The organism is Bdellovibrio sp. NC01 (assembly GCF_006874625.1).
In the GTDB taxonomy this organism is placed as follows: domain Bacteria; phylum Bdellovibrionota; class Bdellovibrionia; order Bdellovibrionales; family Bdellovibrionaceae; genus Bdellovibrio.
This window is the reverse complement of the sequence record NZ_CP030034.1, coordinates 2708131-2765801: the sequence shown is the minus strand read 5'-3', so window position 1 is coordinate 2765801 and position 57671 is coordinate 2708131. Positions and strand designations below refer to the sequence as shown.

Here is a 57671-nt window from a genome sequence, read left to right as displayed (position 1 = left end):
GGAAAAACGGCAAGTACTTTGGACATTAACGTTGGTAAATCTGGCAGCAGCCAACCACAACCACCAGGCGGGGGCGGTGATGATCCGGCACAACCACCGGGTGATGGGTCATGTCCTATTGGTGATCCATCTCTTTGCCAAATTATCTGTCAAATTAAACCGGATCTGCCTTTCTGTAAGCAGTAGTCTGGCGAATATCTAGTTAGTAAATCTACACCGACCATAAAAAGGGGCCTCAGGATGAGGCCTTCTTTTTTATTGTCTCTTTACAACTTCATTCATATCCTAAGAGTATGAAAAGAAAACCTTGGGCGATCATCATCTTAGCTGTACTTCATATTCTTGCGCCATTCGGCAACTTAGTAATCAATGCACAACGTGCACATCACACCATTTTAGAGCACTGGAACTTTTGGATGAACTTCATGCCGAAGCCGTTGTTCTTTAGTTACGTTCTTTTGCCAGTTCTAGCGGGTATTTTTATCTACATCTGCAAACGCTGGAGCTATTGGGCGTATCTTGCGTGTTTAGCTTTGATCTTCGCTGTGAATCTTTACGGTTTTTCGACGAATCCAAATCTTGCAAACTTCATTGCTCTTGTTGTGGTGTTGGTGGCCGACTTGTTGGCGGTTGCTTACTTCGTTGTTCCCGCAGTTCGTAATGTGTATCTTGATCCACGTTTGCGTTGGTGGGAGGCTGCTCCTCGTTACGTGTTTAACAATGCGCTGACGATCAATGGTTCGAATGAAACGGGCTCAATCAAAAATATTTCTGAGGGCGGTTTGTTCGCTTTGACTTCAGGTCACCTGAAAGAGGGCGAAACTGTGAAGTTGACGTGGGCTTTTGAAGACGAATCTTTTGAAGCGCAAGGCCGTGTGGTTTATGTCACTGCGAAATCAAGCGTTGAAGGTTTCGGTGTGCAGTTTGTGCATTCACCAGATTCGCAAAAGAAGGTGAAAATGTTATGCGCGAAATTGCGCGAACGTGGTCAAATTGTTCCCGATCGTTTGCCAGGACCTGAAGATACTTTTGGTCATTGGTTAAAAAACTTATTCACGAAACGTGAAGGCCTTTTCCCGAAGAGATAATCTATGAGCTTTTATTCGCAAAATTTTACCCATCTTAAAGTTCAAGTGAAAAGTCACCAGTTATGGGTGACTTTGAATAACCCAGAACAAAGCAATGCCATCACTTACGAAATGACAGATTCATTAATCAGCGTTTTGAAATACGCTGATTTTGATCCGAATATTCGCGTGATTGTATTGTGTGGGGAAGGTAAAAACTTCTGTGCGGGTGGCGATGTCAAAGCTATGGCTGATAAGACGGGGATGTTTGAAGGCGAATCGAACGAACTGCGCATGCGCTACATTCACGGTATTCAGCAGATTCCAAAATGTATTGAAGATCTTTCGACACCAATCGTTGCGATGGTTCATGGTGCCGCCATTGGTGCGGGCTGCGATCTTGCGATGATGTGTGATTTGCGCACAGGGTGCAGCACTTCTAAATTCGGTGAAACCTTTGTAAAATTGGGACTGGTTCCAGGTGATGGCGGTTCATTCTTCCTGCAACGTGTGATTGGTTTCAGCAAAGCGATGCAAATGTCTTTAACTGGTGATCTTGTCGGCGGTGAAGAGGCTTATAGCTGGGGCTTATTGAATTATTATTTTGATGATGTGCACTTGATGCAAGAGACAGAAAAGTTGGCGGAAAAGATTGCTAACAATGCTCCAGTTGCAGTGCAGATGACGAAGAAAACGATGAAGCTTGCATATCTGAATGACCTGCATAGTGTTCTTGATATGGCGGCGGCATATCAGGGAATCACGCAAAGAACTGCGGATCACTTTGAAGCTTTGCAAGCTATGCGCAACAAAGCGATTGCAAAATTTCAGGGTAAATAAAAAAAGGAAGGCTTTAAACCTTCCTTTTTTATTTTGAATTCGCGTTAGGTCTTACTTCATTTCTTCAACTAAAGCGTGCATCAGATCTTTAACGCTTAACTCGCGAATTCTGTCTGCTGCCGTCCCTGACCACAGCGAACAATAATCCGCAACCCCAAGCTCCGTCGCTTTTTTACGAATATCTTGAGTCAAAGTATTTTGAATTGGGAAGGGAAGTGGCACTTTGCTTTTCGCTTTGAACTCACGCATGTAGTGATTCACGATGCCGCGAGCGCGACGTCCACTAAAGCCAATCGTGATGTCAGTATTTGCGGCATTTTTAGACAGCAAAGCTTCGCGGTAACATTTTGAAGTGCCAGCTTCTTGACACAGTAAGAAGGCCGTTCCCATTTGCACAGCGGAAGCGCCAAGACTTAAAGCTTCCTTGATGTCTTTGCCATCCATAATTGCACCGGAAGCAATATAGGGAATACGTAATTTTCCGCGAACAGATTCCAATAAAATCTTTAAAGGCACTTCGTAGTCTTCATTCGTCGCAAAAACACCACGATGACCACCGCCTTCGAAACCTTGCAAGACAATTGCATCGACGCCTTCTTCTTGCAAAGCAAGCGCCTCATCAAGAGTACTGCCGGTACCGATAACTAAAATGCCACGCTCTTTCATATTTTTCAGAATGTCGCGATCAAGCAAACCAAAGACAAAACTAAAAACGGCAGGCTGTTCTTTTAAAATCACTTCAATCTGTTCAGAAAAATGATTGGTCGTAACCGGCAATTCGCGAAGAATTGGAATGTCTAACTTTTTACGGACATCATTGGTGAAATCGAGCATCTCTTGACGGTGTTCGGCGGTTGGCTCTTTTGGAGTATTCGGAATAAATATATTTACCGCGAAGGGTTTCGCCGTTTGCGCTTTTATATCTTGAAGGGCTTTTTGTAAATTTGTGGGCGTCAAATAGTTGCCGCCGTAAGAACCAAGGCCGCCATGATTTGAAACTTCTGCTGTCAAAGCTACTGAACTCGGGCCACCGGCCATCGGGGCTAAGATGATCGGATGTTCAATACCTAAGAGTTTCGTCAGAGAAGTTTCCATAAGCTCACTCCATTTTTTGTGAAGTTTGTTGGTTTAGCTGTGCTTTGACCAATTCTTCCATGCGCTCTTTCATCACTACTTTGCGAAGCAGGATGCCTTCAAAACCTAGATACAAAATAAAACTGACAGTCAGACCGACACCTTTAAGCAAAGCCCAATTTGTCGTACTCCAGTCTAAGGCAGCCCAAACAGCAAGGGCAGTGTGAATCGCAAAAAACACACCGGTTCTGAATGTCACGCCGGTCATGCGGGCTTTTAAGAATTCTGGAAATTGCTGACCTTGTTGTTCAGCCAAATAGACGATCAACGGTTTTCCAAACAGAAGCGAACCCCAGCAGAACAGTGCAAACAAACCTTCCATCAAAGCGGGTTGCAATTTGAACCAGACACCTTCAGATGAAATCAACGAAATGCCACCCAGAACCAGAAGCATGCCGTTTCCGATCCATGTGATTTTTTGCACTTTTTTGTGTTTATAAAGTTCCCACGTAATTTCACCAACACCGAAAACCATACCGGCAATTAAGCCGGCTATCGTGCCGTAATACTCTTCAATCAAAGTGAAGGCGATGACCGGCAGTAAGCCCGCTACAAAAATGCTCAGGGCTTGAGTTTTCGGAGAGGCCTTGGAGTTCATCCTTCTGTGTCCTCGAAATTCACAGGCTGACCTTGCGAAGGTAGAACAACTTGATCGTTTTCCATCACAAGTTTACCGCTGACGATTGTATGTGTCGGCCAACCAGTGACTTTCATACCGTGGAACGGAGTCCAGCCGCACTTGCTTGCAATCCACGAGTTATCAATGGTTTTGTTTTTCTTTAAATCAACGATCGTGACATCGGCATCAAATCCTTCACGCAGTTGACCTTTGTTTTTAACACCAAAAACGCGGCAAGGATTCGTTGTGACTAACTCAACAAATCGGTGCAGGCTTAATTTTCCATCGTGCACATGATTTAACATGATCGGCACCAAAGTTTGTACTCCTGGTACGCCCGATGGTGAAGACGGATAAGGACGATCTTTTTCTTCACGTGTATGAGGCGCGTGATCAGAACCAATCACATCGACCGTGCCATCAAGAAGAGCTTTCCAAATACGATCCAAATGACGTTTTTCACGAATCGGTGGGTTTTGTTGCGCGTACGTGCCCAGGCGATCATAACAATCAGGAGCATACAACGTCAGATGTTGCGGCAACACTTCCACGGTCGCGATATCTTTTTGATCTTTTAAGATATCCATCTCTTCACCAGTGGAAACATGTAAAACGTGAATCTTGCGACCTGTTTTGCGCGCAATTTTTAAAAGACGTGTTGTCGAGCTGACTGCCGTTTCCACATCACGCCATACAGGGTGATTGTGAACATCTGCGGAATCAACTGCGATATGCTTTCTTTCGCGCAAGCGCATTTCGTCTTCACTGTGTACGATCACGCGACGGCGGCCGAAGCCTAAGATTTTTTCAAGGCTGGCATCGTCTTCTACTAATAGACTGCCGGTAGAGCTCCCCATGAAAATCTTTACGCCCGAACAGTGAGGCATCAATTCAAGTTTGCCGATTTCGCTGATGTTGTCGTGGCCCGCGCCAATAAAAAAAGCATAGTTGGCGTGTGCGCGATTTTTGGCTCTGTTTAATTTGTCCTGAAAAAGTTCGACCGTTGTTGTTGCCGGATTTGTGTTCGGCATTTCAAAGATCGTCGTCACTCCACCGAGGATGGCAGCGCGAGTTCCTGATTCAAGGTCCTCTTTATGAGTTAATCCGGGTTCGCGGAAGTGAACTTGGCTATCGATGACTCCGGGTAAAACGTGAAGTCCATTCGCGACGATAGTTTGTTTTGCTGACTCATTAATAGACTCTTTGATTTTGACGATGCGGCCATTCGCAATTGCGATATCGACCTGCTGTTCGATGAAGCGGGGGTTAAGGCCTTGGTCCGAGGGGTGAGGAAGTAGGCACGTTCCGCCTTTGATAATTAAGTCATAGGGTGCTTCAGCCATGGGACCTCCGGTGTCTCAGGACTCTACAATAGCTTGGGATTATTCGTAGGTCTAGCATTGACGTCATCTCGCTCATGGGCGAGAATTTGAATTGTGACAATTGAACAATTTCTCTCATTTTGGAGTCAGCACAACACGGCTATCATCGAAGGGCTTGTTGGTCTTATTATTTTCATCTCATTGTTTTTGGGATTCCGCGCCTTTTTCGGAAAATCAAGCAGTCACGATGCAGGTTCTGGTCACGGAGTTGACTCTGCTCAGCTAGAAAAAACTCTTCAAAAAATTCTTGAAAATCAAGGTGCTGGCGGCGGAGCCCGAGCGCATGTAGCACACGATGAACATTCCGTGCACGCGGAACTTGATGAAAGTGACATGGGGCCTGGTGCGAGTGTCGCAGTAGGTGGCGGCGAGTCAGCGGCAGAAGTCGCGCAACTTCGTTCGACAGTCAGTGAAAGCCAAAAGAAAATTGAAGAACTTCAAGCGCAGTTAGCACAAGCTCAATCGGCAGCGAGTGAAGCGGGTGCGGCGGCAGCCGCGGCATCAGCGTCGGCAGCTCCGGCTGAAGGTGGCGGTAGTAATGCGGAAGCCGAAGCGAAGATTCGCGATTTGGAATCTCGTTTGGCGGAATACGAAATCATCAGCGAAGACATTGCGGATCTTTCTCGTTATAAAGAAGAAAACGACAAGCTTCGTTCTGAACTAGAAGCTTTGCAAAAAGGTGGTGCAGCTCCAGCGGCCGCGGCGCAAGCCCCAGCCCCAGCAGCTGAACCAGCTCCGGCACCAGTTGAAGAAGCGCCAGCTCCTGTGGCGGCAGCAGAGCCTGAGCCGACTCCAGAACCAGCACCTTCGGAACCTGCGGTTGACGATGTCGCAGCCGCGGTTGCTGCGATGGCTCCAGAAGCACCGGCTGCCGAAGCGGGCAGTGATTTGATTGATGATGAATTGATGAAAGAATTCGCAGCAGCCGTCGAGGGTCAAAAGGCTCTTGATAAAGTGGGCGAAAAAGCCGGTGACGGCAAAGCCGCAGCTGATAAAAAAGGCGAAGACACTGATCAATTAATGAATGAGTTTGAAAACTTCGTTTCTAAGAAGAGTTAAATCATGAAAAGAAAAATCGTAGCGTCCGTTTTGATTGCAGGTCTTTCTTCAAGTGCTTTTGCAGCAGTTGCCAAACCTTCATCTAGTACTTTAAGTTCGGCGACTGAGTTATTGAAACTCCCAACGGAAAATCGCAAGCAAGCGCTGCAATCGCAAGGTGATAAATACTATTCATCATTCATTACAATCGCTTTTAATGATTCCCAAACGATGGCTTTGCGTTGGCGCGCTTTGATGGCCGCCGCAGAAGCTCACGGTGATGCTGCAACCAAAGATCTTTTGAAAGCGGGTAATCACTCGCAGTGGTATATGCGTAATGCCGCATTGGTTGCATTGTCGGAAGTAAATCCAACCGAGGCGCAAAAGCTTGCGCAAAAATTGATTAAAGATAAAGCCTTGGTTGTTCGTTCGGCAGCCGTTGAAGTTCTTGAAAAGAACGCGACGGCTCAAGTGCGTGACCTGTTATGGGAAGAACTTGATCAGCAATACAACTTCAAGGGTTCTCAAAGTCTATGGATTCGCCACCAAATCGTAGAGGTTTTGGCGAAACAACCTAAAGATCACGAGCTTAAAATCTTCGCAAAACTGTTGTCCGATAAAGATGCTCGTGTGCAATTGCCCGCTGTGGCAGGACTTGAGCGTTTGACGGGCGTAAAGCTTGGCGACGGTCCGATGAAACAATCTGAACTGATCGGTCTGTGGAAAAACTACGTTAAAAAATCACTCTAATTAACGAGGCACCCTTGAAGCAGTATAAGAATATCATCGTCGCGACGGCTTCCTTGATAGTTGTACTTACCGGCGGTTGGACTCTTTATAACAGATATTTGGAAAGTCGTTTTAAGCGTGCAATTGAGGATGTAGTTGAACAAAAATATATCGCAACCCTCAATCTTGAGATTTACAAAACTTTTCCTAATATTGAATTGAAAGATCAAGTTTTAAAGGCGGCCGCTTTAGCCGGATCTCTTGAATATTTCAAAATGGGTTTTGATCCCGCTGGAAATCAGATTGTTGGTTATAAATTCAAAGCACCTTCACGAACTGCTATTTCCGAATTAACTCCGCTTGCGATGAAAGCTCAACAAGACAGAAAAGATATGTCTTTAGATCAGATGAAAGCCTTCTTTGCAGAACGCAGCAAAGATCAAAGCCAATGGGCTGAATCAACTGATCAAGTTGTCATGCAAGAAAGTGAAGGACAATGGCGTGCTTTACCACGCCATTAGTTTCCGACCTTGACCCAAGAGCTTCCGTCACAATAAGTCATCTTATTCGTCGTCGTATTGTAATTGAATGCCCCCGGTAATGCTGTCGGTGTGGAACAGCCCGCGCCACCGGCTCCTGGTGATGGCCCCATGGGAATAAAATTAGAACCATTGCAATATGCGAAGACTTTGTTGGCAGTTATAAAATCAATAGTTCCCGCTGTTGAACAGGCTCCTAAAGTCGATACTGTTGAAATTTTAATAAAGTCTAGTCCACCAAAATAATTCGGTGATATCAGATACGGAGATGTCCAAGAGCTGGCATAGCGAGTTGCCGTTGTTGTCAATGCGTTGCTGACAACAGGTGCAGCTTTATTCGTAATATCGACTGTGGTGATTGTACCACCACTTAACGTGACATAGGCAGAGTTGCCGCTCACCTGAATGTCTACTGCGTTGGATAGGTTTGTCGTATCAGTAACAGACCCGATAAAGCTTGGACTTGTCGGCGTAGAAATATCGACCACCGCAAATCGTCCATTTGAACCAGTCGTGGCATAAAGGTAATTGCCAGACACAAAGACCCTTTGACAGCCTGCCAGAGAAGCATGGGAAAAGCTGGTCGAAGTGACAGCACTCGGGGTCGTCAAGTTGTAAGTAAATAAATTGCCGCCAGTGTCGCAGTTATAAGCATTAGAGCCAGAGATCGTAAGGTTTGAGGATCCTGTCGTTGAAGAAGAACCTATTAATTGAGGGTTGTTTCTTGTTGTAATATCGAAAACTTTCAGACCACTTTTCGTTAGATAAAGATAGTTGCCTGATATTTGAGGGTAGCTGGCGAATCCAAACGAAGAATACGATAAGGATGTGCTTAAAATTTTTGGAGCCAGGGGATTGCTTATATCAATGACTACCAAGCTATACGCATTTGAGGGGTCAAGTGCATAAATATAATTCCCAGTAAGAGCGAAATAAGTTGCGTTCGATAGTTTTTTATCAAAAAAAGTTTTTGCGATTGAAGGGCTCGCAGGATTTGAAATATCGACGACGCTAAGAGTGGCGGTGACACCACTTAAAGCAAACGAATAATTTCCAGAATTTTGAATGGCTATCGCATAACTTAAAGCAGGCGCTGTTGAATACAACGCAGAAGCTTTTCTTGGAGCTGGGTAATTTCCTATTCCAAATACCCATAGGGAATCTGTTCCCGAAGCTACTAGAACATTTCCATTTATTGCAAAATGCGACATCGACGCAGAAGCGGAGTTTTGGACTGCGTTTCCATAGATGACTGGATTTATTGGATCCGTTAAATCCCAATAAGTAATGCCGCCACTACCCGAAGACATCAGTCCCGTGCCATCGAAATGCAGCTCATTCGGAATACATCCTCCACATGAAGGTATCGCATTAAATGTAGATGCAAGCGTAGGCGCTGTTTTATTGGTGATATCAATGATATGAACCAAACTTTCGGAAGCATAGGCATAATTGCCAACGACAACCACAGAATTCACACCAGCTAACGTCGATGTTGAGGTGAAGTTGCCTACAACTGAAGGGGTTGCTGGTGTGGATACATCAATGATGACTAGCGCGCGTGAGCCTTGGCAAACAGCGTACGCATAACTTCCAGAGACGTCCAGGGCATAACAGTTGGAAAGTAAGGCGTTAGTTAAAGTGCCGACTACGGCAGGCGCAGTTTTTGTCGTTATGTTAACTACTGCAAAGCCGTTGGTTTTAAGAACATAGGCATAATTTCCAGATACCTTTATATCACGGCTACTCGATAGTGATGCTGAATTGACCGAGCCAATAATACTGGCAGATGCCGGAGTCGTTAAATCCACGATGTCAAAGTAAGAATTGGCGGCAACATAACCATAGTTCCCGGAAACGTTAATGCCGCTGGCTTGATTAAGACGTGCATCAACTATCATTTTTATAGGTGCGGGGTTGGATGGCACCGAAACATCAGTCACAGTCAGAGTGTTATAACTTCCCACAGTAACGGCATAGTTGCCCGTTAAAGCAACTTGAGTTGTGGATTCATAGTATCCATTAAAAGCAATGGAACTTGTTGCTGTCACAGCCAGTGGATTGCTGATGTTGTAAGAGCGTATTCCCGGCAAGTTGCTGTCCGCGCGAAAAGCATTTGTACCACTTAGAGCAACACCAAGTGATCCTGAAGTTAAAGTGGATTTCAAGACGGGCGTCGTAGGCGTAGTGATGTCTACGACGTAAAATTTGGTACCGCTAGAAACATATGCGTAAGAGCCCGAGATCGCAATATGATCACCAGATGGAGCTGATGAAAATGTTGTGATGATAGCTGGGGCTGACTTTGTTGTTATATCGACAATAACGACGCCAGAATAATTTGCAATAAAAGCGTAGTTTCCCGATACCGCGATATCATAAGAGTTATTAAGTGTGACATTATTCAATGTAGCTAACAAAGTAGGCGCTGTTTTGGTAGTAACATCATAGATGTATAATTTCATACCATCCAAAACATAAACGTAGTTTCCAAATACTCGCATTCGGCTTGGCCAGCTTAAAGAAGTAGTTTCTATACCAACAAATGACATGGAAGAAATAGTTGTCGCATCGTAAATAGACATGCCGTTATAGCTGGTTGCATAGACATAGTTGCCCGAGCGCTGGACGGTTTTTGTCTGGGAAAGATGAGCGCTATCTTGAAATCTCCTCGCTAGCACGGGATTCGAGGGTGAACTTAAGTCCCAAATAGCGATCTCTGAAGAGTTTGGCAGCGATAAATATACGTATGTTCCATCGTAGTAACTATCTGTACTGAACGCATTCATCGCGTTCGTGGCAAGTGCCGTCATCGCAGCAGGGTTCGAAACATCAAAAGTCCAAAACCCACCATTTGAGTCGGTGATAACGGCAGTTGATCCGACGACATGGAATTCGTCGGGGTAGTTCGGGCTGCCGGAAACTATTGAAGCTGCTTCGGGCGCCTTCACCATATTTGATGGGGTAAGGTCTAAAATTGCGATGTAGGATGCTCCAGGAACAACACCTACAAGAGTATTTCCAGATTTGGCAAGGCTGCCAAAATTTTGATTCCATGATCCAATAGATACGCTCTGCAATTCAAATATGTTTAGCGGGCCGGTCGCACTTAAATCAATACTGGATAGACCGCCACCTTTGGATGCAAAGTAAGCATAGTTTCCGCTGATCAATATGTCATTGATCCAGGTGAAGTTTGTCAGCCCCAGATAACTTGGCGCCGTCTTATTTGTTATATCGACGACCGCCACCTGATCGCTGGAGCTATTCCCACGCCCAACATAAGCATAGTTTCCATATATCGCTAAGGTGGAAGGATAACCTAAACCGCTGTTCGATATGCTGGTGATTAATGAAGGGCTTGTTTTCGATGTGATATCTAATACTAGAAAATATCCGGGGGAGTAGCCAGAGACCACAAAAGCATAGTTTCCCGAAACACTAAATCCGACGTTGCTGTTGATCGAAGCATTAGAAATAGAACCCGAAATGACAGGAGCAGTTTTAGTCGTGATATTTATAATCACAAATTTATTGCTGGTTACAAGATAGGCATAATTTCCAGATACAATAATTCTAGAGCCACCAATGTTCGTATTATTTAGACTGCCGACCAGTGTTGGGCTTGAGGGCGTTGCTAACGAGAAAATAAGCAGCTTTGATCCAGAGATAACATAAAGATATGAATCATCCGTTGTAATCGCTACGCCCATTGAATCAGCAGACGTGTAACTACCGACGATTGTTGGATTTGATGGTGTTGAAATATTTAGTGTCGTTAAGGCAAAAACACCGTTTAGATCCATTCCCACAGTGTAGGCATAATTGCCTGAAGCCGTAACGGCATTCGCAAAGACTTTGCCTGGTGTTAAATCTTTAAGAGTTGTTTCGATGGAAACGCCACCATATTTTGATGAGACCCACGAAGTCCCGTTACAGTATCTAATGTCTGAAGTCGCGCTAAAATAGTTCATGGCTCCGGCATTTGCCGCCGGGCTGCTGCAGATCGCATGAGCCTTCAACGATAATAGAAGGCAAAACACGAATGATAAGCTGATAAGAGCCATCGACTTATAAGCAAGCCTGCTTAATTTCATTTTAAAGTGTTCAAGAAAGTGCGTATTGAAATTCACGGCTTAAATTCCTATTGAGATTTTCTTTCCAAACGTTCCAGAATTTTTGCAAGTTTTTCTTCCAAAGATTTATTCTTATCGGCCAACTTTTTAACGGCCGATTGCAGCTCTTTATTTTCCTGTCGTATAGATGCAAGTTCACGACTGACTTTTACAGATCGCTCCTCTTGTGTTTGTACTTGGGAATCTACTTCTTGAATTGCTTTGATGCTCCAAGGAATAAGACCGATGTAGTTCACACCGTAGTATTTGCCATCGACGTCGACATTTTTTACTAACTCGGGAATAATATTTAACATGTCCTGCGCCATCACACCGAATTCAGTACGTTCATTGGGATCATCTTTCATGACGTAGGAATACACAGAAATTTTGCGAACTGTAGATAAGCCGGAAGTAATAGGTTGAATGCGTGTTTTTAAACGGCGATCCGAAATATCTGTGATAGTTCCTGTGAATTGAATATCACCGACAACGTGAAGTGCGCTGGCAGGCGAAGCTGTCCCGATACCGACATTACCTGCGCTATCGATCGTTAAGCGTGTTGTATTGTTTGTCATGACCGATAAAGCAGCAGAGTTCGTCGTACCTAAACTGAATGCGCCACTTTGGCCGCCAACCATAACGGCATCAGTAATACCGAATCCCGAAAGTGTCGTTGGTTTTGAAGTGATCGAAGACCAAGCTGGCGTCACCGTTGCGTTGCTGGCAGCAGTCAAGCGACCTTGAGCATCGACAGTGAAAGTTCCCACTTGAGTAGCAGATCCATAAGAACCCGCTGTTACAGCTGTATTTGCGAGCGAGATTGTGCCGGTGCTTGTAATCGGTCCACCAGATAATCCAGTACCTGTTGCGATGTTCGTTACTGTGCCCGAGCCACCCGCGGCGCCCCAAGTTGCGTTACCAGAAGCATCAGAAGTTAAAACTTTTCCTGCTCCAGGTGAACCGCCCGTGATCTGCAAACTTGGCATCACAAATTTTCCGGTTGAATCTACAGATGCTAAAACAGTTGCAGTGGAATTTTGCCACTCTGTTAAGTTTGCAGTTTGTGAAGCCGCACCTTTAACAATAAGACCTTTATTAGCCGCCGCTGAAGGTTGGAAAGTTTTAAGACCTGAAATCGTTTGTGCAGAAGTTAAATCAACAAGGCCTGCAGCGTTCGGCGTGCCACTTGTCCAAGCCGTTGCACTTGTGGCGTAAATAACATTTCCAGTTGCGCCACCGGCTAGGCCCGTCACTGCACTGGTCCCGTTACCAACAAGCAGTGAACCCGCAGTTAATGACGTTGTACCGGTACCACCTTTAGCAACTCCGACCGTTGCAAGAGTTACCGCACCCGTATTTGAAATTGTCGCATCACCTGACATTGCAACGGATGTCGCAACATTCGAAGCATTACCAACAAAAATATTGCCACTTGCTAAAGAGGAAGCAGCAGGTGCCTGACACGCCCAACCCGCAACTGTCCAAGTAGCAACATGTCCTGCCGTTGAGCAGGCAAAGTTAAAAAATTTGCCGGTGTTATCTTTAATAACAACGCCCGAAGTTGCGACGTTGACGCCAGTGAAATCCATATCCGCACTGACGATCGTACCATCAAGAATTTTTCCAGAAGTCACAGCGTTCGCTGCGATCGTCGCAGCCACAGAGCCCGGGCCCGTCGCCGTGATGTCACCAGTTAATGCTGTCAAATAGTTGCCAGCGGCTTGTTTTGTATTGAAGTTATCGTAATCAGATTTGCTAATTAAACCTGCTGTTGTTCCAGCAGAAGAGGCCATTGGAATATTTAATGTATGAGTATTCGATGCAGAACTAAATGCTGGGGCCGTACCCGAAGTGCCGGTCGCAAAAGTTTGTGAAGAGCCGGACTGACCACCTAACGATGTTAAGCCTGAGCCTGCAACTCCTAAGGCAACTGCTGATGAACCATTCCAATATCTAATTTCATTCGTATCAGTGCGATACCAGATTTTACCTTTGTCAGCACCGACCAAACCAGCAGGGTCGGCGGAGACACCGTTAAGTCCCAACAGTCCCGCCATGACATCGCCAGCTTTGTTTAAAGGAGTAAATCCCAAAGCTGTTGTCACGTCACCACTCGCAATGTTCGCTCCAGTTGTCACGCGGCCTTTTGCATCGACAGTGACTTTAGAGTAAGTTCCTGCCGTCACACCTGAAGATGCCAGTGTTAACGCACCCGTATTTGCTAACGTCGCATCGCCTGACATTGTGACGGCAGTCGCGACATTTGAAGCATTACCAACTAAAATTTTTCCGTTCGCTAAAGTTGAAGACTGTGAATCCGTAATGCCATAACCAGCAAGGGTTGTCGGAGTTCCCGTGATTGATGACCAAGCCGGAGTGACTGTGACATTAGCTGCCGCAGTTAAACGACCTTGAGCATCGACTGTGAATGTTCCAACTTGCGTCGCAGATCCGTATGAACCTGCCGTGACAGATGTATTACTTAGACCCGCTGGTGCTTGGCACGACCATCCGCCTGCGGTCCAAGTTGCAATTTGACCTGCGACTCCGCAGGCGAAGTTAAAGAATTTTCCAGCATTATCTTTGATCACAATTCCTGAAGTCGAAAGGTTCACGCCAGAAAAATCCATATCGGCGCCTATGATTGTACCATCTTGAATTTTCGCTGAAGTCACGGCATTCGCAGCAATCGTTGAAGCGACAGAGCCAGGGCCCGTCGCTGTCACATCCCCAGTCAAAGCTGTCAAATAATTGCCAGCAGCTTGTTTCGTATTGAAGTTGTCATATTCCGTTTTGCTTATCAAACCCGCAGTCGTTCCCGCAGAAGAAGCCATCGGGATATTCAAAGTGTGCACGTTCGAAGCAGAACTAAAATTCGGAGCTGTGCCTGTACTGCCAGTTGCAAAAGTTTGTGAAGAACCGGATTGCCCACCTAGCGAGGTTAGGCCTGATCCAGCCACACCAAGTGCAATAGCCGCAGAGCCATTCCAATATTTCACTTCATTTGTATCCGTGCGATACCACATTTTACCTTTGTCTGCGCCAACAAGGCCTGCAGGGTCTGCTGTCACTCCATTAAGGCCCAACAAACCAGACATCACATCGCCTGCTTTATTAAGTGGTGTAAATCCCAATGCTGTTGTGACGTCACTGCCTGCGATGTTTGTTCCAGTCGTCACGCGACCTTTGGCATCGACAGTAACTTTGGAATAAGTTCCAGCCGTCACACCGGAAGAGGTCAGAGTCAATACGCCGGTATTTGATAAAGTGGCATCACCAGAAACACTGACACCAGTTGCGATATTGGAAGCATTACCGACAAAGATTTTGCCATTAGCTAAACTTGAAGATTGCGCATCTGTGATGCCGTAACCAGCAAGAGTCGTCGGAGTGCCGGTGATGGATGACCATGCTGGTGTAACAGTCATATTTCCAGCAGCCGTCAAACGACCTTGAGCATCGACAGTAAACGTTCCAACTTGTGTCGCTGAGCCATAAGAACCCGCTGACACAGATGTGTTTGATAAAGGAGCTGGTGCTTGGCAGGACCAACCAGCAACTGTCCAAGTTGCAATATGACCAGCAGTACCACAGGCAAAACTATTAAACTTACCTGTAGCATCGACGATGGCGATGCCAGAAGTTGCGGTATTAACACCACTGAAATTCAAATCAGATCCAAGAATAGTTCCATCCAAAATCTTTGCTGTCGTGATGGAATTCGCCGCAACTGTTGGGCTTGGATAAGTACCAGACAGATCACCGCCGGCTGCTCCAGTCGGAGGACGGGAATCTGTAAAACGCGAATCATCTCCGGCTGCTAATGTTCCTGCAGTTGTACCAACAGTCGCACTGACGGTAACGGTCGAAGTTCCCGACACAGTGATGGGACCACTACCTATTACTGAGGAGACGAAACCAGCACCGCCAGCGTCAGTAACACATGAAAGAGTTGTGCCATTTGAAAACAGGACTTGTCCTGGAGTACAAGTCGGTACACTTGATTTCAAAACGAAATCAGATGCGGAGTTGCTCCCGAGTTTTTCAGCAGACATCGCAAAGCCTGCAAAAGGCACCGAACGAATTTCGCTTGAAGGCGAAATAGCATTCCATCCGACGCCATCATAAAATTGAACTTTTAGAACACGAATTGAATCAGATTGTGGAGTGAAGGTGACGCCGCCATCACACGTGAAATTGCCGTTATTATTAAACGAATCGAGCATTTTAAACAAAGGATCTGCAGGATAAAGTTTTGTACCTGAACCAATTGGAACATCAAACACGCCTTGTGATCCGGTCATATTAATACCGTTCACTTGTTCTCTATATATTACGCAAGAGCCTGTTGGATTCGTGATCTCAAATAAGAAGCTAACGTTGTGAAACTCAAGTGGAGCTCCATCAGCTTTAAGAATCCTGCCCTGATAGGTCAGAGTATTCGTGGTATTCGGTCCCGCCGCGAACGCAGTAGTTGTGAAGACCAACGCCAATTTTAATATGAACAGTGTTTTTAAACGTTCCATATAAAATTAATCGGCCTCGTATTTATAAAACTAAATCTCGATTATTTAATGCCGCTCCTAAGTTTTTTGGAAATTTCTAATACTGATATGACTTCGATGCCGTAAAGTTCTATAAAATCGAATTAAATGAACACACGCGCCGATGTCTTTTGCATTTGCAATATAAGTGGACCAATCTCGCGCGATGAAAATAGGGAGCAGAAAGTGTGTCTTATAGTTGAGCCTCACTCGCTCAAAACACGTTTGTAAAAAAAAAGAGCCCGCTTTGTCAGCGAGCTCTTTCATAAATTTTAGTGAGCTTTCTTTAAAGCATCTTGAATCACTAATTCACGTTCGATGCGGTAGAAAAGAATTTTCTCTTCAAGACCATCGGATTCTATTTTCTCTGGGTCTGAAAAGAAGTCGCGAAGGATTTCCATGCGTTTATCAATCGTCACGCGCGTTGAATCGCGACCTTCGGTTGTCCCTTTAGCAAACGTAAAGGTCAACTTGTAGCGAATGCCACTTGAAGGTGGTTTGTCGGCTCCTGGTGGAATCCAACCATCAACACCTTTGATGTATTCTGTTTCGATGACGCCTGTGTCTTGATTTTCTTGAGCGATCGGATATTTGATCACAGCATGAGCCGCGCGCCACACGTTATCGTAGGAAGCAAAGAACACTCTTTGTTTGTTCACTGTTTCCATTTGTGCGTGAGCTGAAGGTCTTTTATCAAAAAGGCTGCAACCCAATAGAGTGCAGCCTGTGATAATCACAAAAATTAGAACGATTCGTTTAATAAGAGACTGAGCTGTGTGTGACATGTGTTGCAGCGTCGATGATAGCCGGACCAAGCTGCGCTTGTGAAGCAGTTTGTGAGCCGATGAAGCTGACTTCCCAACGCTTCTTGCCATTTCCACGAGAACCTTGTGGCCAGTTCGGAAGTTTCATGCCAGTCACCCATTTCGAAGCATAAACTTCCCACTCTGGATTCATGATCGTCACTTTCGCAGGTCCTTGTTGAACTTCGATTTGTGAAGAGATCACAGAGTAAGTGGCGATTGGATTCACACCTTCAACTGTGTTGAATTGCGGGAACACCACTTCGTTTTGACCAACAAAAGACGGATCGTTGATCAACGGAAGCATTTTTGGCGCTGTTTGTGCCTCAAAAGGCAGCAAAGTCGCACTCATGCGGTCGTTGCCAGATTTCATGTCGGCTGATTTTTTAAGCACCGCAAGAACCTTTTGATCAGAACCTGCAAGTGTATTCAACGTCATGCTCTTATTTGAACCGACATTTTTGATATCCGTTGGAATCATATAACCAGATTGATTCGCAACACCGACTGCGATGAACAACTCATCACCGCGAACTGCCGGAGCCGTGATTTTCTTAGAATCCGTGAAGCTCAACTCGCCCGCAGGGATATTCAATTGTGAATTTCCTTGAACGTCGAGATCGCGAATACCTGCGCCAGAAATTTTGAACATATTAATGAGTTCATAGAACTCTTTACCGCCACGCATTGCATCGACTGTGTCTTTGAACGGGAAGCGACCTTTCACAGCCACCAGGCGATTCACACCTTTTTGACCGAAATAAGTGCGATAAAGCGGTTTATCCAAAGTGATCGTGAAGAACGAATACTTTTCTGACTGTTTTGGTAAAGAGATGTTTGAAGGAACTTTGATCTCTTGGCCGAGGGCAGAGATCGTATCGCTTTGCGGGCTGATCACTGAATCCAAGTTAAAGCTCAACAAATCCAATTTCGTGAACGCCGGCATCACCAAGCCGAAATCAACTTGGTCGTCATTGTTCTTAACAGGCAGATCCAAAGCTGCACCTTTAACTTCATATTGAGCCGAACCGTTTTTGATCGGGCGCAAAATAATAGTCATCGCCGCCGGAGATTGTGCCAAATAAGTCGCACGGATATAACCTGCAGCCTGTACAGTCACTGCCGTTGGTGAAGTCCAAGCGGCTGGGATCTCTACTTGGCCTGAGGCATTTGTAGTCAGGAAGTTACCAGAAAAAGGCGAGTTTAAGGCGTCACCGATTAGAACTTGTGCACCTGAAATCGGTTTATCATCGGCAGTTTTGATTGTGATAACGTTCGCTTCAATGTGGAAGAAGCCTTCCAAGAAGCCCGGTTGTTGGGGTTGTTGCGACGAGTGTTGTTTATTTTGCTCACTACATCCAAGTAGGAGTGCCGGCACCATTGCCGCCATCATAAAACGTTTCATGAGAATCCCTTTCCGTGGTTTTCTTTTCAGCTGCGTCCTGGGGGAGCAACCTAGAATTAATATTCCAGAGGGCTATTGCTTTGTGGTCAATACTAAAGCCGAGCCCCGCTACGAATTTGTAATTTTCCTTTCACGACGCAGAGCGCACGGTTGACTAACAACACCAACTTCATTAAAAATCGCATCTCACGCTTTTGAGAGAAATCCTGCATATATTGATTCTTTCAGACGCGCGATTGTGTGGTGGGGTAGCTCAGCTGGTTAGAGCAACGGAATCATAATCCGTAGGTCGGCGGTTCAAGTCCGCCTCTCACTACCAAATTTTTTCGCCGCCAAATGGCGCCGAAAAAATTTTCTGTCTACACTCCGACTCCGTCGGAGTAGGCAGTAAAAATAAAAAAAGCAGCCTCGAGCTGCTTTTTTTATTTCTGGAGTTCAAGTTTTTAGTCTTCGGCAGAGTACCGAAGAAAGTTTCGCCGGAAATGAGCCTCTGAGCGAAGCAGGGCCCGCAGCAATGCGGGTTTTTTTCAAGCCAGAGACTCTATCAAGAAAGCGACGTGCGTATGTCTATCAAAACTGAAGCGACAAAATTGATCAAAAGCCACCTTGCTGAACTGAACTCTGCCAATGAAGAACTTGGCGGCGTGTTTATCACAGGTCTTGACGGTGCAGTCGCGGTTATCGGTGCTGAAGACTCTAAGAAAAAAATCATCTTCCGCACAAGCTTTGTCAGCGATAACGTCAATCAACTTCTTGATGCACAAGTGCTGATGCAAGATCTTCTAGAAGAAGAAGGCATCGAAGCCATCTCTGAACACGATTTCAATATCGCCATTGGCGAAATATAATCCGTTATTGCGTTCACCGTTGGTGAACTTTCGATAAGGCTTTACACATATCTATAAAGAAGGAAATCGCAGGCTCCTAATTGGGGCGTGCTCTTGTGAATTTTCATCACTGCCTTTATTTTCAATGGAATTCTAAAAATCGAGTTTCATTTCGGAAAAATAGCGTGAAAGGAAAATTTATGAAAAAGAAGATTTTAAGCACTCTGTTACTTCAGTTGTTGTCTGTCACGTCGATCACTCTGGGAAGCAACATCGCCTCTGCGGACCAAGGCTGTTCAGATGATTTATCAAAAACATGTGCGTTGGTTTATGACTCTCCCTATCTGTCGTTGGGTGGTAAACATGTTGTCACTAGGATTCGTTTTGCCGGAGATAATTTGTGGTACAACGTCACTGGCAATGATCCTTCATACACATACAGCTTTGCGGTTGTTAACGATAAGACCGGTGAAGTGACTTTAAAAAGCAAAACGACAAATGAAGTGATTTCTTTAGGTACGATTGTTCCTGAAGGAGTCGGCGCGTATCACGAACTGAAGTTAAAATCTGATTTGCACCTTGAGCATGATGTTCAACCTGGTCAGGACGGGTGGAGCAACTGCATGAGCACGGCTCTTGGAGTCGGCAGAAAGATTTATACCAAATCAGAACAACACTTCGTCTATACGACAAGCATGTCCGTTCAGACACCAGCAATGTTTTACGTCGAGAAAGTGCTTTCTCAAAAAACATCAATGTGCCTTTTCTAATTTAGGACGTCAGAAGAGCTGCTCCCGGAAAGCTCCCGAACATCAGGGTCGTGATTTCCTGAGACAAACTTTTGAGGGAGCAGATTATATGAAATAAGCCTCAAGTTCATATTTGGAACCCTAAATATGGGTGTCCTTGAACCGATCAGTTTAAATATGAACTTGCTCATTCTCTCGTACGTTCTTCTATTCGGAATCTCATTTCAAGTCATGGCCTCGCCAAGCCAGCTGACATATCAAGGCCGTATTCTGAAATCTGACGGCCATCCTCTTGAATATAATAATGTGAGCTTCGTGTTCGAGATCACCAGCGCTGACGGTCTGTGCACACTTTATCGCGAACAAAAAGACGGTATTAACATGGCGAACTCAGGTGGGGTTTTTGACGTACCAATCGGTAGTGGCGCCAAAATGTTTCCCGCTGATCCAAGTTTTAAATTAGCAGACTCGTTTGTTAACGGAGTGACTTTATCTTGTTACGGCGGCAGCACGTGGACCGCGCCCGCAGAGTCAGAACGTCTTTTAAAAGTTCAGTTTCATGACGGAGTCGGTTGGCGCACACTCAGTACGGCGAATATCATTCGTTCTGTGCCGTATGCTTACTTTTCATATAGCGCGCAGAAAATCGGAAACTTCACTAGCAATGATCTTCTATTGAAGTCGACTTTGCCGTCAGCATCTTGTGCTGCGGGAGAGGTCTTAACTTACGACGGCTCGGGCTTCGTGTGTGTAACTGACCAAGGTGGCTCGGGGATTGTTAGCAGCGTGACGGTGAATGCACCGTTAACAGTGTCAGGTACTGGAAACGTTCGTATTGGTATTCAAGTGGGAACAAGTGCGGGAACTGTGGCGGCGGGTGATGATGCTCGTATCGCAGGCGCATTTGCTGCGAATACAAACTTAGGCGGTGACCTAAGTGGGACTTTGCCGAATCCAACTGTCGCAAAAATCCAAGGTCATTCTGTTTCATCAACGGCACCTTCTGACGGACAGTTATTGAAATACAATTTAGCGGCTTCGCAGTGGCAGTCGGTGAATTTTGGTGTTGCAGATCTTCGCTCTTCAATCGGCACACAACAATTTGCATCGGCAAGCTGTGCTGCCAATCAAACGCTGACGTGGTCTTCACTCAGTGACACATTCACGTGCAGTAATATCACCCTGACGGAAAGTAATATCTCGGGAACTATTTCTGCGGCAAAGATTAGTGGTAATATCGCGGGTAAAGCGAGTGGTTTTACGGGAACACTTTCTGGCGATGTTTCGGGAACTCAATCAGCAACTTCCGTTGATAAGATCAAAGGTTTGACGGTGAGTGTTTCTGGATTGTCTGATGGCCAAGTTTTAAAATGGAATCAAGCTGCCAATGAATTTCAACCTGCAACAGTTGCAACATCGGGTGGAACTATTAGCTCTTTAACGGGCGACATCACGGCTTCTGGTTCGGGGGCAGTTACTGCAACTATTAGTAATAATGCTGTGACCTCTGCAAAAATTGCCGATGGCACCATTATCGACGCTGACATTTCTGCTTCAGCAAATATCAGCGCAAGCAAACTTGCGACAATTCCAGCAAGCAAAGGCGGAACAGGGCTGACGTCACTTGGAAGTGCCAATCAAATTCTTGGAGTGAATCCTGCTGGCAATGCTTATGAGTTTAAAGATTTGACAGCGGGAAGTGGTATCACCCTTACTCCGTCTGCGGGTGGTATTCAAATTTCCGCTTCTGCGAGTTCGCCAACGGGTGCTGCTGGTGGCGATTTGTCTGGCACATATCCTAATCCTTCTGTTGCAAAAATTAACGGTTCACCTGTTGCGATTTCTTCAGTAAGCTCAGGACAATATTTGAAATACAATGGCACAAGCTGGGTGAATAGCGCTTTGTCGATTGCGGCAAGTGATTTGCCAGCAAGTGGTGTGACGGCTGGAACTTATAAGTCTGTCACTGTGGATTCTTACGGTCGTGTGACGGCGGGAACGAGTCCGACATTATTATCTGGTTATGGAATTACTGATGCTGTGAAGAATGATGGTTCGACTCCGTCAATTCAGTCGGGACTTGATGCAAGTAAACCTGCGTTCGGAACAACAGGTAAGATCTATGTCGCGACAGATACGAAAAAGATTTATCGCGATACGGGTTCTGCGTGGGACATGATCGGTTCCAGTGTTACGGGCACAGTGACAAGTGTTGCAACGGGCACCGGACTTTCTGGTGGACCGATTACAAGTTCAGGCACTATTTCACTTGCGAACACAGCAGTCACAGCTGCGTCTTATGGTTCAGCGACACAAGTGCCGACATTTACCGTCGATGCGCAAGGTCGTTTAACGGCGGCAGCGAACGTGACCATCACGGGGACGACTCCGGGTGGTTCTGCGGGTGGCGATTTGTCAGGAACTTATCCCAATCCAAGTGTTGCAAAAATCAGTGGGACGGCCTTGTCAGTGTCGTCACTGACGACAGGTCAGTATTTGAAATACAACGGCACGAATTGGATTAACTCGGCCATTGCGATTTCCGATGTCACAAATCTTTCAACACAATTGGGAAATAAAATCGATGCTTCGCAAATGCCAGCAAGCTGTGCTGCGAATCAGACTTTAACGTTCTCTTCACCTTCGGGTTCATGGCTGTGTTCAGCGATCGCGATTACGGGATCTGCTTTCGGTTCGCAGGCAGCGGCGACGGTTCTTGCGGCACCAACGGGCGCGGCGGGTACTCCGACATTCCGTGCTCTTGCAGCGACGGATTTGCCGACAAGTGGTGTAAGTGCCGGAACTTATAAATCGGTGACGGTGGATACTTATGGCCGAGTCACCGCGGGAACAAATCCAACGACAGTTGCAGGTTACGGTATCACTGATGCTGTGATTAATAACGGTAATAGTTTTGGTGGTGCAATGACTGTTGGTACCAACGATGCGCAGACGTTATCATTCAAAACAGGTGGCACTTCGCGAATGACAATTGATACCTCAGGTAATCTGGGTATCGGTGTGGCTGCGGGTCAAAAATTGGATGTTGCTGGTAACATTCGCACTAGTGGCGAATTCATTTCTACGAACGCCAATCAAGCGCGCTACATCGCTGGCAACTACGGCATGATTTCGCGCAATGACGGTGCGAACTTTTATATGCTAATGACGAATTCCGCGGATCAATACGGTTCATGGAATGCGCTACGTCCATTTTCATTTTCTATGTCGACGGGGGACACTACACTCGGAAATGGTGCCTTGTTTGTTAAACACGGCGGTAAAGTCGGCGTTGGTAACTCAAATCCGCAACAAGCACTTCATGTATCGGGAAATATCCGAATTGATAATACAAATCCTGCCATCTATAATAGCGGTGGATCGATGTATATGACAGGCGTGGATGGTTCGAACACTCATGTAACTTATGTGTTTAGACCTGGATGGGGATCGTCTTCGAATACTCTTGCCACTATATTGTTGCAGAATGCTGATACGGCCGGAAATTTTAATAACTGTGTTCAGCTTACAAGTTTCGGGGCTTCTTATATAAATTGCGGCGCCGTGGGGATTGGAACCACAAATCCTCAAGCGCAATTAGATGTCGTTGGAACTATTCGCGCAACAGGAGCTTCGACACCTGGTTTTGCTTTGTACAATACCGGCGCACCCGCAAATCAAAAATTGACAGAATTATATACGGACACAGCCGGCACTACTGTTCTACGTAGTGTGAACGACGCCTATAATGCGGCTGCGACAATCTTCCATTCACATCGGGTGCCTGGAAGTTATGGCACTGACTATACGATTTGGGATGGCCGCGTTGGGATTAATGGCGTGACACCAAGTTACACTCTGCAAGTCAACGGCAGCGTCGCTGGCACGAGTGCTTATGTAAATACCTCTGATATGCGTTTGAAGAAAAATATCGAGGTTGTACAGAATGCTCGCGAAAAATTATTTTCTTTAAGAGGCGTCACGTTTGATTGGCGCCAAGATGAATTCCCTGACAGAAAATTTGATGAAGGTCGCGACATGGGTGTGATCGCTCAGGAAGTAGAAAAAGTATTTCCAGAGGCGGTTAAGCAAGATAAAGACGGCTTTAAATCCGTGGCCTATAGCAAATTGATTGCACCGTTGATTGAAGTTTCCAAAGAAACTTATGGTCTGTGTGAGATGACGACGGCACAAATCAAAACGATCGAAACGCGTGTGTCTGATCTTGAAAAAGAAAACTTGTCACTCAAACGCAAAGTGGCTGCGGTTGAACAAGATAATCAAGAACTTAAAAGAAGTCTTAATGAAGTTTTAAGAGTACAAAAAATCCTCGAAAAACGCTTGGAACGATTAGAAAAGAAATAGATCGCAAATCTGCGATCTGGCAGCTCTTTCAACTTGTTTTGCTCTCCAGGATTCGCTCTAATAATATAGGGCGAGGAGAGCTTTATGAATGTGCCTGATAGCGAATTTAAATCCTTGTTAGAGAAATATAAAAAGTTTGCAGTGTATGGCTTGGCTCCAGATGCCACGAAGGCCAGTCACTATGTTCCGCTGTATATGCGCGATCATGGTTGGGATATGGTCGGCACTTACCCGAAACATCACGAGGCGGGTGGTTTTAAAATCTATTCGTCGCTGAAAGAAGTTCCTGCGGAATATCGCAAGTTCGTCGATGTTTTTCGCGCTTCAGATAAAATCAACGATGTGGTCGATGAAATTTTGGAAGCCGGTGGTGTCGAAGTCATGTGGTTGCAATTAGGAATCGAAAATCGCGAAGCCGAACAGCGCGCCGAAAAGGCGGGCATCAAAGTGGTTTCGAATCGCTGTTTAATCATTGAACATAAGAAGTGGTTTTAATTTTTACTAAAAAGGTTTAGGCATGAAAGTTTACGTATTCAAATCGCTACCGCCGTTTCTTTGGGGTTATACTCGTGACATTCGTGCGATGTGGGCCCTGGAAGAGTGCGGGATTGAATATGAAACAATCGGTCTTGTCTGTGGACCTAATGGCCTGCAAGACGAAACGGAATATGGAAAAATAAATCCGTTCAAACAAATCCCGACGATCGATGATAATGGCTATATTCTTTCAGAGTCGGGAGCAATTCTGCTTTATATTGCTGAAAAATCGGGAAAACTTATTCCCAAAGATTTGCAGGCTCGTGCGCAGGTATATCGTTGGCTGATTACTTCTTTAAATAACATCGAACCTTTTGCGTTATCAGTGTTATTCGCCGACATGCAAGGGGACTCGGGTTCACCCATGGCGCAGCTTCGTCCATGGAATGTCGAAATCCTTACGCGCTTCCTGCCACAAATCGATGACAGATTAAAGAATCAGACATTCATTACGGGTTCCGATTTCACAGTCGCCGATATTATTTTGACGTGCGTATTACGTGAGTTACGTAAAAACGAAGTGCTGGGACAATATCCAAATATCGTCAATTACCGTAAACGCTGCGAAGATCGTCCGGCATTCCAGAAAGTTTTGAATGCTTACGAAGACCGTTTGGGTATCGAACGGGGAAGCGCGCGATAGAAGAACCCAGACCCTTCACTTTTGTGCTTCATATTTTGAAAACCAGCCGTTAGCATTTTTGTTATGGTGAATTCAAAAATCAAAAATATCGTAATCTTGGCAAGTGTTGTGCTGATTCCATCCTCTTTTGCGTTGGCGAAAAAGAAAGCTCCGATGCGCGCGTACAGCTTCATCGCTGAAGGCGGAAAAGCATCTCAAGGTGAGTGTGATGGCGAGAAAAAAATCCCCCGTAAACTGAAACATCTTAAAGAATATTCTAAAGCCGGCTCTTACATCGGTTCGGAATTACAGAATCCAGAAATCAAAGGCAAACCAGGTGATGAGATGTGGAAACATATCTTCAGAACAAAACCTGCGTGCAATGCTGTCTTAGCGAAGACTCCTTCATCGGTTCAAGAAGCAACTTTAAAAGGTGGCAAACCAGAATTGCCTCCAGATGATTCTGCCGATTCAGAAGACAACGATAAAGAGTCATCGGATAGCCCAGATTCAGAATAGAAGCTAAAACTGTTTTCCCGGCAAGAATGCCTGCACGGGCCCCAGCTAAATACACGAATAGTGTCTTAGCGATGATGCCGAACCACATCTTAATTGCAATGCTGGTGCTTGTTAACAATTCACGACATCTTAAATTTTAAAAGTTCCCTGTTTTCTTGAGAATAGTGACTCGGGAAAGGACGTTTAAAATGGATGTTGTGGAGTCTCCAATTCGCGGAGATATCTATAGTATTGAGCGACTTGAAGAGTATGCGATTTATCTCGCGGAACATCTAAAAATAGTTCCGAAAACTCGTATCAAAATTCCACTTTTAAAGCGTGTTTCTCAAAGCGGCGACGTGCTGGTTTCTTGTTACAAAGATTTAAGTCATGCCTTGAGGGAAAAAGAAACCATCACTCCCGCGGCAGAATGGTTCGTAGACAATTTTTATATCATCGAAGATCAGATCCGTGAAATTCGGCGTGATTTGCCTAGGGCTTACTATGAAGTGTTACCGAAACTCGATGTTGATCAGCTCGTGGGGTATCCGCGCATTTATGCATTGGCACTCTCATTAATAGCTCATACCGACAGCCGCCTAGAGATGGAGACCATTCGCCGCTTTATTCACTCTTTCCAGACAAAATCTTACTTGAGTATTGGCGAGCTGTGGGCCGTGCCCATAACTTTAAGATTGGCTCTTGTTGAAAACGTGCGTCGGGTCACGACTCGCATCGTAATTAACAGACGCAAAAGAATTCAAGCGGACGACCTGGCTGACGAAGTCTTCGAAGCGGCCGGAAAAAATCCAGCCGCAATGAATCGAACACTGAATAAGATTTCTGATATCCTAGAATCTTCTTCGGCGGATAATTATACTTTGGCATCCCAGTTGGCAAAACGCTTTCGCGATCAAGAAGCGCAAATTTGGCCGGCCTGTGACCTGATTGAATCATGCTTAAAAAAAATCAATTTAAACAGCGATGCCGTCATTCATCTTGAACATCAGCAGCAAGCTGAAAATCTTGTGACGATGACGAATATAATCACAAGTATGCGGCTTCTTTCTAACTTGAACTGGCAACATTTCGTTGAAAGCGTTAGCTTGTTGGATGTTGTTTTGCGGAAAGATCCTGTCGGGATTTATGCCGACATGGATTTCAAAACTCGAGATGGATATCGGCACTTTATTGAGCAGGGCGCTCGGAGAAGTCGGCTTTCAGAGTTGGAAATCGCGGAAAAAGCGTTGCAGCTTGCTCAGGCCGCTTATGCAGAGGATTCCACAGATTTTCGCAAAGGACATGTGGGTTACTATTTTCGTGATCGGGGTGTTGAGCAACTGGCCACAGTGTGTGGTTATAAAGTTCCTTTGTTGTCGCGACTTCGCCATCTCGTATCGATTCACCCCACGGGTTTTTATATCGTTTGGTTGATGCTATTGACCGTTTTGATTATGGCGACACCATTATATTTTTTGGCGCAAGAGCATCTTAACTATTGGCTTTTACTGATTACTGGAATGGTTCTTTTCATTCCAAGCAGTGATTTATCCGTGAGTTTTTTAAATGCACTTTTAACGAATATTGTTCGTCCTAAAACCTTGGCGCGCATGGATTATAGTACGCAGATTCCGACAGAGGCACGAACACTTGTGGTGGTGCCGTGCCTTTTGTCGGATAAAAATACCATCGATCACTTATTAGAAAAAATGGAAATCCATTTTTTCGCCAATGCCGACGACAACATTTATTTCGCACTGGCCACTGATTATAAAGATGCCAAACAAGAATCCCTACCAGAGGATGCCTTGCTATTACAGCAAGCTACCGAGGGAATTGCAGAATTGAATCGCAGACATCCGCGCGCAGGTGGTGAGACCTTCTTACTCTTTCATCGCAAAAGACTTTGGAATGAAGCAGACAACCAGTGGATGGGTTGGGAGCGAAAACGGGGCAAACTTGAAGAATTGAATAAGTTAATTTGTCAGGGCATTCGTGGAAGCTTCGTGTATGTGAGTGGCTCGCTTGAGCTGATTCAGAGTTTTAAGTATATTATCACTTTGGATGCAGATACTTACCTGGATCGTGATGTCGCAAAAAAATTAATCGGCACTGCCATGCACCCATTAAACCGCCCTGTTTTTGATCCGAAGCTAAAACGAGTTGTGCAAGGCTATGGCCTCATTCAGCCGCGTATCAGTATTTCTTTGCAAAGCTCTTCGCATTCGCTTTTTGCAAAAATATTTTCTGGCAATACTGGAATTGATCCCTATACCACTGCGGTTTCCGATATCTATCAGGATCTTTTTTTGGAAGGAAGTTTTACTGGTAAGGGATTGTATGACGTTGAAATTTTCCACCGTGTTTTAACCGGGCGAGTGCCTGAAAATACAGTGCTCAGTCACGATTTGCTTGAGGGTTTATATATCAGGACCGCGTTGGCGACCGATATTGAACTTTTGGATGACTATCCCAAAAATTATCACTCCTATTTTGTTCGCCAACATCGGTGGACTCGCGGTGATTGGCAAATTGCTGCATGGATGTTTAAAAGATCAGAACTTCCCACAATATCTCGGTGGAAGATTTATGACAACTTAAGGCGCAGTCTTGTCGCCTTCGGTTTATTTGGGTTGTTTGTATTTGGATGGACGGTTTTACCGGGCTCATCAGCACTGTGGACTCTTTGGGGTTTGCTCATCATCGCTTTTCCATGTTTGGTTCATGTCGCCAATGGAGTCTTCATCAGTCCTCGGGGCGTGCCATGGACCAGTAATTTCTGGAACGCGTTTGTCTCTTTTAAAATGAGCTTAGCCCAAGTGTTTTTGACATTAGCATTTTTGCCTCATCAGGCTGTTATTCAAATGGACGCCATAACCCGAGTGTTTTATCGGCAATTTATTTCGAAGAAAAAGCGCCTGGAATGGGTGACTTATGCCGAGCAAGAAAAAGGCGCCTTTTCGTCTTCCTTCTGGCAAAAACCTTTTTTGACTGAAGGTTTATTGGCTCTCGTTTTAATTTATACTGTTTTCTTTGGCAAACAAGATGCGCTGTGGATCGCTCTACCATTGGTGGTTCTGTGGGCGTGCTATCCGTTGCTAGAAGAATTTACCGCAAAATCATTCGAGAAAAGCTACATTATTAGCGACAAAGAGAAAGCACTGTTAAATCAGATCGCACGCCGAATCTGGCATTTCTTCGAAACCTTCGTTACCAAAGAACATAACTTTCTTCCTCCAGATAACTTTCAGGAAGACCCAGTGGAGGTCATAGCGCACAGAACCTCTCCAACAAATATTGGATTATATCTTCTTTCGGCTTTGTCGGCTCGAGATCTTGGATACATCGGGCTTCGCAATTGCGTTTTAAGATTTAAGAATACATTTGAAACACTTGAACAGATGGAGCGCTTTCGTGGTCATCTGTTTAACTGGTATGATACCAAAAATCTAGAGCCCTTATATCCACGTTATATTTCGACAGTTGATAGCGGAAATTTTGCTGGTTATCTGTTGGTGATTAAGCAGGCCTGTCAGGAAAAAGCAACCGACATGCTGATAAACTCTAAAACGTTGCCGTCGCTCCGGATGACATTAGAAATTATCATTCAAGAAGTGTCTAGGGTTGAGCAGCGTCGACAAAGAACAGCTACTGTTTCAGCATCACACGTTCTGGAAGATCTTGCGGAGCTTAAAAAAAACTTAGAGATTTTTCCGCAACTGCTTTCCGATTGGTATATGATGGCGAGATTCTTAACCCAGGGATTGATCGAGATTCGCGACGGCATAGAAGCCTTGGAACAGGAATATGGCAGCCATCCTTTTCGCACATTAAAATCGTGGCTTCAAGCTCTTATCTTCCAGGCAAATGACTTGAAGGAAGATTTAGAATTTTATATGCCAGCGATTCATCTGTCTGCTGAAGACACCGAGGATTGGCTCAAAGAGATCAATAAAAACCAATCTTTGGCGGCCTTGAATAAGTCTTATGAAGCTGCCTTGTCAAAAATTCGCGCAGAACAGGCCTCTGCGACAAATATAAAATCTGGAAAATTGATTTCTAAGGAACGATTAATCAAACTTGATGACATCGAGTCTGCACTAGAAAAGGGACAGAAACATGTGCAAGAAGTTCTCGCACAGATTAATGCAATAGAAAAAAATGCCGAACGGTTTTTCGAAGAAATGGATTTCACATTCTTGTTCGATAAAGACCACGAAGTCTTCACCATCGGTTACAATTTGAACGAAGGGCGAGCCGACAATTCTTATTATGATTTACTAGCATCGGAAGCCCGCCTGGGAAGTTTTGTTGCTATTGCTAAAGGCGACGTAGATCAAAAACATTGGTTTCGTCTTGGGCGACAGTTGGTTCGGGCAGAAGGGCAGCGGGCATTGGTGTCCTGGTCTGCATCGATGTTTGAATACTTAATGCCTTCATTGGTGATGAAGGACTACAATAAAACACTCTTACACGAAACATCGCAGGCTGTGGTGAATCGGCAGATCAGTTACGGCAGAAAGCTTCACGTGCCGTGGGGAGTGTCTGAATCGGGGTATAATGCTCGAGACATAAATTATAATTACCAATATGGGCCGTTTGGTATTCCTGGTCTGGGTTTGAAGCGCGGCTTAAGCCATGACTTAGTGATTTCACCTTATTCGACGTTTCTCGCGCTCGAGTTCAGTCCTCAGAAAAGTCTTGTGAATATTGCTGAACTCATTAAGTTGAAGGTGCTCACTCGGTTTGGTTTTTACGAAGCATTGGACTTCACACCTGAACGGGTCGAAGAAAAAAATAAGTTTGCCGTGGTACGTTCGTTTATGGCGCATCACCAAGGCATGAGCCTGGTTTCAATCAACAATATTTTAAGTAATGCCTCCATCAGACGACGTTTCCATTCCGAATTGCGAGTCAAGGCGACAGAATTGCTTTTACAAGAGCGCATTCCCCAACGAACTCATATCGCAACTTTAAATGCGGCAGAGATAGAGTGGCAGGGGGTGGGAACATCGACGCTTATGAAGTCTTTTGTGCGGCAGTATAACACAGCCAATATGCGCAGCCCGCGTTTGCAGATTCTTTCTAATGGTGAATATTCAGTGATGTTAACAACCGCAGGTTCTGGTTATTCCAGCGCGAACGGTGTGGCTCTAACTCGCTGGAGAGAAGATGGTACAAGAGACTGCTGGGGAAGTTATATCTTTATTCGTGATATGAATTCGCAAGACATATGGTCGAGTTCCTATCAACCCTGCTTGCGCGAACCTGACTCCTACCAGGTCACGATGTCCGAAGAAAAAGTCGATTATGTAAGGACGGATAAAGAGATTCGTACTAAGACCGAAATTATTGTCGCACCGGAAGACAACGTCGAACTTCGCCAAGTCACGGTTTACAATCACTCGCGTGAAGATCGTGTATTCGAATTCACAAGTTACGCTGAACCTGTTTTAGCGCCGATGCAGGATGATGCCGCCCATCCTGCGTTCAGCAACTTGTTTTTGCAAACTGAATTTCTAGCAAGCAGAAATGCCTTGATCGCCAAAAGACGGCCAAGACTTTCCAAAAAAGCGGAAATGTGGGGAATGCACGTCGTATGCACTGACGGGGAAGTGCAAGAACCAATTCAATATGAAAGAGATAGATCCCGTTTTATTGGTCGAGGAAAAAACTTAAAAACGGCAGCGGCTTTAGCACCGCAAATCAGTCTTTCTGGGACTGTGGGTTCGACATTAGATCCGGTATTTTCTTTAAGAGTTGCGGTGAAAGTTCCTGCCGGTGCCGCGACACGAGTGGTTTTTGCCATGGGTATGGGGTCCACGCGTGAGCAAGTGATGCAGTTTGCCGATCGTTATCACGATATCAATGCGTTCGAGCGAGAATGCCGTCTTGCATGGACTAAGGCGCGCATTGATTTGCGCCACTTGGGATTGGATGCCGACGCAGCCTATATTTATCAACGTTTGGCCGAAAGACTTCTCTACGCTGATCCGATCTTGCGTTTGCCTTCAAAATTGCTGGCTGCAAATATTCGCACCCAATCAAGCTTGTGGCCTTATGGGATCAGCGGAGATTTACCGATTGTTGTTATCAACATAAATGATCGCAAAGATTTAAACTCGGTGCGAAGAGCTATTAAAGGTCATGAGTATTTACGTGCTAAAGGTTTGCAGTTTGACTTAGTCATCATTAATATTTCTAAAAGTACTTACCTGCAGGAGCTTCATGAAGAACTTCATCATCATGTTCGCTCCGCAGGAGCTCATAGCCTGCTTAATCAACGCGGTGGAATCTTTGTTATCAAGTTGGATACTTTGCCGCGTGAAGATCACTTGCTGATTCAAGCGATGGCTCGAGTGGTTTTCAGTCCTGACAATGGTTCTTTGCGTGAACAACTTGGTCGAAAGATTCCAACAGAAAGCCATCCTCCAGAATTTACTCCTACTCAAAGTCCTCGCGAAGAAGCATTGATTAAGCTGACGTTGCCGGCATTGGAATATTTTAATGGACTGGGTGGGTTTACCAAAAATGGAAAAGAATATGTCATTGCGTTACGACCCGATCAATGGACACCAGCTCCGTGGATTAACGTCATTGCCAATGCCCACGATTTCGGCTTTCAAGTCAGTGAAACTGGCAGTGGTTTTACTTGGGCGGTCAACAGCCGTGAAAATCGTATCACCGGTTGGTCAAACGATCCGGTATCAGACAGTCCTAGCGAAATCATTTATCTACGCGACGAAGAAACCGGAGAGTTTTGGTCACCGACGCCTCTGCCAATTCGCAGCGACAGATCTTATCTTGTTCGTCATGGTCATGGATACACTCGCTTCGAACACGGTAGTCACGGCATTCTGCAAACTTTGACCATGTTTGTTCCTATCGCAGATACGACAAAAATTTCGCGTTTGGTTTTGAAGAATCTTTCAGGCAGGGTGCGAAATTTATCAGTGACGAATTATGTAGAATGGGTTTTGGGCAATCAACGAGAAAAGAGCGCCTCGTACATCGTTGTTGAAAGAGATTCGGATAGTCAGGCGCTAATTGCACGCAACCCGCACAATCAAGAATTCGCGTCGCGAATTTCTTTCGTTGATTCGAATGGCGGCAATAATTCTTTTACCTGTGATCGCACCGAGTTCCTCGGTCGCAATGGGGATTATGCAAACCCAGCGGCGATGAAACGACTTGGGCTTAGTCAAAAGGAAGGCGTGGGACAAGATCCGGCAGGAGTCTTACGGTCTCAGTTTGTTTTGAAGCCTGATGAAGAAATTGAGTTAATAATTCTTTTAGGACAAGCGGAAAATATCGACGAAGTCAGAAAGCTTGTTCGAAAGTATCGCGATCCACAATACGTAAGTTCGGCATTTTCGGAAATGGAAAAATCCTGGGATCGAATTTTGAATACGGTACAAGTTGAAACGCCGGAAAAGTCTTTGGATTTCATGTTGAATAATTGGCTTCTTTATCAAGCCTTAGTATGTCGCATGTGGGCACGGTCGGCATTTTATCAATCTGGAGGAGCTTATGGATTTCGCGATCAACTTCAAGATTGTATGGCACTTGTTTATTCAGCGCCAGAACTCGCTAGAGCGCACATCTTAAGGGCAGCATCACGTCAATTTGTAGAAGGCGACGTCCAACATTGGTGGCATCCGCCAACGGGCCGAGGAGTTCGCACTCATTTTTCTGATGACCGTTTGTGGCTTCCTTACGTCGTTGCCCATTATATTCGCGTGACGGGAGATACCACGATACTATCTGCCGAGGCGCCTTTTATAGAAGGTCCGCTCTTACCGCCGGAACAGGAAGACTCCTACAACCAACCTTCTCTGTCGTCAGAAAAGGTTTCTATTACTGAACATTGTTTGCGTGCGATTGACATTTCATTGACTACGGGTGCACACGGTTTGCCATTGATTGGTGCCGGTGATTGGAATGATGGCATGAATCGTATTGGCAATGAGGGAAAAGGTGAGAGTGTCTGGATGGGGTGGTTTTTGATTCGTGTGATTGAAGATTTTATGCCTTATTGTGAAGGGCAAACTTCGCGCAAAGAACTTTATCGGTCACACATTGAAAAACTTAAAAGAGCTTTAGAGGAAAATGCCTGGGACGGCCAATGGTATCGTCGCGCTTTTTATGACGATGGTACTCCAGTGGGTTCTCGTGATAGTGAAGAATGTAAAATTGATTCCATTGCGCAGACCTGGTCAGTATTGTCAGGAGCAGGTGATCCAGAGCGACAACGAATTGCCATGCATCATCTAGAAGGCAATCTGATTCTTGCCGAAAAAAAATTAGCGTTGCTATTGACTCCTCCTTTTGACAAAACTTCACACGATCCAGGTTATATCAAGGGGTATGTTCCTGGAGTTCGTGAAAATGGTGGCCAATACACTCACGCTGCCATCTGGGTGATGATGGCCTATGCCAAACTCGGCGACGGCAATCGAGCCCTGCAAATGTTTAATATGCTGAATCCGATAAACCACGGTCATAATAAAGCCAGTGTTCAGCGTTATAAAATTGAACCCTATGTCGTTGCGGCGGATATTTATGCGGTCGAGCCTCACGTGGGACGTGGAGGTTGGAGCTGGTACACCGGCTCGGCATCGTGGTTCTATCGAGCTGGAATTGAATCGCTCTTGGGGCTAACAATTGAAGGCAACAAACTAACGATCAAGCCGTGTATGCCAGATGCCTGGAATTCTTTTGTGATCCGCTATCGTTACGGAGAATCGTCCTATCGGATCACTGTGCAAAAATCAAAAGGGGCGGCGGCACACCAAGGAATTCAGCTTGTGGATGACGGAAAAGCTCACGAGATCACAGTGCTTGTGCCAGAGCAAAAATCTATTTTTGCTTCGGAGATCTCTGATCGGACTTCTTATAATGATGAACTAAAATTGTGAAGCTGTGTTCAAATGATTTCGAATTGAGATCACTATAAACCGCCTCCGAGTTTATAACGACTTCTTTGGCTTCGGTTTTTTGAAGTGGGGATTTTTTAGTATTTTCTTTCATATAAATAAGTTTTTACGATGACGGCAGGACGGTCTTTAAAAAGTTGGTAACAATGAAATAATACATCTAAACAATTTCGGCTGACCAGAGTTCGCAGTATTCGGTGCGAGTTCTAGAATTGTTTTCCCAACATAAAGTAAAGCGCACCGGCATGATTGTCTCCGTAGGCCCCGGCTAAATACATGGGGCCTAAGACGCTATCGTAGGCGAAATACAACGTCACCGAGTTATGCCACTTATCTGCGATATCGCGTTCTACATAGTCAAACACGCGGCCAATCTCTGCGGCGAATCCCCAGTAAGTTCCTGAAAGCAAACCGAGCGGATGATAGTATTGACCCGAGCCGTAAGCGAATTGCTCGCCCAAAAGTTCTTGATAGTGATAGCTCGAAAGATTTAAGAAGCCACCCAGCCAATTGATATTCGCTAAAGTTTCATCACTCTTGCCTTGAGTCGTCTGTGCTTTTAAAGTCCATTGAATCGCGCCCTGACCAATCGGTGTGCCGGCACGAAATTCAAAACCCGCAAGACCATAGTTTTCCAAATTTTCTGAAGCGCCCAAAGAATAATAACCATAAAGATTCAAATACTGTCCCCGAGTCGGGAAAAAATAATTATCCAGCTGATCGAAGTACAGGCTTAAGCGCAATCCGTAATCGTATTCGCGCGCGCTATCCAATAATGGCGAGCCAATTTCTAAAGAAGCTTCTGAATCATTGTAAACAGCACCCAAACGAACTTCACCAAACTTGGTGAAACCGGCACCGACATCTAAACCGACAGAGCTCTTAGAATATTCGTATTGCGCGACATGCACGCCGGAACTCCATACAGCGACAGGATTGCGTGTAAATCTGAAATAGGGCAAAACAAATGAAGAGCCACTTAATTGTAGTGGTTGATAGAATTCCGTGTAATACATCGCGGAGCTACCGGCTTGGACGATTGATTTCCATTCGGCACCCAGATCATTCACCCACGTTCGGCGATACATAGCGGTCAGATTCCAGGGATAAGAAGTATCGAAGTCAGTGCCCAAACTTAAACCAAGATTTAAGTAGTTCGGTCCCCAGCTTTTTAAAACGGGAAGGATATAAAGCTTTTGTCCGTCGGTTGCATCAAGCAATTCGTAATCAAGCTGACTAAAGTCGCCACGCGCATACAGATTCGTTAAATGATTGGCGAAATCATCTTGTGGAAGAAGCTCTCCGGTTTTTACCTGCAAGGCGCTTTTTAAAACGTCAGGATTTGTCCAACCACTAGAGCCCACCGAAACTTCTTTGATCGGTTTGGGTTTAAGTTTATTTTTCTCGCGGTGACTTTCCCATTTTTTAAACTCTTCGTCGCTGACGGCATAACGTTTGAGCTGATCAAGCGACTTCAACGCGGCCTTTTCGCCAATCGCATACATGGTGTCACTTTTTTCAAAATCTGAAGAACCTAAATCCCCGAACTCTGGCGTCATCACCACGTCAGCATGAGACAAAGATTTTTTTTGGGGATTCACATTTTGAATCATCATCAATCGCGTGTATTGATCGGCGACGGACAGAATATTATTAATCTGATCTTGTGATAAAGGGGGAGCTCCCACATCAATCGCGAACACGACATCAGCGCAAGTTTGTTTCGCAACGTCCACACCAAGATTGCGCACCAATCCACCATCGACTAGAACGCGACCGCCCGTGGGCACAGCGGGGAAGACTCCAGGGACCGCCATACTTGCGCGCATTGCGGTGACAAGGTCGCCGTCTTTTAAAACAACCATGTCACCAGTCACAAGATCCGTTGCGATCGCACGAAACGGAATAGATAACTGATCAAAGTCTTTAACCGTGCCCCCATAAGTCAGTGAACGTAAAAATAATTCGATTTGTTGGGTGCTAATCGCGGCAGAAGGCAATTTCACTTGCCCGTTATCGGCAATCCCAATTTCAACGTTTAACATTGAAAATTTATCGTCTTGTTTTCTGCGATACGGAAATGCTTCGCGCGGAGCTTGCGCATAAAGCAATGTATTCCAGTCAGCGGCCTTCACAAGTTTGCGCATTTCCTCGGGCGTTCTGCCAGCAGCGTAACTGCCACCCACAAGCGAGCCAATGCTGGTGCCCACAATACAATCGACAGGGATGTGGTTGTCTTCAAGAACTTTTAGAATACCGATATGAGCAAAACCGCGCGCACCACCACCGCCCAAGACAAGACCAATACGCGGTCTTTTTTTCGTGGTCTGTGCCGCCTGTACGGAACCAGCAGCAAAGAAAATCGCGGTGATTAAAATCATCCACTTGCTCATAGGAAAACTCTGACATTCGCGGAGTCTTTCCGTCGTGCAGTTCTTGATTGCGATGTTAATTTACAGCCAAGAGCGGGTTCCGATGGACTCAAGCGGAATTGAACGAAAATATCTTTGAAGCGAGGAATGAATGGCAGCAAAAATACTGATTATTTTATTGTCATTGGTGGTGACGGTTGCACACGCAGAAGTGGCCCTTGTTGAAGGGGTTCAAAAAGTCACCAAGGATTTAAACGATCCGAAGATCTTCAATGTGAAGACGTGCCCGACTTATATTGATTCTGTCACAGAGTATTTGTTTCGCCAACCCGCAGATCATTTTGTGCCGAAGACTCCACAAGATATTCAGTATTTTAAAAATCACGGCATTGAAATTCTAAAAAGTATTTTTGCCGTGCGCGTACGTTTACATGATGTTTTAGACAGTTTTGCAAACAGTGGTGAGCTTTCCAAAGAGTGTGTTTTAAAAATCCGCGAAGGAATTCAATACGCGCGTTTTACCGAAGAATATGTTTTAGAGTGGCTGATGCACGAGAAAGTTTACTCCTTTACAGAAGCGCCGATTTTAGCTGGTGAGGAACCGTTCGTTTTACGCAATCCAAAGTTTTCAGAGGTCAAACTGCAAGCGGGCGACGTGATGCTCATTCGCGGAAAAAGTTATGTGTCTGCGATGATCGCTCGAATCGGTGATGAAGAAGGGAATTTCTCTCACGCCGCCATCGTTGCCCAAGACGAGAAGGGCGCCTTGTATGTGGTGGAAGCTCTCATTCAGTACGGAGTGGTTGTGACTCCGTTGGAGCAATGGCGCAAGACTCAGGATGCAAGGGTCGCTCTTTATCGCTTTCGTGATCCCGCTATTGCTATCGCTGCGGCAAAGGCCGCTTATCCGTGGGGTTTACAGCATTTAGACTATGACTTTGCGATGGACGATAGCGACTATAGCAAAGCGTTTTGTTCGGAAGTCGTGAAATATGCTTACGACAAAGGCTCTAATGGCAAAGTGATTCTTCCTGCTTATCGCAGCACTGTTAGTAAATTTAAAGGCGGTGATTATCCCAAATCCTTAGGCGTGACAAGTTCAACACTCTTTGCGCCTTATGATATTGAGGTTGATCCTCGCTTTGAATTTGTGGCCGAAGGGAAATATTATCCCTTGCTCCGTCAGGTGCGTATGCAAGATGCGGTTTTGCAAAGTGTTTACGGTTGGATGATCGATAAGAATTATACGTTCTATCCCAATGCCAGCATTACCGCACAAGTTTACATAGGAAAATTCCTGCGCTATCTGGGGTTCTTTAAAGATCAGTTTCCAACTTACATGCCGATTGAAACCATGAAATCCGTTTTCATGTTTGAAAAAGTCGCCGATCCGTTAGAGGAAAATCTTTATAAGAAGGAAGACGAATACTACAAAGCAAAAAACTATCTGCCATCGTTTTTAGAAATGATGCAAGCAAACGATAAATATCGCGAACAAGATCTTGAACGCTATAAACAAGGCGAGAGTCCTAAGTTTCATAAAATCTTTAGACCCAGCAATGTCCAATAATTAGAGTGTTTTTGCTAAAACTAAAAATTCCAAGTCATCAACCAAAGGAACGCCGAAACGTTCGTCACCATAAGGGAATGGTTTTCTTTCAAGAGTATCTTGGAAGCCATTCTTTTCATACCACTGAATAAGTTCAAGGCGCCTAGAAATAACAGTCATGTAAAGACTTTGACAGCGTAAACCCTGAGCATATCCTTCACCTAATAGTAAAAGCTTCTTACCTAAGCCATTATTTTGGGCAAGGGGAGACACCGTTAGCATTCCAAGATAACAGCGATTTTGCGAGTTTTCTAAGTGCACACAGCCCAGAATTTTTTGATTCGCATCTTTTGCAACAAGAATCGTAGAACGTTCGCGCTGAATGTCTGCAAGAATGCCGTCACGATCCGTGCGTTGTCCACCAAGCAGATCTGCCTCTGTTGTCCAACCTTGCTTTGCATTCTCGCCACGATAGGCAGAGTTCACAAGTTCCACAATCGCATCAACGTCACTCAATTTTGCATGTGTAAAAGTAAATTCCATGTTCGCACCTCTCGACTTTTAAATTATCGCCTGAGAGGTGAATATCGTAAAATCCGATTTAAACTATATATATTATAGGTGGAAGCCTATGTTGTTCTACATGAATGCGGCGCCCACAGCAGCGCTCAATAAAACGACGGCCCATGAAGGAGTGCGCCAGAATGTGAGCAACACAAAGCCGAATAAAGCTAGGGAAAAATCTTTCGCATTGCCAATCGCACTTGTCCAGACGGGATGATAGAAGGCTGCAAGTAAGATTCCCACAACGGCGGCATTAATCCCGAGCATTGCATAGCGCATGTGTTTGCGCTCACGCAATTTTTCCCAGAATGGAATTGCTCCAAAAACTAAAAGAAAGGCTGGAAGAAATGCGGCGAACAAACAAAGACCCGCGCCAGCCCAACCATTGGGTGGGACGTTTGCAATGGCCCCTAAATAAGCGGTGAAAGCAAACAGCGGTCCCGGAATTGCCTGTGCCATTCCGTATCCCGCCATAAAAAGATTATTTGAAACAAGGCCTGTCGGAACGACTTCTTTTTGCAGTAACGGCAGCACCACATGGCCACCGCCAAATACCAACGAGCCTGCACGATAAAAACTATCGAACAGTTTGATTTCGTGCATCTGTGAAGTTTGCGCAAGCAGTGGTAAGCCAATCAATAAGATAAAGAAGAGACCTAAGAAAAAGGCTCCGGATTTTTTAGAGAGCGGCATCTGCATTGGCGTCATCGGCACCGTCGTCAAATTCCTCAGAAAAATCATTCCTGCAACTCCGCCAAGTGCAATCGCACCGATCTGCATCCATCCCGATGGCAAGAGGCTTACACATATAGCTGCAATAACTGCGATCGAGATGCGTTCTTTGTCAGGACAGAGTTTAATACTCATGCCCCAGATAGCTTGCGCGACAACAGCGACCGCTGCCACTTTCAATGCATGCAACCAACCTGTGTCAAGGCCGCTTGAAAGATTTGAAATACCTAAGGCAAATAAAACCAAGATGATCGCGGAAGGTAAGGTAAATCCGATCCACGCGGCAATCGCGCCAAGAATTCCTGCGCGTTGTAAACCAATAGCCATTCCCACCTGACTGCTTGCAGGTCCTGGCAAAAATTGGCAAAGCGCGACGAGGTCCGCATAAGCGTGTTCATCCAGCCACTGGCGTCTTTTGACGAATTCATCATGAAAATAACCAAGGTGTGCGATCGGTCCACCGAAAGAAGTTAAACCTAAGCGTAAGAAAATCCAAAAGATCTCAAATACATTTCGCAACATAAAGGTACGATCATGCTAATTCAGAGATTTGTCACCGAAATCTCAACATTAGATATGTGGCGTAAACTTTGTTAGGTCATAAATGTCATAACTTTTTTCAAGTTCCATTATTTTTTCAACGATGCCATCAAAACCTTCTTTGCCAAAGAGTTTATGCTCCCGGTCTTCAAATTTTTCTCCAAGCATGTCGTATTCTTTTTCGCTCAGCATCTTATGAAAGGTGGGGAAGAGCACCGTGTCCTCTCGGCTTTCATGGGGACGATACATTCTAATGAACTGGTTGATCGCTGATATTAGCTTTGCGGTCTCACTTTCGCTTTTCAAGGTGCTTTGCACTGATAACTGCTCGATGGTAGCCGTCAATTTTCTGCCAGCTTTGTGTTGGGTTTCAAGAGTATCAACCAGTTCGACAAGTTTTTTCTCTTTGCGCATTCTGGGGAAGATAAACTCTTCTTCCAATTTTTCATGGTATTCTTCAATGAAAGTTCGAACGATAGTTGCTGATTTTTTCACGACACTCAGATCGACGTTGGTTTTGGCAGTTATACGACGAATGCCTTCCTCATAGATGAGGAGTATGCGGTTGAGTCCACCATGTTCGCGCATTAAATCTTCAGCGGGGCCGACTTCTTCCGTCTCGTCCTCTTTTGCGAAGGAAATCTGCGGGACGAGAAGACTTGATCCAAGGGTCGAACAGGCAATTATAAAATGGCGACGATCTATTGAAGATGAATTGCTCATAGCGCAATTGTCCGCCAATGAACATCCCTTTGGCGAGATCGTTCATTCGTTCTTTTAAAAAACACAGACAGTAAAGCAATCAATCCTGATAGAGTGTGAAAATAAGGCCGATTTTAGTTGGTGCTGCGATTCGTAAGCATCTTGTAGTTCATCAAAACAATCGAACCCAAAATAATCGCCACACCCATCCATTGAGTCGCCACGATTTTTTCATTTAAGAACGTGAAGGCGATGATCAATGCGAACGGCAACTCCATGGAAGCTAAGATGCTGCCAAGGCCTACGCCGACGATCGGGAAGCCCTTGTTTAACATCACGGGCGGAATCACAGTTCCGAATAAAGAAACCAAGATACCCCATTTGTAGAAGATCGACCAATCGAATGCTTTGGCTGTGATGAATTGCTCGTTAATCAAATTGATGCCGAAGTTGTATGGCAACGTTTGAATAATCGTACAGAAGATCGTCATGATGATGGCGCCGCCCACAAGCATATACATACTGCGTTTTACCGAAGGCAGGTGAGTCGCGATTGTATTTGCCGACAACAACGTCAAACTAAATGAAATCGCTGCCAAGAAACCAAGAACGACTCCGCGAATATCTAAAGAGATTTTTGTCGCATTAATCAAATTCGTCGCAAGCACGGTTCCAAATAAGATAAAGACAACGGCAAGAATTTTATTTAATTCAGGCAAACGTCTTTTTTGGAACATCTCGATGACGACACCGATCCATACCGATTGCATCAGCAACACGACGGCGATCGAAGCATCAATGTATTTCACACACGCATAATAGAAGAAACTTGTTAAGCCCACGAAGATACCGGCGAACATCAATTGACCAATGTCTTTGAAAGACTCTTTCACGCCATCTTTTTTTGCGAACAGATTTAAAATGAAAAGACAAAGCAAACCCAAGAAGTATTGAGCCATCGTGATTTCAGCAGTGGAGTAGTGATCGTGGTAAGAGAATTTTACGACAGTTGATAGCATGCCGTAGCTGGAAGAGCCGGTGATAACAAAAAGAATACCTTTTGAAAGGTTATTAGATACGCCTTCAAGGCCGATCTTTTGAACTGATTCAGATGATTCAAACATTTTGTGCCGCCAATGACTATGTAACTCGTTAACTGTAATGGCTTAACTAATAGTCAACTATTTGGCAGCTGGTAGAGACGTTCAACCGTACTTTGAACATATATCAGGGACCATTACAGAAACAAACCTAGCAAAGAATGCTAGGCAGTTCAAGAGCCTTGTTACCAAGGAAGTACGAGAGATGCTCCAAATCCAAGGCTTTCTTCGCGTTGCTCCGTTAAATCAGTGCCCTGATTTCTTACAGAATAATCAACGCTTAGACGATATTTCATTTTTCCGTCAGCATTCGCGACCCAATAGATCGAGCCTGCGGGATCAAAACTTGATTTATAGGTGACACCGTCTTCGGTAAGGCCGTCATAATAATGACCGCTTAAAGCGGCAGCAACGACCGAGGAATTTGTATGGATGAAGTCCCAAGCTACAGTGATTTCTGCTCCCGGATTAAACACGTCCACCGTGTCCAAATGATTGGCGCTTTCAGGGATGATGAACAGACGGTCTGCACCTTCAACCTTTGCTTCAAAATGCAAGCGGGGAGTTAGCGCGTAAGCTAATCCCAAACTTACACGTTTGTGCCATTGAATCGTGTGAGAAAGTTCTGTCACGCCGTCATCGAATTGATCCAGTTGCACATAACTAAATCCTAAATTGAAAAGCACGGATGTTTTTTCATTCAAAGATTTTTCGAACTGCACATCAAGACCCGTATTAACTTTGGAACGAACTTCTGACTCTTGTAAGGTAGAGCGATTTTTGACTTTGAAGTTTGAAAACTCAACACTGGGTGTGATGGTGATGAAGTCTTCAGACTCCATATCTTTTGGAAGTTTCAAATCGGCTTTGGCGACGGGAAGTTCTGGCACTTTTTCTTCTTTTTTAATTTCAGCTTGCACAGCTGCTTGCGGCTCTGTCTTCGCAACTTGTTCTGTAGCAGCAGTTGCCACTGTCGGCGGAACGACCACGGGGGCAAGAGCTTCGGCTTCGCCAACTACGATAGGTTGTTTTCCTGGAGCTGCGGTTTCATCCACTTCTTGTGCTGAAGCTTCAACAGTGGATTTATCATTTTCGTCCATGACGATTTGAATGACTTTTTTCTTTTTCTCTTCAACCTCTGGAATCACGATGGATTGACCAGGGCTTAGAAGATTTGAATCTTCAATGCTGGAGTTGGCTGCGACGATTTTCTTAGCGAAAGCATAACGGCGCGGATCTTTTTTGCCATCTTTGCTTGCAAGAATTTTATCGGCGATTTTTAAAACCGTGTCACCTTCACGAACCACGTAAGTCGTGTCGGCAAAGGCTAGGACGGGAAGAGTGATCAATGCTAATGCAAGTGTTCTTTTCAACATGGTGGCGTCCTAGTAAATAATGGTGCGAGCACAACGCACATGAGCAGGAGTTGCAGTGATTTGTGAAATATTGCCGTTTACGAAATTGTGGGCCCAGCGCCAACCGCCGCCAGCGGAGTTTGTCGTTGATGCCCAATAAGCGTCGGTGTTCACTATACCAAGAACTGTCATATTATAATTAACGATGTTGGTTGCGACGTTTTGAATAATGGGATTCGCAGTCGTACCACAACCGGTTCCATAACTGCCGCTGTCAGGCCCCAGCTCACAAATTGCTGGCAAGTACCAATCCGTATAACCACCATTTGCAGAGTTTAAACAGATTCCCGGTGAATAGTGACTACGACCCAATCCAGGATAGTTCGTTGTGTAGTAAGTCTCGATAAGATTCGTATTGCAGACGCCATCTGTTTTACCTGTGCAGGTATTAGCCCCAGCAACCGATGACTGCCACGTTCCAGCGATAACATCATAAATCGGATTATTAGAGGCATCACTGCTCCAATAAGTCGAAGCCGACTCATCAACCGTCGAAATAACCTTACCGCCGATGCTTCCCGTATTGGGTGTTGAGTCGTCGATCGAATAAAGTGCGCCACCTTGATAAATACAACCGTAACTAAGAACAACGAACGTCACGTCCGTCGTTGCAGCATTCGCGGCAGAAACGTGAATTGTTGTTGGTGTCGGGGAATTCGTGCTGCCATTTAAACCGCAAAAGTCCGTTGCTGTTGCTCCCGGAGTAATCGTCACCGTGCATGAGTTACCGGCATCCAAAGTGCTTGCGCAAGTCGAAGTGATCGTCGTATCAGAAGGAACCGTTCCCGCAGAGTAATCAATCGCAAACTCTTCAGCAGCGAGTGATCCTGAATTCGTAACTGTGAATTGACGAGCTTGTCCTGTGAGTGCTGCATTGCGAACTGTGCAAGAACTTGAAGCTCCGCAATTTGTTGCAAGTGCCATCTGCGTAACACTCGTTGTCAGTGCCGCCGTGACTTGTGCTTTTCCAGCCGATGAGCTTTTATAAATCGGATTACATCCAGCGAGTAAAATCCAAGCACAAGTAGCTAATTTTTTTAAAGAAAGCACACGATGGTTTTTCATACATAACGTATCGCCATATACAAAAACGAAGTGGACGGGGGCTTTAGTCTAATTTGTTTACTCGCCCTCAGATATTACCAGTTTGATACGGGCCTTTTATCATGTATTTCATATAAAAGAGAGCGCTTAGTGCGCTCTCTTTGTCTTAAATGGCTTTGGCATTACAGTGCCGGCTTAAGATTTCTTGAAAACCATTTGGCTCAACTATGCCGTTGATAAGTGTTCCTTTATCGTTACCAGTTAATACTTTTAAGCCACCAACATTGAAAATCCGCTCGATGAAGTTCTGCGTAAGTGCGATGTCGTTGATCTTGTTAAGTGGAATGTCCGTCGATGTTCTCGATAAAATTCCACTTTCGACATAGAGCCGTTGGTTTGTAATAATATATTTTCGTGATTTATTTTTTAAAACTTTATAAATTAATGGTCCATACCCAATGAGCAACAAAGGCCAAGTCGAAAAATTTTTAGCGTTTCCAAAAATTGAAACCATAACTGCTGGAGTGAAAAGCAGAGCCCAAAATCCGGTAACGATATAATCTGACCAGTGGAATTTTGCTGTAAATTTAATCTCTTCGTTCTCTCGTAATTTGAACATAAAATCCCCTCTTAAGAAGCAGCTTTTGAATCGCTAGTAGGTTCGGGCGTAGATGAAACTTCAGTAGCTGCAACGGGCTCATTGATGTTTGCAGTAACAACTTCGCGTTTGGCCTTCTTTGTTTTACGTGATGCTCGCTTCTGTGCCTTCACGTATTTTTGGATTTCCGCTGCTTTCGCCTCATTCCAGCCGCTGATCGCGTCGTTTAGACCTTGTTCAAGAAGCCAATACAAACGATCAGTTAAGATTTCGTGGTTAGCTTTGAATTCAAATTCGCCTTTGACGAATTTCGCGATATAGCGAACAACGTCGGCTGACAGAATTGCTTTAGACAAAGATTCCGGAGAAAAGGCCATCGCCTCTCTGGATAGTTCCGGCCAACCTTTAGTTGTGAATGATGTTTCATGAAGATCTAAGAGCTCATAGCATTGCTCTTCTACAGCCTTCTTTGATACGTCGATCACATCGCCATCAGATTTTAGATCGAAGTTTGAAATTTCGATGCCGCCATATTGAGGTTGAGAGAAGTCGAATAGCTTCCACTCGACACCATTTGTAAGCATGCCCCATTGAACATTGCCAATAAGATTTAGGTATTCACTCAATTGAACTTTGCCCGATCTGAAGTCAGATTTGTTTAAATCAAATCCCAATTTTTTAACTTCAACTACGAAGATTGGTTTGTCACCTTGAAGAATCACAAGGTCAGGTCTCATTTTACCTTTCGATTCTTGTGCGCGAATTGAATAGCCTGCAGAAGAGGTGTAACCCAAACAATTTCTCAAGAAACTTTGTGCCCATCTCTCGACATCAAGCTCTTTAGTAGAAGTGTTCGCTTCCATTGTTTTCAATTCATGAAGATGTTCCGTAGTTTGATCTAAGATTGCGCGAACTGTTCTGTCTTGTTTGGTTTCTCTAGCCATGAAAAATTCTCCTTAAATTCGACTATCGGTATTTGAATACATAAATTTAGGTTTGTTTGAAAATTAGGCATTTTCAAACAAAAAATCTTTACCGCGAGATAAATCGAATGTTTCATTATTTGATAATTAAAACTTTATAAGAAAGATGGTGTTAATTAACTATAGTTTAGTCCGATAAACATTATCGCGTAATGTTTAGGAGAAATAATGTCAGATTCATCGTCTTACTTGCAAAGACAGTTAAAAAAGCACAAAGATCTTTTAGCAAATTTATCTAGAAGGAATCGTGAACTCTATTATAAAGAGTCTAATTCGTCCTCTATAAATTTGACTCGTTCTCCTTTTAGCGAATCCGTGATGATCAAGGACAAAGAGGGGGCATTTATTCCAGCAAGAATTTGCTCTGGGATATCGTCTGTTCTTAAATCCGAAATTGAAATGAATTTAAATGAACATTTCAGGATCGAGTCGGTCACAGATGGTAACTCGGTTAAGAAGTTCTATAGTAAGATTGATAAAGTCAGATTGACTGACGATAGACACCAGAGGGAGTTTGGGATTTCTGGCGCCTGGATTTTGGGGCCATTCTTATGCTGGCGTACTTCCAACCAAGTACCTAAAGAAGATCTATTAATTTCTCCCATTTTTAAAGTTGCTGTTGATCTAAAAAAAAATAAGAAAAAGCATTTGATTTTGAAGGCCGAAGATAATGATTTGTCCTTTAATCCCTCTCTTTTGCTAGCTTTAAAACAAAATTTTGGTTTTGAGGTTCCTGAGGATATAGAGTTTGAAAACATTGAGAATGCACTCGATTTCTTCGTCAATCAGATGAAACGATTGGATCGTAATGTCGTGTTTGCTTCTAACCAGGTCGATAGAGTTCCCGATGCGCCAAGTAAATTCAAAATTCTTAAAGATGCTGATGGAGAAATTATCGAAAGAATCCCTATTCCCATCGAAGAGGCGCTTTCGCAGCAAGATCTGGAAATATATAATCAAGTTACCGGTCATAATTTTGTGCTGGTCGACGCATTTTATCTCGATCAGTTAAGCGCTAGCCGAATGGTTTTAATTAAAGATTATGATCAAATCTTGGAAGACGAGAAGCCACATCCAATTCTTAATGAGCTATTTAACGGAAGTCCGCTCGCCGAAAAAAAGAGTGATTTGGATCGCAATAGATTGAAAGAGTTGGATGCTTATAAAGAACGCGAAAACTATTTTGTCGTAGATATCGATAGTACGCAACATCGTGCAATCGACCAAGCAACGAAGTCAAATGCAATTGTAATTCAAGGACCTCCGGGAACAGGAAAAAGTCAGACTATTGTTAATTTAATTGCTGATTATTTGGCAAAAGGGAAAAAGGTGCTGTTTGTTTCTGAAAAGAGGCCTGCACTTGATGTCGTCTATAATAGAATGCGAAGTGCACGAATCGACGAACAAGCTGTTCTAATACATAGTAGTGATCTTAATAAGTCAGATCTATATAAATCTTTTCTTTCCTTGGCGAACTCCTCACCTAGTGAAGTTAGTGAAAAGGAATGGCTACGCCTTACGGACGATCTTGATAATATTAAACAGGGTATACATCAATATGCCGACGCTCTGGTAGCCACGCACTTCCAGAGCGGACTTCAGGCGGCTGAGCTTCTTGTAGCACAGTCACAGATGGATTCTAAAAAATTTCATCCTAATCTTATCCCACACTTTGCGAAGTTCAACTACGAGCAAATCAGATACTTGAGTACTGATATTGACTTAATTCAAGAAATTTTAGAAGCGTGCCCAGACTTTGAAATGACCGGTTGGAAATATCGTAGATATGACGTAATTCGAACGAACAGTTTAGAGCGTGAACTTCGTGATTTGAAAATGAAATTGCTGGCGCTCGAAGATGAGAAGGTCAGTTTAGATGATATTCTCAGTCAAGAGACTGGTGAGCTAGCCGTTAGTGAAGAATCATTCAATAAGATATTGGGAACCGTCGCTATTTCAGCTTGTTACACAAATCTCTGGTCGCAAAAGAGAAATGATATGACACAAGTTCTGGATGCTACTGTAGCAAATTTGAAATTACTCCAGGCGAAGTTGGAAAAAAATCAGGAGTATTTTTATTCAATTGCTCCTAATTCAGAAACAGCGAAAGTTGAAGAGCTGGAATTATATTATAGTATTCCACGTGGTTTCACTGATTGGTTTACGAGTGCTTACTGGATTAACCGAAAGCTACGTAATATCATTTGCCCGGTGTGGAACGGAACGACGGCTCCATTTAAAGGATATCTGGAATATCTTGCGGCTTCTGAGGATCTATGTACCTTTGCGTCTTCATTCATTTCTCAAGATTTACCAGATAAATCTGACTATAAAAGTTTGAACGACTGGATAGTTTCTCAAATTGAAAGATTGCAATCCCTGAAGGCATTTTTTTCGAGTTGTTCAAATAATGCTTTGCCAGCGAAAATGATGTCAGAAGCTGTAAGCTCACTGGAGGGATTTAATAGAACTATATCTAACATCGAAAAAGTTCGGATGACATTTGTAAAATTAAGAGAGCTTCATATTGAAGTGCAAAGCTTGTGGGATACACTGGGCGATCTTTTGACCGAATATCCAAAACCGCTTGTTTTTAGCGAGAGAATTCTTTTTTTAGATAGTTTGATCAGTAGTATTGACTCTTTAGAAACTATAGATAAGGCGGATATTTACACTGACAAACTTCAGAAGAAATTTGGAATAGACGATTTAAAATCCATTATTAACAATCATTTAAGCGCTATTAAAGGTAAGTGGTCATCGGCAATTGAAGCAACTATGCTTTTTGCTTGGGCCGATGATTTGATTCGCAAATCCCCTGAGTTACGCGCATATACTCGCGAAGGAATTCATAAGTTAATTGAGGAGTTTAAAGTTGTATCTGAAGCTCACAAGAATGGGTCGCAATCCGCCGTTCACCAAGCATTTGCTCGTAGGTGGTCTCAAGAGTCGGACCGCTCTGGACTTCCTCTATTAAAGCGCGAAGCTGAAAAGCAGAACAAAGTACTTTCTCCTAGAGAAATTATGGAGAGAGGGGCCTTAGAGACCATGCTTCAGTTAAAACCATGTTGGCTCATGAGTCCCCTTAGTATTAGCCAAATGCTTCCATTAAGAGATGGGCTTTTTGATGTTATCATTTTTGATGAAGCGTCGCAGGTTCGAGTCGAAGATGCAATCCCATCAATTTATAGAGCAAAGACCATGATTGTTGTTGGAGATAATAAGCAGATGCCGCCCACAAATTTCTTCGCTGGCGGAGTGATCGATGATGAAGACGATGACATCGAGATAGCTTCAAGTGTGCTTGATTTGGCATGCCAGGTATTTCCAGAAGTTTTGTTGGAGTGGCACTATCGCAGCAAAGCAGAGTCTTTGATTGCATTCTCCAATCGCGCATTTTATGGCGGAAGATTAATTGCGGTCCCAAATCCTACAGTACTAGCATCTAGCGGTGCGATTAGATTTGAAAAGATCGAGAAAGCTTTTTTTACTGCCAAAGATGGGAACTTGAAGGAAGCAGAACGCCTTGTTCGCGACTTAATAAATCTGTTAAAAGTTCGCCCTGATCAGTCGTATGGAATTATTGCTATGGGGCAGAGGCAGGCCGTTGCGATAGACGAAGTAATTGAGATGGAAATGGAGAAAGATCCGGCTACACGGAAATTAATTGAAGCGGCTCGTGCACATAAGGATGGTGAAGCGGACGCAGGTCTATTTGTTAAAAACTTAGAAAATGTGCAGGGTGATGAGCGAGATGTAATTCTAATGTCTGTCGGATATGCGCCAACTGAAGAAGGAAAAAAGCTAAAACAAAATTTTGGACCGCTCGGCAAGAAAGGTGGCGGGCGTAGATTAAACGTGGCAATTACTCGCGCAAAGGCTAAAATGCATGTTTATTGTTCCTTTGATCCTTCTGAAATTCCATCTGACGTCGAGGCCTACGAAAAAAATCCCGATGCATGTACCTTTGGGAAATATTTGATATATGCAAAGGCAATTTCTGAGGGCGATCTCGAGCGTGCCCTCCATATCCTCAATTCATTTTCCGCTGGCGGGGTAATTTCTGGCCGCAAATCGAGTAGATTTGCTTTGGATGTGAAACGTCGACTGGAAGAAAATGGGCATAAAGTTACCGCTGAGATTGGTGCGAGTGGATTTTTTATTGACCTTGGCATTCACGATAACGTTGTTCCGAACACCTATAAACTAGGAATTGAATGCGACGGAGCAATCTTTCATTCCACGCCATATGCTAGAGACCGTGATAAAATAAGAGAAAGTTTATTGCGTTCTAGAGGTTGGAAGATTGAACGTATTTGGTCACAAGATTGGTCTAAGGATTGGCGTAAAGAGATTATTCGAATTGAAAAAGCATTGCTTATTTCTAATCAGGCATGTGAAACGAATGGAGAGTCGCAACAAGAGCCAGATGCAGATTCTGATCGTGCCTAAAAAATTGTTGGTGGGATAATTTAAATGTTACTCTCTAAAAGCTATTTGATGGGGAGGCACACCATCCCCATCATCCCACTCTTCAACTCATACCCATGAGGGCACTCGCCCTCAACGGGTTCCAGAGGCTTTTCACCACTGGCTTTCATCGAACTCATCTCGCGATAGGGCAGACAACTTGAAAAGTCCGTGGCCGATGGTTCCACTGTGCGCATGGAAAAAACGCAGATGATATAGGCTTTGCCTTCGTCGTTGGCGTTTGCGTATTGTTTGACGAATGAGTAGCCTTCGGTTGAGATCAACGCGGCGAAGGCTACGATTAAATAAATTGATAAGGCCTTGAATAAGGCGAAGACGATCTTAAAACAAAAACTAACTATAAGGCGTAGCAGTTTTCGTAAATACGACATTAAGACATGCGGCATTTGTCGCGCAGGATTTTTGGGGTTTTATCCAGGAAGCGCGCTTTGCATGCACCCTCAGTTTGGAAACCACCAGCGGTATTAATATCGAAGATTGATGGCTCCAAAGATTTCGCAACAAACATTGTTGACGATGGAATCATCGCAGAGGCGGCAAACAATGAATAACTAATTACGTTCAAAACTAACTTCTTCATTTGATTTTCCTTGTCCCATTACTAACAGCTGAGATCAGTATCGCGCAGAAAAAGAAACAAGAAAATAGAGTGTCAAAAGGTTGGGCAAAAAAATGACATTTCCGTCTTACAATGAGATTTCTCGAGGGAAAAAGGCCGTGAAAATAAACTTACTCACATAATTCGCGGCGGATTTGCATGAACAAATCAGCGCGGTCAGTGATCACACCATCAGCCCCAGAAGCAATAACCCACTTCAATTCTTCAACAGAATTCGGTGTCCACGAGATCACACGCACGTTTTTTTGATGTATTTGATAAACCACTTCAGGCGTTAACTGCGGGAAACCCGAAGTCACGATAGAACTTCCCACATCCAACGCGGCCTTCAAGGCATCACGGGCATCCCAAATCAAAGGCACGAACTCTATGTCGGGCGCTTTAGATTTCAGAACCTTCAAGATGTCATGATTAAACGACTGAACAAAAAAACGATCTGTCGACCAGCCACTGTCGCGAATGACTTTTAAGATCATATTCAAATATTCATCCTGAGGCGGGTAGTACTGCACTTGATCTTTGAAGTATTTAATTTCGATATTTAAGCGTACGGGTTTGCCAGCTAAAGACTTACGATCTTTAAAAGCCGCAAATACCGCACTGAGTTCGGGAATTGAGTCAGTAAATGATTCCGTCCATAAACGATCGCCACAACGAATCTGCGAAGCTTCGGCAAAAGGCAGTTCACGCAAAGAAGTTTTCTCTAAAGACTTGCCATGCAATGAACAGCGCTCAGTCCCCACGTTGGGAACAGCATCGTGCGCCACCAAGATATGATTGTCAGCGGTAATTTGCAGATCTAGCTCGGCAACATCAGCGCCGGCATCGTAGCCTGCGCGAAATGAAGACAATGTGTTGTTAGGAAAGCCACCTAAACCACGATGCCCATGCACTTCCATTTTCTGCGCAAGCAGACACATCACTGAATTCTTACCCAACACATCTTCATTAAATGGTTTGCGCTGCACCTTTGAAGAAGGAACAACCGAAGAAGGTGTTGCCATGGCACTTAAGGCAAAAGAAAAAGTAAGAACGCTCAACGCAGAAATGATCTTCATAAGAAAATGCTAACACTCAAAATCCCTCTCTGAAAGAGTGAAATTTGACGTTCCAGAAAGTTTCATTAAGCCAGTGATTTTCTATTGTTAAGAGCTTACTGTCGAGTAAGAAATTGCCCCTGTGCGGGCCTCTGTCAAAACTTTATTCACACAAACAAAGCGTAGACGCTCCCAATTGCAGTCGACGGTGGCTCGCTTTTGGCTTAAGACCTCTCATGAATTAATAACCCGTTTTGAAAGGTGTTTTATGAAAAAGACTTTGGCGACTCTTTTTTCGTTGATGGTATTGGGCAATATCGCTCAGGCAGCCCCTTATTATTCTGGTATCGGATGTAATGCGGAAGGGACACGTTGTACTTTCGGTAAACCATCGGGCCGTGTTTTGAATTGGAGTCAAAAGGGCACAGTTCAAGAACTTGGCGAGAAGTGCGAAAAATTCATCGAGAATATCGAAGCTCGTAAAAACGAAATCGCAAAGAGCAAAAAGATTGAGCTGAAATACAAAAACTTTACGTACGGTTTCACAAGAGACGTACAAGCGGATGGTCGCGCAAAGATCGTGTGCAGTGTTGAACTTCACTCTGAGCTTGAAGACGTGAAATTCGATTCAAGAATCACAGAAAAATTCTTCTGGGTTTGCGATAACAAAGACAGCGTCGGTATCTGCGCGCACTATATGGACGAGTGTGAGGCAAGCCGCCAAAACGCTCTTCGCAGCAGCGATGTGCTAGACGCGAAGATCCAATTAGGTGCATCACTTCTACAAGGTCAAATCTGTGAAGTGGTAACAGTTAAATTCAAATAAATTGAATAAAACCCCAAAAGCCCGGCGATAAACCGGGCTTTTTTTATTGAGAATCCCCACCAATCGGCATACAAAAAGATATGCAAGTCACTCTGACAAAATCCCAAGTTCGTGCTCTGTGGTTAAAAGCTCAAGGTCTTTCGGAAAGCTCTCCATTCGGTCAGGGCGCTAAGGCCACGCCCAAGGCGATTAAGCATCTGGGCTATGTGCAGATTGATACCATCAACGTCATCGAACGCAGTCATCACCACATTCTTTATTCCCGCATTCCCGATTATAAACGCGCACACTTGCACCAAGCGCAAAGCAAAGATAAGTCGGTGTTTGAATATTGGACTCACGCTCTTGCTTATATTCATACGGACGACTTTAAATATTTCCTTCCGGCGATGAAATATCGCAAGGCCCACCCATCAAGCTGGTTTAGCAACGTCAAAAAAGAAGATGTGCAAAAGGTTATGCGTCTGATCAAAAAAGACGGCGCTATTTCCATTCGCGATATTAATGACGACGTGTTGGTTGAAAAAGAACACGAGTGGGCAAGTCGCAAACCTTCAAAGCGCGCGATGCAATTGGCATTTAATGGCGGAGACTTAGTGATCAGCGAGCGTCTGGGAATGCTAAAGAAATACGAACTGACAGATCGTCATTTCGGCTGGGATAAAAAACCAAAAGCAGCAACGGCCGGTGAAGTTCTTGATTATGAAATTGATAGAGGACTGAAATCGCAAGCAGTTATCACTATTGACTCTATCGCTCACCTTGAAAAAGTTCCGCGCAAAAAAGAACTTCTTAAGAAAGTCGAAGTACGAGTTAAAAAAGGGAATTTGGTTTCTGTTGTCGTTGAGGATAACGAAAAGACTCAGTTCTGGATGGAGCCCGAAGTTTACGAAGCCCACGCCTCAGAACATCCCGAAGAACTAGTGCATATTCTTTCTCCATTTGATCCTCTCGTGATCCAACGCAAACGCTTTCACATGTTTTTCGACTACGATCATCGCTTCGAAGCGTATGTGCCCAAAGAAAAACGCAAGTACGGATACTTCGCGCTGCCGGTGCTTATCGGCGATAAAGCGGTGGCAGTTCTTGATTTGAAGACGGATCGTCAGAATAACGAGTTGCTTATCCAACAGTGGAGTTGGCTGGGAAAACACAAGTCATCGAAAAACAAAAAGCTCATTGAAAATGAGCTTGAACGCTTTGAAAAGTTTCAGCTCGAGAAATAATTAGACCAGATAAGTTTCGACGCAGGGACTTTCGTCATTCAAACGGCTTAAAGTTAAGCGATATTCAATCTCGCCCTTAATATTTCTGATGCAGGCTGTTTCGACAGACATCGGGAAGGCGATCCCATGCTTCGTGAGATAACGAAATGAAAATTGATGGCGGCCTTTGTTGGCGACTTGAGGGTAAACTTTGGTGGGCATTACCTTGAGCTGATCAGGATCGACGAGTTTCGTTCCGTAAGTTCCGGTAAGTTCTTGTGCGGTATAACCCAAACGTGCCGCAAGAAGGTCATTTATATAAAGTAAGTGTCTTGTTTTCGCGTCTGCTACATGGACACCGTAATTTAAGTCTTTAAAGTGCGTAAACCACAAGTCGCATTTTTCCAGCACAGTCAGATGTGATGACATGTCCTCGACAGTTTTGACATAAAGTTTTGTGTCTTGATCGTTCTCAGAAACAGAAATCACTTCTTCTTTTGCATAAAAAATTTCCGCGTTTTTGCGGACGCGCCACGTGTAGTGATCACCAGCTTCACTAGGTTTTTCAAGGTAGTGAGAAAAGAAAATGTCTTCCGATTCACCAACGAGTTCTTTTTGCTGATAACCAAACATATCAGCGCCAGAGTCGTTGCTGCCATAAATTTTTCCAACTTCGTCAGTGACATAGGTCGGAAGATCTAGGTTTTGAATTTCTTTAACGAGTTGTAGTGAACTCTCTTTGCGCCACATAGGTCATAGATAGTTCGCAAATTAACAATGGTCAAAAGAAGTGACATTCGTGTGACTTTTGTAACTGTTAAACAGAAGTATACGTCGTTGTGACATAAACTAAAATTGTGGAGTTGCCTTTTCGTAATGTAATTTTCATTACTTAAATGATTCTACCTAAGGCGAGCAATGTTCTTATATAACTGTAAGCATGAATCCAATATGGATTGCTCATTTGGTACACAGGAGGGTAAGAGCAGTGACACTATCAAACTTCATCAAGAAGCACCGCAAAGATGCATGTCTAACTCAAAAAGAAGCCGTCGAGCTTCTTGGCTACAAGAACTCACAGTTCTTATCAAACCTTGAGATCGGCCATCGCAAACCGCCCGTCGAGGTTTTGAAAAGAATGTGCAAAGTCTATAAAGTATCTGAAGATGAAATGCTTGAACAATATGTTGAGCAAGCACGAATCGAAGCAGAAAAGTCAGCTCGCCGTAAATGGGAAAAACATTTTGGCAGAAGAGGTGAAGCGCAGGTTCAGGTGCAAGCTCCAGTTATGCGAGCACCGGAAGTCAGTCCTTCTCTTTAGTCTGACGAATTAAGTCCAAATACAGAGCATCATTGCGACTCGGCATTGATGCTCTTTTTTATTTGTGGCACGATTTCGTTCATGAACGCATTCACGCAGCAAATCGAATTTATCGAAAAGAATTTCACGGAAATTAAAGACTCTTCTGAAGTGGTGTTGGATTTAAAATATTCCACAGGCGATAACTTTATGAATGCAGATGTGTATGGTGGTTTTCAGCGCTGTTTTCTTGCTCCAGCGGCTGCAAAAATGTTTCAACAGGCGTGCAGTGCTCTGAAGAAAGACTATCCGCATTTACAGTTTCATGTCTGGGACACACTTCGTCCACGCAGTATTCAGGCGAAATTTTACGATCATTTGGCGGGAACTCCGTTTCAGAATTATGTGGCGGCTCCGCATCCAGGGTCCTTGCATAATTTTGGTATGGCGATTGATCTGACTTTGCAAACACGTGATGGACAGTTGCTTGATATGGGCACGGGGTTTGACGATTTTAGAGATTTGGCTCAGCCGAAATTGGAAGAAAAATTTCTAGCAAGCGGGGAGCTGACACGTCAGCAGCACGACAATCGTTTGATCTTAAGAAAACTTCTTGAAGATCAAGGCTTCAAAGTTCTTGAACACGAGTGGTGGCATTTCAATGCGATGGCTAAAGATAAAGTTTATGGCCATCATCCGATTCTAGAATAGAAATTAATCTTCGCGCTTAGGCGGACGAAGATCTTCGATGCGCACGTTGTTGGTTCTTTTGGCGCGGACGTGCTCTTTTTTCTCTTCGTAAAATTCGCTATCTAAGCCATTAAAGATCATGTCGTCCATAGCTTTGATTTTTTTGTACAGGTTGACGATGCTGTCTTTCAAGCCCAAGAAAAGATCCTTCATTCGAGTGTTCTCCTGAAGCATCAGTGTAGTGGCAGAAAGCAGGAATGTGGGAAGTACTTAGTGACGGGCTTTCAATCTAGACTGAAAGCCCGCAAGTAAATATGAATATTATCTGAATCCTTTGAACCAGACAGCGTTGTCAGTCCCGCGCACAAAAACCATCACATGATTTTTCGCCGAAGAACTCGCGCCGGGTCCAGAGGTCAGTACACCTCCTAAAGATTCCCAACCTGACCAACCGCCGCTGTACCATTTGTGATAGCAGGCATTATCGGTGCCACGCACGAAGACATCTAAACGGCCCGAGCCCCATGATGCGACATCGGGTGCAGACGTTAACACGCCCCCAAGTGATTCCCATCCTGACCAACTGCCATCGAACCATTTGTGCCAAAGAGCGTTGTCAGTTCCGCGCACAAACACATCAAGGCGACCGTTGGACCACGCTGTTGCACCTGGATCTGAAGTCAGAACACCACCCAGATTTTCCCATCCACTCCATGTGCCGCCACTCAACCATTTGTGATAAAGGGCGTTGTCAGTGCCTCTGACAAAAACATGCAGCTTTGATGAAGACCACGAGGCCGCAGTGGGGCCTGAATCGGCAGCAAGACCGCCACCTAATGACATCCAATCAGTCCATGTGCCTGATTTATAAGTGCGAGTCCACAGCGCACCATCAGTGCCGCGCACGAAAGCATCGACGCGTGAATTGCCCGAACACACAACAGACGGAGAGCCCGTTAAGACACCGCCCACGGAAGTCCAAGGTGACCATTTGTTTCCATCCCAAAGACGTCCCCATAAAGCCATGTCAGTACCACGCACGACAACAATGGTCTTAAACCCAGGCAAAGAACACGAAGCGGGATCAGAGGTGGCAATACCTCCAAGAGAACTCCAGTCCGACCACGAGGGTGGCGTAGGGTCTGATGCCGC

The 57671-nt window shown here is 44.5% G+C and carries 41 protein-coding genes, 1 tRNA gene and 1 riboswitch (2 of these 43 only partly in view); of the genes, 20 read left to right on the top strand and 22 right to left on the bottom strand.

From position 1 onward, the window contains the following. From DOE51_RS13185 to DOE51_RS13175, 3 genes are all read left to right on the top strand, one after another. On the top strand, positions 1-186 hold the 3' portion of the coding sequence (locus tag DOE51_RS13185) for a S8 family serine peptidase (protein ID WP_142697020.1). 1359 nt of this gene lie to the left of the window's left edge; the window shows 186 of its 1545 coding nt (coding positions 1360-1545); the start codon falls outside the window, past its left edge; its stop codon occupies positions 184-186. A gap of 107 nt (positions 187-293) precedes the next feature. Beyond that, on the top strand, positions 294-1088 hold the full coding sequence (locus DOE51_RS13180; RefSeq protein WP_142697019.1) for a PilZ domain-containing protein: 795 nt from the start codon (positions 294-296) through the stop codon (positions 1086-1088). A gap of 3 nt (positions 1089-1091) precedes the next feature. Continuing rightward, positions 1092-1907 (top strand): enoyl-CoA hydratase-related protein, encoded by an 816-nt coding sequence (locus DOE51_RS13175; protein ID WP_142697018.1) that lies wholly within the window; start codon positions 1092-1094, stop codon positions 1905-1907. A 51-nt stretch (positions 1908-1958) separates the two neighbouring features. Here DOE51_RS13175 and DOE51_RS13170 read toward each other — a convergent pair whose 3' ends face one another. The 3 genes from DOE51_RS13170 to DOE51_RS13160 are packed head-to-tail and all read right to left on the bottom strand — an operon-like array spanning position 1959 to position 5003. After that, entirely contained in the window at positions 1959-3002 is a 1044-nt protein-coding gene (locus DOE51_RS13170) for a nitronate monooxygenase family protein (RefSeq protein ID WP_142697017.1), read from the bottom strand. Between the two features lie 4 nt (positions 3003-3006). After that, positions 3007-3639, bottom strand: a complete 633-nt coding sequence (locus tag DOE51_RS13165) for an inner membrane-spanning protein YciB (protein WP_142697016.1) — start codon at positions 3637-3639, stop codon at positions 3007-3009. Then, positions 3636-5003 carry a dihydroorotase gene (locus DOE51_RS13160; protein ID WP_142697015.1) on the bottom strand — a complete coding sequence of 456 codons (1368 nt, stop codon included), beginning with the start codon at positions 5001-5003 and terminating at the stop codon, positions 3636-3638. The genes DOE51_RS13165 and DOE51_RS13160 overlap by 4 nt, the downstream gene beginning before the upstream one ends. Before the next feature lie 93 nt (positions 5004-5096). Here DOE51_RS13160 and DOE51_RS13155 point away from each other — a divergent pair, with 93 nt between their 5' ends. The 3 genes from DOE51_RS13155 to DOE51_RS13145 are packed head-to-tail and all read left to right on the top strand — an operon-like array spanning position 5097 to position 7330. Then, positions 5097-6101, top strand: coding sequence for a hypothetical protein (locus tag DOE51_RS13155; RefSeq protein ID WP_142697014.1), 1005 nt, complete (start codon positions 5097-5099; stop codon positions 6099-6101). A gap of 3 nt (positions 6102-6104) precedes the next feature. Beyond that, positions 6105-6830 (top strand): HEAT repeat domain-containing protein, encoded by a 726-nt coding sequence (locus DOE51_RS13150; RefSeq protein ID WP_142697013.1) that lies wholly within the window; start codon positions 6105-6107, stop codon positions 6828-6830. Between the two features lie 14 nt (positions 6831-6844). After that, positions 6845-7330 carry a hypothetical protein gene (locus DOE51_RS13145; RefSeq protein ID WP_142697012.1) on the top strand — a complete coding sequence of 162 codons (486 nt, stop codon included), beginning with the start codon at positions 6845-6847 and terminating at the stop codon, positions 7328-7330. On the opposite strand, the gene DOE51_RS13140 is transcribed toward DOE51_RS13145, so the two are convergent. From DOE51_RS13140 to DOE51_RS13125, 4 genes are all read right to left on the bottom strand, one after another. Next, on the bottom strand, positions 7327-11481 hold the full coding sequence (locus tag DOE51_RS13140; RefSeq protein ID WP_142697011.1) for an LVIVD repeat-containing protein: 4155 nt from the start codon (positions 11479-11481) through the stop codon (positions 7327-7329). The genes DOE51_RS13145 and DOE51_RS13140 overlap by 4 nt on opposite strands. Before the next feature lie 11 nt (positions 11482-11492). Next, positions 11493-15992: a tail fiber domain-containing protein gene (locus DOE51_RS13135; protein WP_142697010.1), complete on the bottom strand. Its 4500-nt coding sequence runs from the start codon at positions 15990-15992 to the stop codon at positions 11493-11495. A gap of 290 nt (positions 15993-16282) precedes the next feature. After that, positions 16283-16795, bottom strand: a complete 513-nt coding sequence (locus DOE51_RS13130) for a hypothetical protein (RefSeq protein ID WP_142697009.1) — start codon at positions 16793-16795, stop codon at positions 16283-16285. Further along, on the bottom strand, positions 16767-18218 hold the full coding sequence (locus DOE51_RS13125) for a hypothetical protein (RefSeq protein ID WP_142697008.1): 1452 nt from the start codon (positions 18216-18218) through the stop codon (positions 16767-16769). Before DOE51_RS13125 ends, DOE51_RS13130 begins: the two co-directional genes overlap by 29 nt. 242 nt (positions 18219-18460) lie before the next feature. Here DOE51_RS13125 and DOE51_RS13120 point away from each other — a divergent pair. The 8 genes from DOE51_RS13120 (at position 18461) to DOE51_RS13085 (ending at position 34734) form a co-directional block, all read left to right on the top strand. Beyond that, positions 18461-18537 (top strand) — tRNA-Met (locus tag DOE51_RS13120). A gap of 244 nt (positions 18538-18781) precedes the next feature. Continuing rightward, positions 18782-19066, top strand: coding sequence for a hypothetical protein (locus tag DOE51_RS13115; protein WP_142697007.1), 285 nt, complete (start codon positions 18782-18784; stop codon positions 19064-19066). Between the two features lie 179 nt (positions 19067-19245). Next, positions 19246-19815: a hypothetical protein gene (locus tag DOE51_RS13110; protein WP_142697006.1), complete on the top strand. Its 570-nt coding sequence runs from the start codon at positions 19246-19248 to the stop codon at positions 19813-19815. A gap of 156 nt (positions 19816-19971) precedes the next feature. Beyond that, positions 19972-24159: a tail fiber domain-containing protein gene (locus DOE51_RS13105; RefSeq protein WP_168196448.1), complete on the top strand. Its 4188-nt coding sequence runs from the start codon at positions 19972-19974 to the stop codon at positions 24157-24159. An 84-nt stretch (positions 24160-24243) separates the two neighbouring features. Continuing rightward, the gene (locus DOE51_RS13100) at positions 24244-24654 is read left to right on the top strand and encodes a CoA-binding protein (protein ID WP_142697004.1); all 411 of its coding nucleotides are present in this window, start codon (positions 24244-24246) and stop codon (positions 24652-24654) included. 22 nt (positions 24655-24676) lie between these two features. Continuing rightward, complete coding sequence (locus DOE51_RS13095) at positions 24677-25339, top strand: glutathione S-transferase family protein (protein ID WP_142697003.1); 663 nt, start codon at positions 24677-24679, stop codon at positions 25337-25339. Positions 25340-25402: 63 nt separating this feature from the next. Then, the gene (locus DOE51_RS13090) at positions 25403-25837 is read left to right on the top strand and encodes a hypothetical protein (RefSeq protein WP_142697002.1); all 435 of its coding nucleotides are present in this window, start codon (positions 25403-25405) and stop codon (positions 25835-25837) included. Positions 25838-26025: 188 nt separating this feature from the next. Then, positions 26026-34734, top strand: a complete 8709-nt coding sequence (locus DOE51_RS13085) for a GH36-type glycosyl hydrolase domain-containing protein (protein WP_142697001.1) — start codon at positions 26026-26028, stop codon at positions 34732-34734. 224 nt (positions 34735-34958) lie between these two features. Here the strand turns inward: DOE51_RS13085 and DOE51_RS13080 are convergent, their stop codons facing one another. Then, a complete protein-coding gene (locus DOE51_RS13080; RefSeq protein ID WP_142697000.1) occupies positions 34959-37145 on the bottom strand; it encodes a patatin-like phospholipase family protein in 2187 nt (728 codons plus the stop codon). Positions 37146-37275: 130 nt separating this feature from the next. Here DOE51_RS13080 and DOE51_RS13075 point away from each other — a divergent pair, with 130 nt between their 5' ends. Continuing rightward, on the top strand, positions 37276-38694 hold the full coding sequence (locus DOE51_RS13075) for a YiiX/YebB-like N1pC/P60 family cysteine hydrolase (protein WP_142696999.1): 1419 nt from the start codon (positions 37276-37278) through the stop codon (positions 38692-38694). Here DOE51_RS13075 and DOE51_RS13070 read toward each other — a convergent pair whose 3' ends face one another. The 8 genes from DOE51_RS13070 to DOE51_RS13035 form a co-directional block, all read right to left on the bottom strand. Beyond that, positions 38695-39216 (bottom strand): GNAT family N-acetyltransferase, encoded by a 522-nt coding sequence (locus tag DOE51_RS13070; protein WP_142696998.1) that lies wholly within the window; start codon positions 39214-39216, stop codon positions 38695-38697. A gap of 96 nt (positions 39217-39312) precedes the next feature. Continuing rightward, on the bottom strand, positions 39313-40491 hold the full coding sequence (gene chrA / locus DOE51_RS13065; RefSeq protein ID WP_142696997.1) for a chromate efflux transporter: 1179 nt from the start codon (positions 40489-40491) through the stop codon (positions 39313-39315). A gap of 48 nt (positions 40492-40539) precedes the next feature. Further along, positions 40540-41232, bottom strand: coding sequence for a hemerythrin domain-containing protein (locus tag DOE51_RS13060; protein WP_142696996.1), 693 nt, complete (start codon positions 41230-41232; stop codon positions 40540-40542). Between the two features lie 113 nt (positions 41233-41345). Further along, positions 41346-42335 (bottom strand): DMT family transporter, encoded by a 990-nt coding sequence (locus tag DOE51_RS13055; RefSeq protein WP_142696995.1) that lies wholly within the window; start codon positions 42333-42335, stop codon positions 41346-41348. A gap of 30 nt (positions 42336-42365) precedes the next feature. Continuing rightward, positions 42366-42461: riboswitch (purine riboswitch) on the bottom strand. Positions 42462-42496: 35 nt separating this feature from the next. Then, on the bottom strand, positions 42497-43687 hold the full coding sequence (locus tag DOE51_RS13050) for a LysM peptidoglycan-binding domain-containing protein (RefSeq protein WP_142696994.1): 1191 nt from the start codon (positions 43685-43687) through the stop codon (positions 42497-42499). A gap of 9 nt (positions 43688-43696) precedes the next feature. Next, positions 43697-44791: a hypothetical protein gene (locus DOE51_RS13045; RefSeq protein WP_142696993.1), complete on the bottom strand. Its 1095-nt coding sequence runs from the start codon at positions 44789-44791 to the stop codon at positions 43697-43699. A 145-nt stretch (positions 44792-44936) separates the two neighbouring features. Beyond that, complete coding sequence (locus DOE51_RS13040; protein WP_142696992.1) at positions 44937-45389, bottom strand: PH domain-containing protein; 453 nt, start codon at positions 45387-45389, stop codon at positions 44937-44939. 11 nt (positions 45390-45400) lie between these two features. Next, positions 45401-46312, bottom strand: a complete 912-nt coding sequence (locus DOE51_RS13035) for a type I restriction endonuclease (protein ID WP_142696991.1) — start codon at positions 46310-46312, stop codon at positions 45401-45403. A 207-nt stretch (positions 46313-46519) separates the two neighbouring features. Between DOE51_RS13035 and DOE51_RS13030 the strand changes: the two genes are divergently transcribed. Then, the gene (locus DOE51_RS13030; RefSeq protein ID WP_142696990.1) at positions 46520-50803 is read left to right on the top strand and encodes an AAA domain-containing protein; all 4284 of its coding nucleotides are present in this window, start codon (positions 46520-46522) and stop codon (positions 50801-50803) included. Positions 50804-50844: 41 nt separating this feature from the next. On the opposite strand, the gene DOE51_RS13025 is transcribed toward DOE51_RS13030, so the two are convergent. The 3 genes from DOE51_RS13025 to DOE51_RS13015 form a co-directional block, all read right to left on the bottom strand. Continuing rightward, a complete protein-coding gene (locus DOE51_RS13025; protein ID WP_142696989.1) occupies positions 50845-51105 on the bottom strand; it encodes a hypothetical protein in 261 nt (86 codons plus the stop codon). 107 nt (positions 51106-51212) lie between these two features. Beyond that, complete coding sequence (locus tag DOE51_RS13020) at positions 51213-51422, bottom strand: hypothetical protein (RefSeq protein WP_142696988.1); 210 nt, start codon at positions 51420-51422, stop codon at positions 51213-51215. Between the two features lie 149 nt (positions 51423-51571). Then, a complete protein-coding gene (locus DOE51_RS13015; protein ID WP_246845086.1) occupies positions 51572-52519 on the bottom strand; it encodes a glycerophosphodiester phosphodiesterase family protein in 948 nt (315 codons plus the stop codon). Between the two features lie 247 nt (positions 52520-52766). On the opposite strand from DOE51_RS13015, the gene DOE51_RS13010 reads away from it, so the two are divergent. Both DOE51_RS13010 and DOE51_RS13005 read left to right on the top strand, forming a co-directional pair. Next, positions 52767-53324, top strand: coding sequence for a hypothetical protein (locus DOE51_RS13010; RefSeq protein WP_142696987.1), 558 nt, complete (start codon positions 52767-52769; stop codon positions 53322-53324). An 80-nt stretch (positions 53325-53404) separates the two neighbouring features. Beyond that, on the top strand, positions 53405-54550 hold the full coding sequence (locus tag DOE51_RS13005; RefSeq protein ID WP_142696986.1) for a winged helix-turn-helix domain-containing protein: 1146 nt from the start codon (positions 53405-53407) through the stop codon (positions 54548-54550). Here DOE51_RS13005 and DOE51_RS13000 read toward each other — a convergent pair whose 3' ends face one another. Continuing rightward, positions 54551-55279, bottom strand: coding sequence for a PAS domain S-box protein (locus DOE51_RS13000; RefSeq protein ID WP_142696985.1), 729 nt, complete (start codon positions 55277-55279; stop codon positions 54551-54553). 238 nt (positions 55280-55517) lie between these two features. Between DOE51_RS13000 and DOE51_RS12995 the strand changes: the two genes are divergently transcribed. Together DOE51_RS12995 and DOE51_RS12990 are read left to right on the top strand one after the other, a co-directional pair. Continuing rightward, positions 55518-55850 carry a helix-turn-helix transcriptional regulator gene (locus DOE51_RS12995; protein WP_168196447.1) on the top strand — a complete coding sequence of 111 codons (333 nt, stop codon included), beginning with the start codon at positions 55518-55520 and terminating at the stop codon, positions 55848-55850. An 81-nt stretch (positions 55851-55931) separates the two neighbouring features. Continuing rightward, on the top strand, positions 55932-56540 hold the full coding sequence (locus tag DOE51_RS12990; protein ID WP_142696983.1) for a M15 family metallopeptidase: 609 nt from the start codon (positions 55932-55934) through the stop codon (positions 56538-56540). A 3-nt stretch (positions 56541-56543) separates the two neighbouring features. Here the strand turns inward: DOE51_RS12990 and DOE51_RS12985 are convergent, their stop codons facing one another. Both DOE51_RS12985 and DOE51_RS12980 read right to left on the bottom strand, forming a co-directional pair. After that, positions 56544-56732, bottom strand: a complete 189-nt coding sequence (locus DOE51_RS12985) for a hypothetical protein (RefSeq protein ID WP_142696982.1) — start codon at positions 56730-56732, stop codon at positions 56544-56546. Between the two features lie 108 nt (positions 56733-56840). Then, a protein-coding gene (locus DOE51_RS12980) for a hypothetical protein (protein ID WP_142696981.1) crosses the window boundary here: on the bottom strand, positions 56841-57671 show its 3' portion. Its footprint extends 54 nt past the window's final position; 831 of the gene's 885 nt are visible here — the last part of the coding sequence; its start codon lies beyond the right edge, outside the window; the stop codon is at positions 56841-56843.

What these genes read in the sequence shown, in the direction of transcription:
- DOE51_RS13080 (WP_142697000.1), bottom strand. Translation starts at nt 37,145, where the DNA reads ATGAGCAAGTGGATGATTTTAATCACCGCGATTTTCTTTGCTGCTGGT.
- DOE51_RS13085 (WP_142697001.1), top strand. Translation starts at nt 26,026, where the DNA reads ATGGATGTTGTGGAGTCTCCAATTCGCGGAGATATCTATAGTATTGAG.
- DOE51_RS13010 (WP_142696987.1), top strand. Translation starts at nt 52,767, where the DNA reads ATGAAAAAGACTTTGGCGACTCTTTTTTCGTTGATGGTATTGGGCAAT.
- DOE51_RS13110 (WP_142697006.1), top strand. Translation starts at nt 19,246, where the DNA reads ATGAAAAAGAAGATTTTAAGCACTCTGTTACTTCAGTTGTTGTCTGTC.
- DOE51_RS13150 (WP_142697013.1), top strand. Translation starts at nt 6,105, where the DNA reads ATGAAAAGAAAAATCGTAGCGTCCGTTTTGATTGCAGGTCTTTCTTCA.
- DOE51_RS13180 (WP_142697019.1), top strand. Translation starts at nt 294, where the DNA reads ATGAAAAGAAAACCTTGGGCGATCATCATCTTAGCTGTACTTCATATT.
- DOE51_RS12990 (WP_142696983.1), top strand. Translation starts at nt 55,932, where the DNA reads ATGAACGCATTCACGCAGCAAATCGAATTTATCGAAAAGAATTTCACG.
- DOE51_RS13165 (WP_142697016.1), bottom strand. Translation starts at nt 3,639, where the DNA reads ATGAACTCCAAGGCCTCTCCGAAAACTCAAGCCCTGAGCATTTTTGTA.
- DOE51_RS13125 (WP_142697008.1), bottom strand. Translation starts at nt 18,218, where the DNA reads ATGAAACGTTTTATGATGGCGGCAATGGTGCCGGCACTCCTACTTGGA.
- DOE51_RS13050 (WP_142696994.1), bottom strand. Translation starts at nt 43,687, where the DNA reads ATGTTGAAAAGAACACTTGCATTAGCATTGATCACTCTTCCCGTCCTA.
- chrA (WP_142696997.1), bottom strand. Translation starts at nt 40,491, where the DNA reads ATGTTGCGAAATGTATTTGAGATCTTTTGGATTTTCTTACGCTTAGGT.
- DOE51_RS13090 (WP_142697002.1), top strand. Translation starts at nt 25,403, where the DNA reads ATGGTGAATTCAAAAATCAAAAATATCGTAATCTTGGCAAGTGTTGTG.
- DOE51_RS13045 (WP_142696993.1), bottom strand. Translation starts at nt 44,791, where the DNA reads ATGAAAAACCATCGTGTGCTTTCTTTAAAAAAATTAGCTACTTGTGCT.
- DOE51_RS13170 (WP_142697017.1), bottom strand. Translation starts at nt 3,002, where the DNA reads ATGGAAACTTCTCTGACGAAACTCTTAGGTATTGAACATCCGATCATC.
- DOE51_RS13075 (WP_142696999.1), top strand. Translation starts at nt 37,276, where the DNA reads ATGGCAGCAAAAATACTGATTATTTTATTGTCATTGGTGGTGACGGTT.
- DOE51_RS13060 (WP_142696996.1), bottom strand. Translation starts at nt 41,232, where the DNA reads ATGAGCAATTCATCTTCAATAGATCGTCGCCATTTTATAATTGCCTGT.
- DOE51_RS13175 (WP_142697018.1), top strand. Translation starts at nt 1,092, where the DNA reads ATGAGCTTTTATTCGCAAAATTTTACCCATCTTAAAGTTCAAGTGAAA.
- DOE51_RS13160 (WP_142697015.1), bottom strand. Translation starts at nt 5,003, where the DNA reads ATGGCTGAAGCACCCTATGACTTAATTATCAAAGGCGGAACGTGCCTA.
- DOE51_RS13005 (WP_142696986.1), top strand. Translation starts at nt 53,405, where the DNA reads ATGCAAGTCACTCTGACAAAATCCCAAGTTCGTGCTCTGTGGTTAAAA.
- DOE51_RS12985 (WP_142696982.1), bottom strand. Translation starts at nt 56,732, where the DNA reads ATGAAGGATCTTTTCTTGGGCTTGAAAGACAGCATCGTCAACCTGTAC.
- DOE51_RS13000 (WP_142696985.1), bottom strand. Translation starts at nt 55,279, where the DNA reads ATGTGGCGCAAAGAGAGTTCACTACAACTCGTTAAAGAAATTCAAAAC.
- DOE51_RS13115 (WP_142697007.1), top strand. Translation starts at nt 18,782, where the DNA reads ATGTCTATCAAAACTGAAGCGACAAAATTGATCAAAAGCCACCTTGCT.
- DOE51_RS13100 (WP_142697004.1), top strand. Translation starts at nt 24,244, where the DNA reads ATGAATGTGCCTGATAGCGAATTTAAATCCTTGTTAGAGAAATATAAA.
- DOE51_RS13135 (WP_142697010.1), bottom strand. Translation starts at nt 15,992, where the DNA reads ATGGAACGTTTAAAAACACTGTTCATATTAAAATTGGCGTTGGTCTTC.
- DOE51_RS13020 (WP_142696988.1), bottom strand. Translation starts at nt 51,422, where the DNA reads ATGAAGAAGTTAGTTTTGAACGTAATTAGTTATTCATTGTTTGCCGCC.
- DOE51_RS13055 (WP_142696995.1), bottom strand. Translation starts at nt 42,335, where the DNA reads ATGTTTGAATCATCTGAATCAGTTCAAAAGATCGGCCTTGAAGGCGTA.
- DOE51_RS13040 (WP_142696992.1), bottom strand. Translation starts at nt 45,389, where the DNA reads ATGTTCAAATTACGAGAGAACGAAGAGATTAAATTTACAGCAAAATTC.
- DOE51_RS13015 (WP_246845086.1), bottom strand. Translation starts at nt 52,519, where the DNA reads ATGAAGATCATTTCTGCGTTGAGCGTTCTTACTTTTTCTTTTGCCTTA.
- DOE51_RS13030 (WP_142696990.1), top strand. Translation starts at nt 46,520, where the DNA reads ATGTCAGATTCATCGTCTTACTTGCAAAGACAGTTAAAAAAGCACAAA.
- DOE51_RS13130 (WP_142697009.1), bottom strand. Translation starts at nt 16,795, where the DNA reads ATGTCACACACAGCTCAGTCTCTTATTAAACGAATCGTTCTAATTTTT.
- DOE51_RS13095 (WP_142697003.1), top strand. Translation starts at nt 24,677, where the DNA reads ATGAAAGTTTACGTATTCAAATCGCTACCGCCGTTTCTTTGGGGTTAT.
- DOE51_RS13105 (WP_168196448.1), top strand. Translation starts at nt 19,972, where the DNA reads ATGAACTTGCTCATTCTCTCGTACGTTCTTCTATTCGGAATCTCATTT.
- DOE51_RS13070 (WP_142696998.1), bottom strand. Translation starts at nt 39,216, where the DNA reads ATGGAATTTACTTTTACACATGCAAAATTGAGTGACGTTGATGCGATT.
- DOE51_RS13035 (WP_142696991.1), bottom strand. Translation starts at nt 46,312, where the DNA reads ATGGCTAGAGAAACCAAACAAGACAGAACAGTTCGCGCAATCTTAGAT.